47 protein-coding genes (2 of these 47 running past the window's edge) are annotated in these 57,671 nt (G+C 38.0%); 17 read left to right on the plus strand and 30 right to left on the minus strand.

Going from position 1 to position 57,671, the window contains the following annotated elements:
• The 3 genes in view from B9A18_RS14110 to B9A18_RS14120 are tightly spaced (at most 14 nt apart) and all read right to left on the minus strand, a layout consistent with a single transcriptional unit that may run on beyond the window.
• On the minus strand, window positions 1-308 hold the 5' portion of the coding sequence (locus B9A18_RS14110; protein ID WP_084289971.1) for a riboflavin synthase. 280 nt of this gene lie to the left of the window's left edge; only the first 308 of its 588 coding nucleotides appear in the window; its start codon is at window positions 306-308; its stop codon lies off the left edge, out of view.
• A gap of 10 nt (window positions 309-318) precedes the next feature.
• Window positions 319-1,803 carry an acetyl-CoA carboxylase biotin carboxylase subunit gene (gene accC / locus B9A18_RS14115; protein ID WP_084289972.1) on the minus strand — a complete coding sequence of 495 codons (1,485 nt, stop codon included), beginning with the start codon at window positions 1,801-1,803 and terminating at the stop codon, window positions 319-321.
• A 14-nt stretch (window positions 1,804-1,817) separates the two neighbouring features.
• On the minus strand, window positions 1,818-2,852 hold the full coding sequence (locus B9A18_RS14120) for a threonine aldolase family protein (RefSeq protein ID WP_084289973.1): 1,035 nt from the start codon (window positions 2,850-2,852) through the stop codon (window positions 1,818-1,820).
• Between the two features lie 324 nt (window positions 2,853-3,176).
• Between B9A18_RS14120 and B9A18_RS14125 the strand changes: the two genes are divergently transcribed.
• Entirely contained in the window at window positions 3,177-4,043 is an 867-nt protein-coding gene (locus B9A18_RS14125; protein ID WP_084289974.1) for an N-acetylglucosamine kinase, read from the plus strand.
• An 80-nt stretch (window positions 4,044-4,123) separates the two neighbouring features.
• Here B9A18_RS14125 and B9A18_RS14130 read toward each other — a convergent pair whose 3' ends face one another.
• Complete coding sequence (locus tag B9A18_RS14130; protein ID WP_084290108.1) at window positions 4,124-4,813, minus strand: NUDIX hydrolase; 690 nt, start codon at window positions 4,811-4,813, stop codon at window positions 4,124-4,126.
• 117 nt (window positions 4,814-4,930) lie between these two features.
• On the opposite strand from B9A18_RS14130, the gene pfkA reads away from it, so the two are divergent.
• From pfkA to B9A18_RS14155, 5 genes are all read left to right on the plus strand, one after another.
• The gene (pfkA, locus tag B9A18_RS14135) at window positions 4,931-5,917 is read left to right on the plus strand and encodes a 6-phosphofructokinase (RefSeq protein ID WP_084289975.1); all 987 of its coding nucleotides are present in this window, start codon (window positions 4,931-4,933) and stop codon (window positions 5,915-5,917) included.
• A 10-nt stretch (window positions 5,918-5,927) separates the two neighbouring features.
• Window positions 5,928-6,770, plus strand: a complete 843-nt coding sequence (locus tag B9A18_RS14140) for a hypothetical protein (RefSeq protein ID WP_084289976.1) — start codon at window positions 5,928-5,930, stop codon at window positions 6,768-6,770.
• Between the two features lie 9 nt (window positions 6,771-6,779).
• Complete coding sequence (gene gap / locus B9A18_RS14145; RefSeq protein WP_084289977.1) at window positions 6,780-7,781, plus strand: type I glyceraldehyde-3-phosphate dehydrogenase; 1,002 nt, start codon at window positions 6,780-6,782, stop codon at window positions 7,779-7,781.
• Between the two features lie 194 nt (window positions 7,782-7,975).
• Entirely contained in the window at window positions 7,976-9,595 is a 1,620-nt protein-coding gene (locus B9A18_RS14150; protein WP_084289978.1) for a sensor histidine kinase, read from the plus strand.
• 3 nt (window positions 9,596-9,598) lie between these two features.
• Window positions 9,599-10,351, plus strand: a complete 753-nt coding sequence (locus tag B9A18_RS14155) for a LytR/AlgR family response regulator transcription factor (protein ID WP_084289979.1) — start codon at window positions 9,599-9,601, stop codon at window positions 10,349-10,351.
• Window positions 10,352-10,356: 5 nt separating this feature from the next.
• Here the strand turns inward: B9A18_RS14155 and B9A18_RS14160 are convergent, their stop codons facing one another.
• The 13 genes from B9A18_RS14160 to B9A18_RS14215 all read right to left on the minus strand — a co-directional run bounded on the left by B9A18_RS14160 (window position 10,357) and on the right by B9A18_RS14215 (window position 29,868).
• The gene (locus B9A18_RS14160) at window positions 10,357-11,262 is read right to left on the minus strand and encodes a response regulator (protein ID WP_084289980.1); all 906 of its coding nucleotides are present in this window, start codon (window positions 11,260-11,262) and stop codon (window positions 10,357-10,359) included.
• Window positions 11,263-11,296: 34 nt separating this feature from the next.
• Entirely contained in the window at window positions 11,297-11,464 is a 168-nt protein-coding gene (locus B9A18_RS25165; protein ID WP_159452665.1) for a DUF2683 family protein, read from the minus strand.
• A gap of 254 nt (window positions 11,465-11,718) precedes the next feature.
• Window positions 11,719-13,527 (minus strand): right-handed parallel beta-helix repeat-containing protein, encoded by a 1,809-nt coding sequence (locus B9A18_RS14165; protein ID WP_084289981.1) that lies wholly within the window; start codon window positions 13,525-13,527, stop codon window positions 11,719-11,721.
• 128 nt (window positions 13,528-13,655) lie between these two features.
• Window positions 13,656-14,135 (minus strand): DUF5018-related domain-containing protein, encoded by a 480-nt coding sequence (locus B9A18_RS14170; RefSeq protein ID WP_084289982.1) that lies wholly within the window; start codon window positions 14,133-14,135, stop codon window positions 13,656-13,658.
• Between the two features lie 15 nt (window positions 14,136-14,150).
• Window positions 14,151-16,037 (minus strand): RagB/SusD family nutrient uptake outer membrane protein, encoded by a 1,887-nt coding sequence (locus B9A18_RS14175; RefSeq protein ID WP_084289983.1) that lies wholly within the window; start codon window positions 16,035-16,037, stop codon window positions 14,151-14,153.
• A gap of 18 nt (window positions 16,038-16,055) precedes the next feature.
• Window positions 16,056-19,364, minus strand: a complete 3,309-nt coding sequence (locus B9A18_RS14180; RefSeq protein ID WP_159452666.1) for a SusC/RagA family TonB-linked outer membrane protein — start codon at window positions 19,362-19,364, stop codon at window positions 16,056-16,058.
• Between the two features lie 218 nt (window positions 19,365-19,582).
• Window positions 19,583-20,632 carry a FecR family protein gene (locus tag B9A18_RS14185; RefSeq protein WP_084289985.1) on the minus strand — a complete coding sequence of 350 codons (1,050 nt, stop codon included), beginning with the start codon at window positions 20,630-20,632 and terminating at the stop codon, window positions 19,583-19,585.
• 102 nt (window positions 20,633-20,734) lie between these two features.
• The gene (locus B9A18_RS14190) at window positions 20,735-21,313 is read right to left on the minus strand and encodes an RNA polymerase sigma factor (protein ID WP_235005328.1); all 579 of its coding nucleotides are present in this window, start codon (window positions 21,311-21,313) and stop codon (window positions 20,735-20,737) included.
• Window positions 21,314-21,489: 176 nt separating this feature from the next.
• Window positions 21,490-23,049 carry a RagB/SusD family nutrient uptake outer membrane protein gene (locus B9A18_RS14195; RefSeq protein ID WP_084289986.1) on the minus strand — a complete coding sequence of 520 codons (1,560 nt, stop codon included), beginning with the start codon at window positions 23,047-23,049 and terminating at the stop codon, window positions 21,490-21,492.
• Between the two features lie 10 nt (window positions 23,050-23,059).
• The gene (locus tag B9A18_RS14200) at window positions 23,060-26,650 is read right to left on the minus strand and encodes a SusC/RagA family TonB-linked outer membrane protein (protein WP_084289987.1); all 3,591 of its coding nucleotides are present in this window, start codon (window positions 26,648-26,650) and stop codon (window positions 23,060-23,062) included.
• Window positions 26,651-26,810: 160 nt separating this feature from the next.
• Window positions 26,811-27,938: a TlpA disulfide reductase family protein gene (locus tag B9A18_RS14205; protein WP_084289988.1), complete on the minus strand. Its 1,128-nt coding sequence runs from the start codon at window positions 27,936-27,938 to the stop codon at window positions 26,811-26,813.
• A 52-nt stretch (window positions 27,939-27,990) separates the two neighbouring features.
• The gene (locus B9A18_RS14210; protein ID WP_084289989.1) at window positions 27,991-29,205 is read right to left on the minus strand and encodes a FecR family protein; all 1,215 of its coding nucleotides are present in this window, start codon (window positions 29,203-29,205) and stop codon (window positions 27,991-27,993) included.
• A gap of 102 nt (window positions 29,206-29,307) precedes the next feature.
• Entirely contained in the window at window positions 29,308-29,868 is a 561-nt protein-coding gene (locus tag B9A18_RS14215; RefSeq protein WP_084289990.1) for an RNA polymerase sigma-70 factor, read from the minus strand.
• 508 nt (window positions 29,869-30,376) lie between these two features.
• Here B9A18_RS14215 and B9A18_RS14220 point away from each other — a divergent pair.
• The 5 genes from B9A18_RS14220 (at window position 30,377) to B9A18_RS14240 (ending at window position 34,467) form a co-directional block, all read left to right on the plus strand.
• Entirely contained in the window at window positions 30,377-31,351 is a 975-nt protein-coding gene (locus B9A18_RS14220) for a helix-turn-helix transcriptional regulator (RefSeq protein ID WP_084289991.1), read from the plus strand.
• Window positions 31,352-31,479: 128 nt separating this feature from the next.
• Window positions 31,480-31,953: a hypothetical protein gene (locus tag B9A18_RS14225; protein ID WP_084289992.1), complete on the plus strand. Its 474-nt coding sequence runs from the start codon at window positions 31,480-31,482 to the stop codon at window positions 31,951-31,953.
• Window positions 31,954-32,185: 232 nt separating this feature from the next.
• A complete protein-coding gene (locus B9A18_RS14230) occupies window positions 32,186-32,656 on the plus strand; it encodes a MauE/DoxX family redox-associated membrane protein (protein ID WP_084289993.1) in 471 nt (156 codons plus the stop codon).
• A gap of 91 nt (window positions 32,657-32,747) precedes the next feature.
• Complete coding sequence (locus B9A18_RS14235; RefSeq protein ID WP_084289994.1) at window positions 32,748-32,969, plus strand: hypothetical protein; 222 nt, start codon at window positions 32,748-32,750, stop codon at window positions 32,967-32,969.
• A 397-nt stretch (window positions 32,970-33,366) separates the two neighbouring features.
• Window positions 33,367-34,467, plus strand: a complete 1,101-nt coding sequence (locus tag B9A18_RS14240) for a hypothetical protein (protein WP_144009504.1) — start codon at window positions 33,367-33,369, stop codon at window positions 34,465-34,467.
• Window positions 34,468-34,470: 3 nt separating this feature from the next.
• Here B9A18_RS14240 and B9A18_RS14245 read toward each other — a convergent pair whose 3' ends face one another.
• The 5 genes from B9A18_RS14245 to B9A18_RS14265 all read right to left on the minus strand — a co-directional run bounded on the left by B9A18_RS14245 (window position 34,471) and on the right by B9A18_RS14265 (window position 42,725).
• Window positions 34,471-35,901, minus strand: a complete 1,431-nt coding sequence (locus B9A18_RS14245) for a RagB/SusD family nutrient uptake outer membrane protein (RefSeq protein ID WP_084289996.1) — start codon at window positions 35,899-35,901, stop codon at window positions 34,471-34,473.
• A gap of 98 nt (window positions 35,902-35,999) precedes the next feature.
• A complete protein-coding gene (locus B9A18_RS14250; protein ID WP_084289997.1) occupies window positions 36,000-37,562 on the minus strand; it encodes a TlpA family protein disulfide reductase in 1,563 nt (520 codons plus the stop codon).
• 11 nt (window positions 37,563-37,573) lie between these two features.
• On the minus strand, window positions 37,574-40,768 hold the full coding sequence (locus B9A18_RS14255) for a SusC/RagA family TonB-linked outer membrane protein (protein ID WP_084289998.1): 3,195 nt from the start codon (window positions 40,766-40,768) through the stop codon (window positions 37,574-37,576).
• Window positions 40,769-40,931: 163 nt separating this feature from the next.
• Window positions 40,932-42,056 (minus strand): FecR family protein, encoded by a 1,125-nt coding sequence (locus B9A18_RS14260; RefSeq protein WP_084289999.1) that lies wholly within the window; start codon window positions 42,054-42,056, stop codon window positions 40,932-40,934.
• 84 nt (window positions 42,057-42,140) lie between these two features.
• Window positions 42,141-42,725, minus strand: coding sequence for an RNA polymerase sigma factor (locus B9A18_RS14265; protein ID WP_084290000.1), 585 nt, complete (start codon window positions 42,723-42,725; stop codon window positions 42,141-42,143).
• A gap of 643 nt (window positions 42,726-43,368) precedes the next feature.
• On the opposite strand from B9A18_RS14265, the gene B9A18_RS14275 reads away from it, so the two are divergent.
• From B9A18_RS14275 to B9A18_RS14290, 4 genes are all read left to right on the plus strand, one after another.
• Window positions 43,369-43,590, plus strand: a complete 222-nt coding sequence (locus B9A18_RS14275) for a hypothetical protein (protein WP_084290002.1) — start codon at window positions 43,369-43,371, stop codon at window positions 43,588-43,590.
• A gap of 18 nt (window positions 43,591-43,608) precedes the next feature.
• On the plus strand, window positions 43,609-44,076 hold the full coding sequence (locus B9A18_RS14280; RefSeq protein WP_084290003.1) for a MauE/DoxX family redox-associated membrane protein: 468 nt from the start codon (window positions 43,609-43,611) through the stop codon (window positions 44,074-44,076).
• A 79-nt stretch (window positions 44,077-44,155) separates the two neighbouring features.
• Window positions 44,156-44,380: a hypothetical protein gene (locus tag B9A18_RS14285; protein ID WP_084290004.1), complete on the plus strand. Its 225-nt coding sequence runs from the start codon at window positions 44,156-44,158 to the stop codon at window positions 44,378-44,380.
• A 123-nt stretch (window positions 44,381-44,503) separates the two neighbouring features.
• On the plus strand, window positions 44,504-45,514 hold the full coding sequence (locus B9A18_RS14290; protein WP_084290005.1) for a hypothetical protein: 1,011 nt from the start codon (window positions 44,504-44,506) through the stop codon (window positions 45,512-45,514).
• Window positions 45,515-45,527: 13 nt separating this feature from the next.
• Here B9A18_RS14290 and B9A18_RS14295 read toward each other — a convergent pair whose 3' ends face one another.
• From B9A18_RS14295 to B9A18_RS14315, 5 genes are all read right to left on the minus strand, one after another.
• Window positions 45,528-47,078 carry a TlpA family protein disulfide reductase gene (locus tag B9A18_RS14295; RefSeq protein ID WP_084290006.1) on the minus strand — a complete coding sequence of 517 codons (1,551 nt, stop codon included), beginning with the start codon at window positions 47,076-47,078 and terminating at the stop codon, window positions 45,528-45,530.
• 21 nt (window positions 47,079-47,099) lie between these two features.
• The gene (locus tag B9A18_RS14300) at window positions 47,100-48,512 is read right to left on the minus strand and encodes a RagB/SusD family nutrient uptake outer membrane protein (RefSeq protein WP_084290007.1); all 1,413 of its coding nucleotides are present in this window, start codon (window positions 48,510-48,512) and stop codon (window positions 47,100-47,102) included.
• A gap of 11 nt (window positions 48,513-48,523) precedes the next feature.
• Window positions 48,524-51,847 carry a SusC/RagA family TonB-linked outer membrane protein gene (locus tag B9A18_RS14305; RefSeq protein ID WP_084290008.1) on the minus strand — a complete coding sequence of 1,108 codons (3,324 nt, stop codon included), beginning with the start codon at window positions 51,845-51,847 and terminating at the stop codon, window positions 48,524-48,526.
• Window positions 51,848-52,002: 155 nt separating this feature from the next.
• Window positions 52,003-53,184: a FecR family protein gene (locus B9A18_RS14310; RefSeq protein ID WP_084290009.1), complete on the minus strand. Its 1,182-nt coding sequence runs from the start codon at window positions 53,182-53,184 to the stop codon at window positions 52,003-52,005.
• Between the two features lie 80 nt (window positions 53,185-53,264).
• Window positions 53,265-53,849: an RNA polymerase sigma factor gene (locus B9A18_RS14315; protein ID WP_084290010.1), complete on the minus strand. Its 585-nt coding sequence runs from the start codon at window positions 53,847-53,849 to the stop codon at window positions 53,265-53,267.
• Window positions 53,850-54,031: 182 nt separating this feature from the next.
• Here B9A18_RS14315 and B9A18_RS14320 point away from each other — a divergent pair, with 182 nt between their 5' ends.
• Window positions 54,032-54,589 carry a Panacea domain-containing protein gene (locus B9A18_RS14320; protein WP_084290011.1) on the plus strand — a complete coding sequence of 186 codons (558 nt, stop codon included), beginning with the start codon at window positions 54,032-54,034 and terminating at the stop codon, window positions 54,587-54,589.
• Window positions 54,570-55,703 carry a chromate efflux transporter gene (chrA, locus tag B9A18_RS14325; protein ID WP_084290012.1) on the plus strand — a complete coding sequence of 378 codons (1,134 nt, stop codon included), beginning with the start codon at window positions 54,570-54,572 and terminating at the stop codon, window positions 55,701-55,703. The genes B9A18_RS14320 and chrA overlap by 20 nt, the downstream gene beginning before the upstream one ends.
• 21 nt (window positions 55,704-55,724) lie before the next feature.
• On the opposite strand, the gene B9A18_RS14330 is transcribed toward chrA, so the two are convergent.
• The 3 genes in view from B9A18_RS14330 to B9A18_RS14340 are tightly spaced (at most 20 nt apart) and all read right to left on the minus strand, a layout consistent with a single transcriptional unit that may run on beyond the window.
• Window positions 55,725-56,627 (minus strand): PorP/SprF family type IX secretion system membrane protein, encoded by a 903-nt coding sequence (locus B9A18_RS14330; protein ID WP_084290110.1) that lies wholly within the window; start codon window positions 56,625-56,627, stop codon window positions 55,725-55,727.
• Between the two features lie 20 nt (window positions 56,628-56,647).
• Window positions 56,648-57,406, minus strand: coding sequence for a T9SS type B sorting domain-containing protein (locus tag B9A18_RS14335; RefSeq protein WP_084290013.1), 759 nt, complete (start codon window positions 57,404-57,406; stop codon window positions 56,648-56,650).
• A gap of 13 nt (window positions 57,407-57,419) precedes the next feature.
• A protein-coding gene (locus tag B9A18_RS14340; protein ID WP_159452667.1) for a tail fiber domain-containing protein crosses the window boundary here: on the minus strand, window positions 57,420-57,671 show its end. The gene runs 2,475 nt beyond the window's last position; only the last 252 of its 2,727 coding nucleotides appear in the window; its start codon lies off the right edge, out of view; it ends in the stop codon at window positions 57,420-57,422.

The following is a 57,671-nucleotide window of genomic DNA, read 5'->3' on the forward strand; positions in this document are numbered from 1 at the left end:
TGGTCTACATGGCCCTGAACAATATGCCCGTCCAGCCTTCCGTTCATCTGCATGCAACGCTCAAGGTTCACCTTGCTACCCACCTTAAGATCCTTCACATTCGACTTCTCCAGCGTTTCCTGAATAGCCGTAACCGTATGCGTATCTTCCGTTAAAGCTACCACAGTTAAACATACCCCATTGTGCGCCACGCTCTGATCTATTTTAAGATCATTGCTAATGGACGACTGAATCGTAAAATGCAAATTTGTCCCTTCAGCTACTATATTTTTAACTTCTCCAAGATCTTCTATTATCCCTGTAAACATATCAATTTCACTATTTATTCAACCTGTTTCTTCTCCAATTACTAATACTCCCCTGCGATGCCGGCTGATTAGCCGATACTTTTTGCTTTTTGTACGACAATGCAGCAAACAAAGCGGCCATTAAAGCTTCCTCATCATTTTCTTTTTTCAAGCTATCCGCATTAAAATACTTACTTACAAAATGCGTATCGAATTTGCCCGATTTAAAAGCATCGTGCTGCATTACAAATTTACCAAAGCTCAGTGTAGTTTGTATTCCGGTAATCTCATATTCATCAATCGCTCTAACCATCCGTTCAATAGCCTCTTCCCTGTTTTTACCAAAGGTGATCAGCTTTGCAATCATCGGATCGTAGTATATTGGAATTTCCATCCCCTGCTCAAAACCATCATCTACCCTTACGCCGTAGCCCTTAGGTGTTTTATAAGTCTGCAAAGTACCTATGTCCGGCAGGAAATTATTTTCAGGATCCTCCGCATAAACCCTCAGCTCAATGGCATGTCCGTTTATTTCCAGGTCTTCCTGCTGATAAGCAAGTTTTTCACCTCTTGCAATTTTAATCTGTTCTTTTACCAGGTCTAAGCCCGTAATCATTTCCGTTACCGGATGCTCTACCTGCAAGCGGGTATTCATCTCTAAAAAGAAGAAATCCAGGTTCTCGTCGAGGATAAACTCTACTGTACCTGCCCCCACATAATTTACAGATCTGGCTACATCAACCGCACATTTACCCATCCTGCTGCGTATTTCCTCCGTCAGCACGCTCGAAGGAGCCTCTTCAATCACTTTCTGGTGTCGCCTTTGAATAGAGCATTCCCTTTCAAAAAGGTGGACAATATTACCATGTGTATCACCCAGCACTTGTATTTCTATATGTCGTGGTGAAGAAACATAGCGTTCAATAAATACCGAACCATCGCCAAAGGCCGACGAAGCTTCACTTACAGCAAGCTGCATTTGTTCTTCAAAATCTGCCACCTGCTCCACTACGCGCATTCCTTTACCACCGCCACCTGCTGCTGCTTTAATCAGGATTGGAAACCCAACCGCTATAGCCCTTAGCTTGGCTTCTTCCACATCAGTAATGGCTTCTTCCGTGCCCGGAACCATAGGGATTTTATATTTCAATGCCGCAGCCTTAGCCGATAGCTTATTTCCCATGATTTCCATCGCTTCAGGAGTTGGTCCGATCAGGATAAGTCCTTCAGCCTTTACCAACCTTGCAAAAGCTGCATTTTCTGATAAGAATCCGTATCCCGGATGGATGGCTTCAGCACCTGTAATTTTGCAGGCTTCAATAATCTTTTCACCTATAAGATAGGATTGATTAGATGGAGCTGGTCCTATACATACCGCTTCATCCGCATAAAGTACATGTAATGATTGTCTGTCTGCCTCAGAATACACGGCAACAGTTTTTATTCCCATTTCTTTGGCTGACCGCATTATACGCAGTGCGATTTCGCCGCGATTGGCTATAAGAATCTTCTTCATTTAATAGCTGAAAGTTATTTGTGAGCTGATACGTGCAAATGTATTATGTTTTCTATGGCCATGTCTATCATTTCTTCAGAAATATTTAAATGTGTCACCATTCTTACCGTTTTTGGTCCTGTAACACTACAAAGTAGTCCCTTTTCTGCCAGGTGTTGCACCACACTTAGCGGAGTTAAGCCATCTGCGACTTCAAATACCACAATATTGGTCTGAACCGGCAATACAGACGAAACGTAGCTTGCCCTACTTAGTGCTTCACCCAATGCTCTGGCATGACGGTGATCTGTGGCCAGCTTACCCACATTATGATCCAGTGCATAAATACCTGCAGCCGCCAGAAAACCAGCCTGACGCATGCCACCACCAAAGGCCTTCCTGATTTTAATGGCCTTTTTAATGGTAGCCTTTGAACCCAGTAATACTGATCCTACAGGGGCACCAAGGCCTTTCGACAAGCAAACTGAAATCCCATCAAAATAAGTCCCATAATCCGCAGCATCATCGCCCGTTGCCATCAGCGCATTAAATATCCTGGCACCATCAAGATGAAGCTTTAATCCTTTTATATTACATAAAGTATGGATCGGCTCTATCTGCGATAGCGTATAGCACGCTCCTCCCCCTTTATTCACGGTATTTTCCAATACTACTAAACTCGAGTTCGGATAATGAATGTTCTCTTCATTAATTTCGGGTTCAATAAGCTCAGGCGTAAGTATTCCCCTTGGGCCGTCCACCAGTCTGACTGAAGCCATAGAATGATAAGCGATGCCGCCAATCTCATAACGATATACATGAGAACGCTGATCGCAAATTACCTCATCCATCGGATTGGTAAAACACTTAATAGCGATCTGGTTGGTCATGGTTCCGGATGGGCAAAACAATCCAGCTTCCATATTAAACATAGCAGCAAGCTTATGCTCCAATGCATGTACTGTTTCGTCTTCGCCAAACACATCATCACCAACTTTTGCAGTCATCATTGCATCGAGCATTCCCGCATCCGGCAGGGTCACCGTATCACTTCTGAGGTCTATCTTCATGGAAATATTTTTTCTATACAATATTACTGAAGCCTATTCAAATTACCATCAATATGCGGGATAAAAATTAAGGTTTGGGGCAGCCGAAACACAGCCTTTTTTTAGCACTGAATTTTAAATTTGGATTTTAAAATAACAAGTGTAATTTAGCTTAGTGTTTATTTAACAATATCTAAACATTAAAAAACACAAAAAACAGTCTTTTCAACTATTTAAACGAGGAAAATTAAATCAACAACCAAAATTAAAAAATTGAATTCATGAATAAAACATATACTAAAACGACAGGATTATTTACTTTTATCCAGAAAAAAACGAATTAAGATGATAGTTATTGCAGATGGAGGTTCGACCAAAACCAATTGGTGTTTAATTAATGAAGCGGGCAGAAAGATTCTTTTTAATACTGAAGGCTACAACCCATATTTTTCAAAAACGGATTACATAGTTGAATCGTTAAGAAAATCTCTTCCCGATCACCTGGAAGTTGACAAGTTATTGCAGGTAAATTACTATGGTGCTGGTTGTTCGACAGACACAAACCGCAAAATTGTAGCGGATGCGATGCAGCAGGTTTTCCCAAATGCGGAAATCTATGTTGGCCACGACCTCTTAGCTTCTTGTCGCGCATTACTTGGCGATGAGCCCGGCTTTGCAGCGATATTAGGAACAGGAACTAACAGTTGCCTTTATGACGGTACCGACATCACCCTTAACATCGATTCATTAGGATATTTCCTGGGCGATGAAGGTAGCGGATGCTTTATTGGTAAAAAGATCCTAAGCGACTACATGAAAGGCTATATGCCTAAAGGGCTTAGAGAGAGTTTCTATGATAACTTTGCTTTAACGAACGAAGATATTTTCGATCACATTTACAATAAGCCACTTCCTAACCGTTTCTGCGCAGGATTTAGCAAATTCTTATACGATTACAAAGAAAATTACGAAGATTACACCTTCAACACGATAGACTTTGCGTTTTCGGCATTTTTTGATAATCTGGTAACGCATTATCCAAACTACAAATCATACAAATTAAACTGTGTAGGATCTGTTGGTTATAGCTTCAGAGACATCTTAAGTGTAGTAGCAGATCGTTATGAAATGGGTATCGGAAAAATCATCCGTTCTCCTATAGATGATCTTGTGAACTATCACTTGCATGTTGCAAAAAAAACACAGATATAAGTCAGGATCTCTGATATAAAAATAGAAAAGGGGGCGTATCGAATGATGCGCCCCCTTTTTGTACGTTAAAACCTTTTCGGTTAAAACGAAATCTCTTTGCTAAACAATTTTGCATACTTCCTTTTGTCGAACTTATACAAGGTTGCTGCTCTAAACGAAACACCATATTGTTTTTCATTTAAGTCTCTCAGCACGCCGAAGCTCAACATCTTTTTTCTAAAATTCCGCTTATCCAGTTTTTTGTTCAGAATTACTTCATAAACATTTTGCAGCTGTGTAAGGGTAAATTTCTCAGGTAACAATTCGAATGCAATCGGCTGATGTTTGATCCGCCTCATGATTTTCTCCATTCCCTTCTCAAAAATCTGCTGATGATCGAATGCCAGTTTAGGCAGGTCCTTCACGTTTATCCAGTAAGCCTGTTTGGCATAATTGCTTATTGGTTTTACAACTTTATCTCCTCCTAATCTCAGGAGGGCATAATACGCTATACTCACAACCCTACCCTGCGGGTGCCTGTTCACATCACCGAAGGTATAGTACTGTTCCATATAGATATCACTCAGACCAGTAAGCTCATGCAAAATTCTGGTTGCAGACTGATCTAAACTTTCGTTCTCTTCTACCAGGTTACCTGGTAAGGCCCACCAATCCTTAAATGGTTCTTCGTTTCTTTCAATCAAAAGAATCTTCAATTCTCCTTCATCAAATCCGAACAGCACACAATCAATTGAGAAAGTGGAATTAAATTTTGGTAAAACTTCTTTCAAAACACTAATTTTAAATATTAAAAGCAAATAAATATACTTGTTTCCTGTAAACATAGGAAAATAAAAAATAAATTACTTAGTGTAAAAAATACACGCTATATTCGTAATATATAAATCATGAAACCAAATATCAAAAATATCGCAGTATTAACATCTGGGGGAGATGCTCCCGGGATGAACGCTTGCATCCGAGCAGTTGTCCGCACCGGAATATACAATGGTATAAATATGTTTGGAGTTTTGCAAGGATACCAGGGACTAATCAACAATAACATTAGTCATATGGATGCAAGGTCGGTGAGCAATATCATTCATCTGGGGGGCACCGTTCTAAAAACAGCGCGTTGTCTGGAGTTCAAAACAGATGAAGGAATGGAGCTCGCTTACAAAAACCTGCAGGCTCATGACATAGATGCACTAGTTGTTATTGGTGGGGATGGGACTTTTACGGGAGCCAAGCGCTTCGGAGAAAAATTCGGCATTCGAATCATCGGTGTGCCAGGAACTATTGATAATGACCTGTACGGTTCAGACTTCACCTTAGGCTACGATACGGCTATTAATACCGTTATCGAGGCTGTAGATAAGATCAGGGATACAGCAGATTCTCATGACCGGCTATTCTTCATTGAAGTTATGGGGCGTGATTCGGGCTGTATAGCTTTGAGGAGCGCCATTTCCTGTGGTGCAGAGGCCGTACTCCTTCCTGAGAAAGAAACAAGCTTAAATGAACTTATTACGAAGCTGGAGACAGGCGCCTCTACCAAAAAATCTTCCAGTATTGTTATCGTATCGGAGGGTCATAAAGACGGTGGTGCTTATGAAGTAGCGAAAAAAGTAAAAGAGCGTTTTAACCATTACGACACCAAGGTTACTATTCTGGGTCACCTTCAGCGCGGGGGCAGCCCTAGTAGCTTCGACAGAATCCTGGGCAGCAGATTGGGCTTTGCAGCCATTAACGAGCTGTTAAAAGGCAACACCATGCTTATGGTTGGCCTGAGGGGTAATGACGTTAAAACAACCAGTATAGAAGAAGCGTTAACTAAACATACGTTTAAGTTAGAAAGCGATTTATTAGAAATGACTAAAGTTTTATCCATATAATTATATAATTATGATAGCAATTGTATACAGTGGATCAAAAACAGCTTTCTGGAAAATTGCCAGAGAAGGGAAAATTATTGCCGAGTGCACTATGCCGGGAATCAATCCTACTTTCAACGATCAGAAGGCTATTCTTCAATACTTAAATAAAAAATCTATCCTGATCAATCATGCTGAGAGCATCAAAAAGATCTATGTATTCGCGGCAGGCGCTTCTTCTGATGAAAGAAGAGAAGAGCTGGCCAATACACTGGGTATGTTTTTCAAGCATAGCAAAATAACGGTTAAAGACGATCTGTATGGCGCTGCCATTTCAGCTTGTTACAACAACCCTGGCATTGTGGGTATTTTGGGCAGCGGTGCCAATTGTGCCTATTTTGATGGCAAGAAGCCGGAAAAGAACAATTTCGGATTAGGCTATGTTTTTGGTGATGAAGGTTCGGCAAATTACCTGGGAAAAACCTTATTGAAGCTTTTTATTCAGAATAAACTTCCTGCGGATTTACAAAAGGACTTTGAGTTGAAGTACAATATGGACAGAGCTCAGATCCTCGAAAGAATCTATAAGAAGCCGATGGCACAGCAGTTTTTAAGTTCTTTCTTTGAATTTTTCATGGAGTATAGAGAACATAAATTCATTCTGAGCATCATCGACAATGCTTTTGAACAATATTTCCAGGTGTATATGTTGCCAACTGTCAAACAACATCCCGGAAAAGAAATACACTTTGTAGGTCTTGTAGCAGGCAATTTTCAGGACCAGTTACGTGCAACAGCAAAGAAACACGGTCTCGAAATTACTACGATTACCAAGGAACCTATATATAATTTACTAAACTACTATTCAAATTAATAATTTAAGATGAGCAAAATTGGAATTAACGGCTTTGGCCGTATCGGCAGACTAGTTTTTAGAGCTGCTTTGAAAAGAGGATTAGATATCGTTGCGATCAATGACCTTGTTGAGCCGGATTACATGGCCTATATGTTAAAATACGATTCTACACACGGTCGTTTTGACGGTACAATTGCTGTTGAAAACGGAAACCTTGTTGTTAATGGTAAAACTATCCGCATTACAGCAGAAAGAGATCCTGCAAACTTAAAATGGAATGAAGTAGGTGTTGAAACAGTTATTGAGTCAACAGGTTTATTCTTAACCCGTGCAGATGGTGAAAAACACATTGCTGCTGGTGCAAAAAGAGTAGTATTCTCTGCTCCTGCAAAGGATGCTGACATCCCTACTTATGTAATGGGTGTAAATCATAATAAATTAACTGCAGATCAAACTATCGTTTCCAATGCATCTTGCACGACTAACTGTCTTGCTCCAATTGCAAAGGTATTAAACGATAACTTTGGTATCGTAGAAGGCTTAATGAGTACTATCCACGCAGTAACTGCAACTCAAAAAACAGTTGATGGTCCTTCGGCTAAAGACTGGAGAGGCGGCCGTGGTGGTTTCTCTAACATCATCCCTTCTTCTACCGGTGCTGCTAAAGCAGTAGGTATGGTTCTTCCTGAATTGAAAGGTAAATTAACTGGTATGTCATTCCGCGTTCCTGTGGCCGACGTATCTGTAGTAGATTTAACCGTTCGTTTAGAAAAACCAGCTACCTATGAGCAAGTTAAAGCTGCAATGAAAGCTGCCTCTGAAGGCGAATTAAAAGGTGTACTAGCTTATACTGATGAAGAAGTAGTTTCTTCTGATTTTATCGGTGATGATCACGCTTCAATCTTTGATGCAAAAGCAGGTATTTCATTGAATGACAACTTCGTAAAAGTAGTTTCATGGTATGATAACGAGTGGGGCTATTCTTCTGCATTAGCTAAATTCGTAGAGTACTACGGAAACTTAAAATAAAACCTCTTCATACAGGTTTATATTTGGTTAGCAAAAGGGACATCCGTGAGGATTGTCCCTTTTCTTTTTAAATAGCTCTCCAGCAATTCAAGTTTAAGTTCCCTTAATTCAAGATGAACCCCATCATTTACAACTTGTATATTTTTAATTCTAGGTATTTATAAGAGGTTTAAGCATATTTAAAAACTTAAATCATGAAGATAATCCTCAGTATTTTAACGCTTTCTCTGCTGTTCATCATTTGTAAAGCCCAGCAAAAATACGCCATCATTGATGAATATGGTCAACCCGCCAGTTATGGAGTAAGCGCATTGGCATCTAAAATCCCTGTTTACTTGGCGACCGACAAAAACACAAAATCAATCGACCCCTTTAATCCAATACCGAACGACCCATTAGGAACAATAGTTTTCCTCGACAGAGCTACCACAATTTCAGTAACCACCCGCTTAAAAAAGGACAGCCTGAACTACTATCGCTATACTGTCATTGAAAATGATACTACTATCATCAAATCCAATGCGAAGTTAACTCAGGTAGATCAAGTTTGGCTTGAAAGAAGTGACCTTCCTGGACATTTAACAATGAATTTTGGGATTTCAAATGTAGTTAATAAAAAAGTCACCATCAAAATATACAGGATCCCTGAAGAAAAGGAAGTAACGACCGTAATTGTCTATAACAAACCACTCCAGCATGCCAGAATTTTAGGGACAAAACTCCATTTTGAAATTCCCTCAATTAAAATCGGAAACCAAATTATACCATGGGACAAAATATCCCCTTTAAGAAATGACACTGCTTTCGAAGTGAATCATAAAACTCGTGGGATTTCCCTATTGATGCAAAAAACAGATTTAGACTTCAGGTATCATGTTGTATTAATAAACAAGATTAATGGCAAAGACAACATCGCCTATCTATCCAATAACTGGAGGTATAACAATTATGATGGAAATCCGGGCAATTTCATTCCTTCAAGCTACTTTATGACGCCGGGAGCGTACAAACTTATTGTTGCCCCAGTGATAAGTGATTTCAACCTCAAAACTATTGACGATAAATCCTTTAAAATCTCATTTACGGTGCTACCACCTCCAAGAACTTATTCTCTGCAGGAAATGATCACTGGCCTATTTGGACTTATCCTGATAGCCGCAATAACTATCTGCCTGATCAGGGAAAACAACAGTAAAAAACTATCATTAGCAAAAAACCAGGCAGAAACAGCAAACACTGAATTGCTGAATGTGCGCTCTCGACTCAATCCACATTTTGTTTTCAACGCATTAGGAGGAATTCAAAACCTGATCAACAAAAATGAGATAGAGCCAGCGAATGAGTATCTCAGTAAGTTTGCAAGACTAACCAGACACATTCTAAATGATGAAACAAAAATCAGCATTAAGGATGAAATTGATCTTCTGGAGGATTATCTTTCAATGGAACAATTGCGTTTTCCATTCAAATATGAAATACATTCAGATCCTGAATTAAATAGCTATACAGAAATTCCGTCCATGCTGATACAACCGTTTGTAGAAAATGCTGTTAAACACGCCATACCTCTGCTTAAAGAAAAAGGCAAAATCACCATCAACTTCAATAAAGAAGGTCAAAACCTAATCATCACAATAGCTGACAATGGTTCAGGCTTTAATACGATAGAAGAATATGCCGGACTAGGCTTAAAACTAAGCAAGAAAAGAATTTCTTTATTAAATGATATTTATAAAGAATGTCCGATTTCCCTGGACATAGACTCAGGGAGGTCAGGAACAAATATTAAGATTACCTTATCCCAATGGCTTTAATTTATGAAAGCACTACTAATTGACGACGAACACTCGAACAATGAGAATCTTACGGCACTACTTCAGAAGTACTGCCCACGCATCAGCATCATCGGCACTGCTGCAGAATTAAATACAGCAATTGACCTCATTAATCTTCATCAGCCTGATATACTATTTCTCGACATACAGATGGGGACTCAATCTGGATTTGATCTCCTAAAACTCCTACCTAAGCAGGACTTTGAGGTCATTTTTGTCACTGCCTTCGATAAATACGGGATAGAAGCGATTAAGTTCGCAGCACTCGATTACTTATTAAAACCGGTAAGTATCCCAGAGCTTGTAATCGCAGTGAATAAAGTCGAAGAAAAATACACCACAAAAGAGAAGAACAAACAATTAGACTTCCTGATAAACCATATCCGGAATGAAGAAAGACAACCCACAAAAATTGCCCTGCCACAACTCTATGAAATACGATATGTATCCATCAATGAAATTATTCGCTGCGAAGCGGATAATTCATACACGTTTTTCTTTTTAACAAATGGTGATCGCATTCTGGTGTCGCGTTCCATCAAAGAATACGCTGATTTATTAAAATCAATAGGCTTTCTACGCACACACCAAAGCCATCTTGTTAATAGTTTTTTTGTAAAAAGCTGGATAAAGGAAGATGGTGGGCTGCTCCTCTTAAGTAACGGAGACAAAATTCCAGTTTCTAAACCTAATAAATCAACAGTACAAATGGCTCTGAACAAAGATCTTCATTAATAGAACTAATTGTTTTTCATCTGTTCATCAATAATCTTTTTAAACTCTTCAGTTTTGTTATCAGCTTCAATCAACCTCAAAAACTCTACATTCGATAAAAACAGCACTTTATTGGCTGTACCAGATCCTCTCATGGCTTCCAAATAAGATGTTTTCGAGAAACCGCCAGTGGTAGCAATAATACCTAATTCGGCCAAACCATTAGAGTTTTTAAGTTTTTCATTAAACACAATAAAATCATTCTTACCTACAGTATAATCAGGCTTATTTTTACACTCAATTAAAATATACTTCCCAAATTTATTTAAAAACGGGTCCTTAATCTCATTTCTAATTATAATATCCACTTCATTACGAGAAGTATCAATGACGCGTTTTCTTATTTCTTTGTAGCCCAGAAATCCAAAAAGCAAACTGATAAACCGTTCAAACTGAATCCCCTTTTTATAAGTATCCGTTTCATTCTTAGCCTCCGAATAATTTTGCAATAAACTAGATGTGACGATCGAAGCATCATTAGCTAAACTATCGTAATAATGGTTAATAATCGGGTTCATCAGTATAGCTGTATCTACGGTCTTTTCCTGTTTGGATACTACAGACAATACTTTCCCCGAAATAGGTTTTAATTGTGCAAAATATTCTTCCTTATGGCCCGACATCATAATTACATTAGCAATCGGGTTAATCTCAAACATCTGCGTTGCAATGCCTATTCCATTCATACCTAACTTATCCATACAGCTATCAATAATAGCCAAAGTATAAAACCGGTTTTCTATCGCATGTTGAATTTCTTCAGTAGTACTGTAAGCTTCAAAGTGGCAATCTGGTAAAAGTTCAGATAGCTTTTTCTTTAAACTAGCAGCCTGTAATTGTTCATCATCAATAATTAATACTGTTCTTTCCATTCTTGAATTGGTATCTTAATAATAAAAGCTAATTTTACTTCCACAAATCTTCAGTAGCTATTTTACCCCCCCTGCCTTTCTTGATATCATCCCGGCTTTTAAGGATTTCTTTAACAAATGCAGGATCGTAATTATCCTCTTTAGCAGAATCCTTAATTATGTTGCGCGAGCTTAGTTTTAAATTAGTTTGTTTCACTATCATATTCAGTAAGCATTGATATTGCAAATATACTCAAAACACATCAAATTAACCACAACGAAATATATTGTAATAATTATCAACTAATCAGATAACACTCCAATATTCTGTGATATTTCAAGTATCCTACCTTATACTAAGAAAAAAACGGCAGCGTCTTTCGACACTGCCGTTGTGCGTGATACTCGTCTTGCTCCAAGGTTTACCAGCATCTAAAACATAGCGTTTAATATGGTCCTCACTCAATGCAGCGCCATTTACCGGATTGAAGGAACCGAAACAATATCAGATTTAATATCTTTACCAGTCATTAGGTTTGTTTTAATTTCCGTTTGTGCGCCTTTATAAAAGTGATTATTGATTATTTTCACCGCGGTACAACCGATAAAATTAAAAGCAGGTTTGTTGTTACCTGCGGGCAGGAAATCTGTTTTTTCAATTTTGTTATTTGAAAAAACTAAACCACTGGTGCTCCTTGCGGTTAGAATAGGCGAGTCATATACTTTAAAAGTATTGTTTTCAATAGTTATATTTTTGTGAACGTAATATCCTGAAAGAATTTCTTTATTCTGGGGATTGATACTTATAACATAATTATTGGGAGAGGAATTGTAGCCGCATTCTATAAATTGATTATTTCGGATAGTCAGATTCATTACCCGGCCTGATTCATACCATCCCGAGGCATCATTTTCAATTAAAATGGCGTGCATCCCTGTCCGGTAATATACATTATTTTCAATGACAACTTTTCTTCGTGTGGTTATCAACGTCCCTCTTGAGATAGTACCTTCGAACCTGGAATTTTTAATCGTTACCGAGGGTGTCCAGGTAATATTCTCCAATGCATCACCAACTTTAAGTTCAGCAGAAAACGGCTTTTCCATTTCCAGCAGCATTTCCCTTTCAGAAATTAATTTTGCAGTTTTCACTACTCCCTGTTTATAAATCTGTAGAGAAGCGCTGTGCAGATAAGCCACCGTATCACCTGCGATAAATGCTTCAAAGCCGTATGACTGGTGATGCATAAACCTCAATTTTAAGGTTGTTGGTGATAAGATTTCTGTAACTTTCAAATGCGTTCCATGCACATTGACCGGATCGTCGTGCATACCATTAAACCTGCAGTGATTGATCGTAATTTGTCCTTTGCAACCCGAAAAATGCAGCCCATCCGCTGAAGAGGCAATTACCCTACCGCTTCCTTTTTCAGGTTCGACAAAAACGCTGCTGTAGTCCAGATTTTCAGAAAACTGGGAAACAATACCGAGGCCATGCATAGCATTCATATGCAGGTTATGTAACCTAATATTTTTTGAACGGTTTATAAAAGCACCTACGTAATCTCTATAAGTATCTCTTATGGTTAGCACTTCATCGATCCTACCCTTAAACTTCGAGAAATCACCCTTGAATTTTACAGTAAGGGGGGCAATTTTTTCGGCCTTACTATTTAAAAACGGATTCCAGCTGCTATACAATAACATTCCTGTTTGGGGCCTTACCAATGCTGCATGATAGTTTTTCGTGATCCATTTTTCTCCATACCATAACAAATGGTTATCAAGAATGGAAAACCTGGAGTCTGGATGAATGTTAGCTACAACGCTGGTATCCGACACTTCTTTCAAGGTCATTTCAGACATACCCGGGCGTTCATAATTTACAGATAAGTTTTGTATGCTAATTTGCATACATTCATCTAAGACCCATGAGATCATCTTTTCGTGAAAAACAAATACAGACCCATTACCTTCAATAGTCACATTTTTTAACCCTTTGAGATACAAGCCTACCCGCTGTTTTTTTACTGGAAATTCTACCTCCGAAGAGGTATTCGAGATATAATAATGAGTTTCAGTGGCATTGTCAGGCCAAAAATCGTACCGACCTTTCGGGAAATTCAAGATGCTATTTTTTTGTGTTCTAGTAGCTTCAATAGCTTTTTTCACACCTGTAGTGGCGTCCGTAAAATCATTGGGATTTACACCGAATTTAGTAACGTCAATTACCTGCGCATTTGCTTGCAGACAACCAAAAAGCAAAACGATCAGATATTTTTTCATCAGTATATTATTTGATTTTTAAAGGTTATGAAGCTATCACCTATGATGGTTGCATCAGTATATAATTTGATTTTATAGGCAAAAAAATAACACAGAGGCTCAAATACCCCTGTGTTATTCAATTGATTTTATTGGTTAATAAAAGAGGTGACGTTTATAGTCCAAACTCTGCTAGCTCCATTTGCGGCAGTTACCGTGTATTTCAGTGGTTTGGTCGCATCCGTAGGAAATCCCAGGGCCGGAGTGCCTCCTGTTGGAGAAATGGTCGCTGCCGTAGAGATGTTCATAAAAAACCACAAATTGGTTTGCACCACTTTAGCTTTTTCTGCGGTAGTAAATTGGCCATTTGCTGCTGGGACTGTGATCACCACATTAATAGTAGAAGTAGGTTTATCTATAGTTTGCGTCACTGTTAATGGTTGATAAGCCACTACTGGCTGTCCGTTTTTAATTACGGTACCATTAAAGCGATACTCGGCTCCAACCAATGTAATCTCATTGGTATCAAACAAAGGATAATCTTCTAAACCCTTTTTTAAACATGATGAGGCTAAGGCTACCATCAGCAACATTACAAGAGTTGATATGTATTTAATTTTTCTTTTCATGATCAAATATTTAGGTTACCAGTTTGGATTTTGAGGCAAAAATTTTGGATTGTTATCGATAAAACCTTGCGGAATTGGAAGCAGGTATCTTCTTGAAGGTTGAAATTTACGATTATTGTAAATGCTTCTGAATGGCCCAGTAACAATAGAAAAAGCTTTGCGGTCTTTTGAAATATCCATCACACGAATAGGTTCAGTTAACTCTGCAATGGAAGATCCTGAGGCAAGTCCATCATTGGCATCACCACCGTATCTGCCCCAACGTAACAAGCTGTAATAACGATCGTTCTCTTCAGTCAACTCTACACGGCGTTCTCTTTTGTAATCTTTCCAGGCACTGATTAAATTACTGGCTGTAGCTGCTGGTATCTGACCGTGTAATACACGTGTTTTGTTAAAATTGATTACCGCATTAGCTACATCTCCTTTTAACAAATAGGCTTCAGCTAAATTTAGGTATACCCTTCCCAAACGCATGCAAACAAAATGATAATCGGTACTTACAGAATTTAAATAGGAGGGCGAAACATTGGTATATATACCTTTGCGCCAGTACATGTTACTTAAAGTAAAGGCATAATCACCACCATTAATTTCACCTAGAAATCTTGCTGCATTTCCTCTTAAACCAGTAGTAAACAATTCACCGTAAAAACGGGTTGAATCACTAATGATAGACGCTTTCCACCTGGCATCACGGTTTTCGTTGGTCAAGGTCCAAATGCTTTCTGTACTACCTGGTTTAATACGTCCCATTTTCACCAAAGTTTCGTCATTTAGTTTAGCTGTTTTATCATGTGGAAAGCCTAATCTTGAAAAAGGCGCCAATACATTCACTGTTTCATCAATCGCATTGATATATTGCGAAGTTTGATTCCAGGGCACAACCTTGGTTGGGTCTGCTTTATCAATGGTCAAATAATCATCCGTTAAATTTTGTGCCGGGAAATTTTCTGGCCAGCATTCGAAAGGAACAGATTTAATAAACAGCGGAGAACCCTGAAATTTATTGATTTTATCTGCTGTAATATTTGGCATGCAATTCTGCATGGGTGTACTTTGTACAGATGTATTTATCGCTTTTCTATATATACCATAAATAATCTCATTAGATGTACTTTTGACTTCATTGAACATTCCTTCGTAATCTGCTTCCAGCGCATAACCACCACTTATTACTAATTGAGCATTAGTAATAATTTTATCCAATAGTGGGTCGTTTGGCGCAACATTTGGCGCAGCCGGATAGTTTTTATAAGCCAGGGCCTGTAAACACACCTCTGTTAAAAAAGCTGCTGCTACATATTTATTAGTCCTACCAGATATTTTAGCAATAGGCAAATCCGCTACAGCATCTTCCAGATCTTTAATAATGTAGTTATAACTTTCTGTAGGATTAGCTGTTGTAGGGAGTTTGAATTCATCATTTTCAGTTAAAACCTTATCTATCCAAACAATTCGACCTATGTTACGGGTAACTTGAAAATAAGACATAGCCCGTAAAAATTTAGCTTCGGCAATTAATTCTTTTTTATCTGCATCAGCAATACCTGTTGATTCGGTGACATTTTTAATGATGACATTACAACGGCGAACAGCAGCCCAGTTGTTAAATCCATAATCGCTTCGATTGGTTAATGTTTCACCAATAACTGGATTCGCCGATCCGCCGATACCTCCCTGAGCAATGATGTTCGTTGTCCAGGGATCTGCACCTGGTCCGCTTTGAAAGCTGCTCATTATTCCATACGTACTAAATATAAAAGTCTCGGCGTTGGCCTTGCTGCTCCATATGATATCAGCACTAATCCGATCAGTGGGTAAAGTATCCAGTACCTTTTTACAAGAATTTAGCACCAAAATACCGGTTAAAATCCCTATGGTTGTTATAAATTTTTTCATAATCTTCAAAATAAATGATTAAAAACCTGCGGTTAAACCTATGGCAATTGTGCGCTGAATAGGATATTCGTAATTATTTAGGTTATTTGTACCAGATTCAGGATCGAGAAAATAATCTTGACTTTTAGCTGAAGTTAACAGATTAGTTCCTGATACAAATAAGCGCAACTCTTGAAAAGGTGATTTTTTTAGCAAGTTTTGCTTAAAGTCATAACCCAACTGCACATATTTTAAGCGTATATATTTCGAGTGGATTAACCAGGCATCAGAAGCTTGAAAGTTGTTGCTCCCATTTATACTTGGTGTTGAAACAGCTCTGGGAAAACGTGCATCTGTATTGTCTGGGCGCCAGTAATCCAATTGGTAGGCATATACCAATTGATTTTGATTACTCGAACCCTGAAGTACATCTCCAATATATCTATCCCTGTTACCTGCACCTTGTAACACCGCATTAAAAGAAAACCCTTTGTAGCCCAGGTCGAACGTTACACCGTAATTTGTACGAGGGAAGGCATTCTTACCTATCGGTCTCCTGTCATCTGATGTAATTCTGCCATCGCCATTAGCATCCAAATACTTTAAATCTCCCGCAATAATATTAGGATTATCAAAACGAGCACCTGTTAATAGCTGGCTATTATTGGTATATACACCTAAGCTATGCAAGCCGCTTCCAAAAAAATCACCAGGCATATTCGTCCTTCTGTTGAAAGGATCTTTAAGGGCTGCCTCAGTATCACGTGGATCTCTCTCCCATAAGGTATTTGCCCTTGTAAAATTAACGCCAACTTTGTAGCTGAAGTCATTAATATTACTAGCGTAATTTACATTAAATTCTAAGCCTTCTGTTCTAAATGCAGCACTAGGCACGTTTATTAAAGGCAATGCTACACCTAAAGTTGATGCAAAACGAGGATCACTGGCCACAAAACCTTTTCTTCGGGTGTAAAAATAATCGAAGCCACCCGTTAATTTATTGTTTAATGTACCGAACTCCAGTCCCAAATTCCTGCTTCCGATCGTTTGCCACGAATATAGGCTTCTAGGCAAAGTCCCAGGTTCTGAACTGCCTTGCACCAAATTACCGTTAATAACCCAGGCATTGGCATTTAAACCGTAGGCCGACACATATTGAAAGGGTAGAATCTCCTCACCTGTCGTTAAATCCTTCTTATCACCCAACTGCCCATAAGAACCTCTCAGTTTTAAGAAATCGAGAATATGTTTTTCCTTTAACGATTTCATAAAATTTTCATCAGAAATTACATAGTTCCCAGAGACCGCATAAAAAGTTCCCCATTGGTGACCCGGAGGGAAAAGATAATCACCATCTCTTCTAATTGACCCTTCAAGGGTATATTTTGATTGATAACTGTATTTTAAACGGGCTAAAACTGCTGCACGTCTTTTTTCACCCTCATTACCAGCAGTAGTTGCATTTAACGTTGGGCCGGCTATAATCTGATCGTATATAATTTGATAGTTTTGCCTTGTTCCATTAACAATAGAAAAATCATCTGTCTGGCGTTCGAAAACGCTGGTAAAATCAAACGCATGATCACCAAAAGTTCTATTGTAAGTTAAGTACCCTTGTAAGGTAAGTGTTGCGCCCTGACCTTGCTCATTAGTTAGGGATGGTGGCCCTGCATTTATTGGTGTTTTGCTTCCAATATTATAGGCAGGTGCCAGGTAACTCCAAATTTTCCTGAAATTATTATAAGTAGTGTAAGCACCGTTTACTTTTAACTTTAATCCTTCTAAAAATGGGGCACTATATTCTAATCCTAAATTTGAATTGAAGATTTTAGCTGTAATTTTGTTATATCCGGAAAGTGGATCTAACTCTCTTACCGGGTTATCTGGTTGAGAGGTTGGCAAACCAAACTCATTTACCGCCAGTTGAGAGGGTTGCCTATTTTGGATGTGACTATAAACACCGCCATAGCCAGCAAAAGGCTGAGAATTAGTTTCAAAAAATCCATCAATACCAGCTGTAACCTTAAGATTAAGCTTTTCGATATCACTTGTCGTATTTAAGCGGTAGGTAGTCCGTTTATTGTAATTTTTTTTTGTACGCAATATTGTTCCCTGATCGTAATGTGAAAGAGAAGCAAAATAAGTTAACGCCTTTGTACCGGAAGTTATCGAAAGATCATGCCTCATATCTGATGCGAACTCTTTCATCGTTAAAGCCTGCCAATCCGTATTCGGAAAATTTAAAGGGTCTGACCCTGTTCGTACTTTCTCCAAATCTACCGGGGATCTGAAAGGGCTTCTTCCCTCATCAGCGGCAAGTTTATTGAGTGCTACAGCATGTTCATAAGCACCTATTTTTTCCGGGAATAATGTTGGTTGAGAAAAGATTTGGTTGTAGGAATAGTTGATATTGGTTTGGCCATCTTTACCACGTTTAGTCGTTACGATAATCACACCATTAGCTGCTGACACCCCATAAAGTGCTGTTGCGGCTGCATCTTTTAAAATTGAATATTCTTCAATATCATTCGGATTTAGGTTTGCAAAATCGTTTGAAGAACGAATCACATTGTCAATTACAAATAAGGGGGCTATGTTGCTTCCACGGATGGAGATACTGCTTTTAGAACCTGGCGCTCCATTACTTGCGGTAACAATTACACCTGGGATCCTTCCGGCAACAGCATCATTAATAGAAGCGACAGGTATTCGTGCTACGTTTTTCATGTCCAAAGTACTGATGGCACTTGTTGTTGCGCGCTTGGTAGTCGTACCATAAGCCTGAACCACTACTTCGTCCAATATATCATTTGAACTCCTTAGCATCACTTTCATTGACCTTCCCGAAACAGCCAGCATTTCTTTTGGTTCAAAACCGACAATCGAAAAAACAAGTACAGCATTGTCGGGAACTTTCAAGTTAAACCTGCCATTCATATCGGTAGATGTACCTTTGCCTTTTATACCTTTCACTGAAACAGTAACACCAGGTATTGCAACTCCGAGGCTATCCGTAACCACACCGTTTACTATAATCTCCTGTTGCCTATCCCCTGTTCTGGCAATGGTAATCAAGTGATCCTCCAGCAAAAAATCCAGGGATGTACCATTAAACAATAAATTCAATACCTCTGCAATAGGGACTTTGTCTGTTTGTATGCTTACCAATTTATTAAACGGTCCTTCGGTTGGGCAATAAACAAAACGATATGAACTTTTTCGTTCAATGATTTGAAGTGCCTTTTCTAGTGATACGTTTTTCACGTCAAGTGAAAGCTTTTCTTGAGAGAAAACATTAGCAGAGACATTTAAACACGTAGCGAGTACTATGAAAAATGTAATCTTCATTATTACAATGATTTTTGAGAGTGTCCTTATCCCTGGACACCCTTGGGTGAAGTAAATTTTATTCATACTTTTGTTTTTTGGTTAGACTTGTATTTGGGTCTTAGATTCAAAGCGTAAAACCCTTATTCAAATTAGAATCAAAAAATATCTGGGAAAGTGTTCGCGCACTTTCCCTTTTTTTTTGACTTTTGTGTTTTGATTTTCAATCAAAAAAACTATCAGTATATGATAATCCGACCTCCTTTCTGTTCAAAATCAAAATGCTTTACTTGTTGAAGTTTCGTCAATATAGTATGCAGGTCTTCGTTTTTGAAACTTGCCGTGTAAACGGTATTTTCAATGTCCTTGTCTTGAAATATAATTTCAATATTAAACCACCTTTCAAGTAAAGGCTTTATATCCAAAAATGTCTTGTTTGAAAAAACCATATCGTTATCTATCCATGCAGATTCCACAACCTTATGATCAAACATGGTAAGGTTTGTTACTTCAAGCTTAGGCAATACATCTACTGAATGGGAAGGGATATCATGGCTTGATTCATCGGTAACAAATGGTGGCATATAAACGATTTTCTGACCACGTCTCAGGATAACTGAGCTTCCTTTTAGTTCATTATCTTCCAATCGTATTACGCCCCTTACTAAAGTAGCTTCAGACTTCTTTTCGTTGGCGTAACTTTTCACATTAAAAGCGGTACCCAATACAATAATTTTATACCATTTTGTAGATACCTTAAATGGTCTTTCCTGATCGTGTTTGACATCAAAGAAGGCTTCGCCGCTTAGTCTGACATTTCGTGTTCTTTTATTAAAGTCCTCATCAATTTCCAGTTTACTATCTGAATTCAGATAGACCAAACTTCCATCTGCCAATGTAATTTTCTTTCGCTCTCCTTTTTCAGATACATAAGCTTGGGCATAAATTATTGGCTTTGTAGTCTTTTGAAAATTAAAGTAAATAAGGCCAGTCAGAAGGACGATGAAAAAAGATGCTGCGATCCCATAAAATCTGAAACCAAATTTCCTGACTTTTTTTTCTGTTGAAATCTGCTCATTTATAAATGCCAATTGTTGATGAACTGGTTTTAAATTGCCACTTAAAATCTGATGTAATCTTTTCGCTTTTTCTACGATTAAGTGCTTTTCCGGATGTTTTTCAATCCAGGCTTCCCAAAACACCACACACTTTTGATTACTACCTTTAAGATATTGAATAAAGGTATCATCCATTAAAAAGTCTTCAGGTTCAATATATTGGTTAATCATTTAGCAGGTCCCTTTTATACCTGATCCCTAAACATGAAACTTTTACCAAACTTTTTTACTTTATTTTTCCATCAGGGAATAATTTTGTTTTCATCATCCTCATTAAAGCTGTAAATGTTGTCTGAGAGACTTTAAGGCCGAATAAATCGTATTGTACGCTGTACGTACGGTAAGACCACAATTTTCGGCCACACTTTCATAACTTAACCCCTCATAAAACCGTAGTTGTATGAGTTTAAGTTGTTGAGGCGTTAATTTTTTCAAGGCAAGGTTCAACTGCCTTTTTACGAGCTCGTCAGATTCAATTTTAACAATTAACTCCTCATAAGGTATATCCAGCAAATCCTCGTCTTTGCCTATCATCGATATGATATTGTCTAATTTTTGCTGGCGGGCAATTTTTTTTAAAATTTTATGCTTTAAAGTTGTACGTAGATAGGCCTCTACATTTGCCACTCGTGGCAAAAATTCGTGCTTTTCCCAAATATCAAGAAATACTTGATTCAAAGAATCAGTAACTACATCCGGATCACTATGTACCCGCAGGCCAAAACAGCCCAAACTTCTATACAGGGTTTTATATATATCTAAAAAAGCCTCTTTATCACCCAAACACATTGCCTCCCACCACAAGCTGTGAAGAGAATTGGTCCTCTCTTCAAGAAGTTGCTTTTTACTCATAAGGCTTAATTACAGTGGTTGGTTATGCAATAATATAAAATAAATTATGATTACAACTATAATCGGTAAACAAGGCTGAAATTTAATAGAGAAGCATAAAAGACCGAAACCATAAAACATAAAAGGGTTGCTTTTTTACGAGCAACCCTTTGTCTTATCAAATTTCAGTTCTACCCCTATCTATTAGCCGTAGGGTCATAAATCCCCGACCATGGTGTTAAACCCCATTGCGGATTTAAAAGGATCACATTATTCGAAATCCTCAATGTAAAATTAGCTTTATTGATAGCACCTGTGTAAGTTTTCGCACCAACATTGTGCGTGATACTCGTCTTGCTCCAAGGTTTACCAGTATCTAAAGCATAACGTTTAAGATCAAATACACGCTGAAAAGTTCCAATTGGCATTTCTCTGCGACGCTCTTTTAAGATCTCATAAAGCAGGTTATCCTGACTCAATGCAGCACCGTTTACCAAATCTGTACTAGCTCCTGAATAGCGGTACTTGCGTAGCAGATTCAAATCTGCCAATGCAGTACCCAAATCATTCAAGCGAGCACTTGCTTCTGCTTTCAGCAGTAACAATTCTGGATAGGTAATCCCTTGGTTACCTAACATTTTAGAATCACGATAATACTTAGTCACTACCCCATCATCATACTTTACACTCCCAACAATTGTAGAATAGCCCAAAGTTTTCAAGGCAAACAACTTATATCTCCTATCATTTACTTTGTCGAACAAATCCAAAAACTCCTGTGAAGGATAGTGACCTGTTCCTGATGGGGATAGTCTAAAAAATAAATTCTCCCTGTTATCACTCTGTTTCAATAATAAATCCGGCCCCTGTAACTCCAATGCTACCTCCACGTCCGTTCCCGGAGATGGAGAAGCATTTGGATTCGGTTTATAAGAGAACGTATTTAAGTTATAAATCATATTATCCACTCCCCCTTTCACAGCTACAGAACGATTCCAGGCTTCCTTAGCATGCGTCAACATCTTTGGCCAATCTCTTTTATACATATAAAGTTGAGCCATTAAAGCATGAACTACAGAAACATTGGCACGACTAGGATTACCCACATTATTAGGAGTAGCTGCCAATGCATCATTTAAATCCTGTTCAATAAATGCAAATAACTGTGCAGTGGTCGACAAATCCGGGTTAGGATCATTAGGATTTGCCGAAGTGCGGTAAGGAAGAATCCTGGTGTCATTTTGCCCATTAGGATCAAACATGGGGCCGTAGCCAAGTGTACCTACCATCATCGACCAGGCACGACCGGCTTTGGCCTGAGCGGTGATCGTTTTTCCCAATTCAGATGTTGAGGCTCCAGGTAATTCCTTTACACCTTCAATTACATTGTTAAATAATCCAAGCGCACGATAAATTCCCCAATCCCAGGTATACTGCGGGTTTCTGGGATTTTCATAAGGCAAATAGAAGGTATAGGCGGCATAACGATCAATATTTGGATGTGTGCTTACATACGAATAGTTTGCTTGATTTGCACTGATCTGAAAATTATCCCCTAAAAGCGCGAAATAGCTTCCTCTGTTGTTATCAATAAAATGATAATCCAGTGTACGGGTGTTATTTAAAAGATTCTCCAATTCTTCCGCTTTGGCGGGAATCAACTTTCCTACAGGTTTAACATCAAGGAACTTTTTGCATGATGATACCAGCAATACAAAAACTGCCAATAGTACCGTATTTAAATATTTTGTTTGCATAATTTATTTTTTAAAACGAGAATGTCACACCAAAAAAGATTTCACGAGGTAAAGGCAGTGAGGTAAATCCTTGCTCTGTTGCAGGCCCGGTCCCATCTAGTGGGTTATTCAACTCAGCAGTTTCAGGGTCGATATCTACTCCTTTAGCCGTTACTCTAAATAAATTACGGCCCTGAACAAATACCTTAGCATTACTCATTTTAAGCTTCTTAGCGAATTTTTCGAAATTGTACGATAAAGTCAGATCTCTAAGCTTTACATAATTGGCATTACCAATCAATGCATCCACAAATGGATAATAGAACATGTCCATATTCCAGGATTGTAATACCGGATAAATAGTATTTTTCTCATCCCCCGGTTTCCGCCAACGTTCAGCCACATGTCTGTTTAAATAATTAGAACCACTGAAGTTGTCCTTACGATATTTATGGCCTAATTTCGCAATAAACAGCATTGATAAATCCCAATTTTTATAGCTAAAACTATTGGTAAGGGAAAGATCGAACTTCGGACGTAATGTTCCTAAGTAAACCACGTCAGATGTTTCCGCATCTCCAGGCTTAATGATTTTGTTCTCTGCATTATAAATTTGAGTTTCACCTAAATTATCCAATCCTGCAAAACGATATCCCCAAAGACCGTCAGCAGGATGTCCCGCTACTAAAATGCCTTCAGCAGTTGCATAGCTGTTAGCATAATTCCTGGTAACATTATACGCCTTCACATGATTATAATTATAGGAAATATTGGGTCCCATATTCCAGCGGAAGCTGTTAGTTCTGATCAGGTCTATGTTCAAAGCCAGCTCAACTCCACTATTCGACATTTCACCGGCGTTCTTTGTAACCGTAGCAAAACCTGAAGTTGGATCAGCTGCCTCAGCGGCCAATAGATCGGTACTATTCTTAGTATAATAATCAATGCTGGCATTAAACCTGTTATTCCAGGCAGAAAAATCAAGCCCGAAATTCACAATCTTGGTTCTTTCCCAACGCAATTGGTTATTTGGAGGAGAAGCCACACCATAAGAAACCCCACCGGTAGTATTGTTAAACGATCCCGTCGATAAAATAAGGAAAGGACCCTGGTTTAGAGAAATATTACCACTCACACCATAAGAAGCCCTAAGGTTTAACCTATTTATCCAATCGTTTTTAATAAATTCTTCTTCAGCCAATTTATAAGTACCACCAACAGACCATAACGGGCGGTATCTGTACTTAGGATCTGTTCCAAAGAAATTGGTCAAATCCATACGAATACTACCACTTAAAATAAAACGGTTGTCGTACTCATAAGATCCATTACCATACCAGGAAACAAAACGATTATCGCGATATCCATATTTTCCCGGGTCTAACTGAATTTGTCTACCCATCAACATATCAACATCATACAACCCTGCATTATAATCTTTTAAATTCATAGGCACATAAGAACCTGCAGTTGAGTTATAGCCGACACGAGTTTCAATCCGATTGTTATCGAAAGTCAGCTTGCGCACTTCATTTCCTACTAATGCAGTAATACGGTGCTTATAATTATTAAAATTGCGGTTATAATTCAGTTGGGATCTTATTGTCCAGCTCTCATTTATATTCCGGCTTTCATCAATAATACTACCATCCGGCAAATAATGATTCGCCAGATTTTTAATTGAGGTCGCATCATTATAAGCAGTCCTTACTGCATAAGAATCCACATCTTGTAGTTCTTTTACCTGTGTACTGCCTCGTTGCCAGCTACCACCAAACTCGGCGGTCAAACCTTTTACGATATTCGCTCTTAAGAAACCACCAAGTCGTGTTTGAAAATCGACGTTTCTTCTGGTCATCTTTGAAAGATCATCTAAAGGAATATTTGTCCAATCTTTCATTCCCGGAGTTTTCTTGTAGGTGTCTACTTTATATTGACTCAATCCCCATACAGCTGCAGGATTTCCATTCCCATCCACAAGAGCAGTATAGGGCTGCAAAATAGAATATGCATTATAGTCGATTAACGATCTATAATCGTTGTAGGGCGTTAAACGATTGTTATAAACAATGTTAGCTGTCGCACCCGCAGTCAGAAATTTAAACGGTCTCCACTCATTCTTAATATCAAGAATAAGGCGGTTACTGTTACTCTGGATAAAATTCTCTCTTGTATTTAATAAGTTAAGCGCCACATTATAGTTGTACTTATCTGCTGCTCCGGAGACATTAAAGTTGTGCTGATTACTGATTTCTGGACGAAAGAAATAATCTTCAAATTGCTTAAGACCATCAACACTACGCAAGCGGCTAATTTCTGCCATCGCATCAGCTTCAGAAATCTTATTTTCCCTTACCTGCATCATCAAATAAGTCACCCGGCTCATATTACCCTCATCAACTGTAGAGGGTGCATTTGGATCTTCCTTAAACAGGTCTAATTCAGCATCAATATAGTCTGAAGATGAAGCACGGTTCAGATCGCGAAGATCAGGTTTTGAAACAAAATTAACCAATCCATTGTAAGTCAGTCTTGGTCCGCCAGTCACACCACTCTTCGTGGCAATTACAATTACACCATTCGCTGCACGGGATCCATATATAGAAGCCGAAACACCATCTTTAAGCACAGTTATACTACTTATATTCAGTGGATTTACATTATCAATCCCACCTTCAATCGGGTAACCATCTACTACAACAAGCGGATTCTTTTCAGCACCAAAGGTAGATACCCCTCTGATCTCAATATTCCCCTTCTTATCCAGCACAACCCCTGTTAACTGTCCTTCTAAGGCCGACTTCAAATCAGTAGCCAATCTGGCTTCCAGCTTCTTTCCCGTAACCACTCCAAATGATCCCGTTACACGTTCCGGCGATATGACCTGGTAACCAGTGTTGATCACTACACCTACCTCTGTCAGTTCCGACGATGACATCACCAATGTGATCGATCCTAAATCCGCACTGCGCATTCCTGCTTTTATTTCTTTAGATACATAACCTACATAAGAAATAACCAGGGTTGCATTTTCTGGTACATCATTTAAGCTGAACTCCCCTTTTCTATCGGTTAGTGAAGTAATCTTGTGGCCTTTCACATGAACACTAGCACCTACCAAAGGCTCGCCATCCTGTCCCAATATTTTCCCTCTAATATTGATAGGTTGTAAAAAATAGTCTCTGATCCTTTCGGTCATCGTCTTCTCTCTTTCCTTAACCACGATGGTTCTGTTCTCCAGGGAATAAGTGAACGACTGATCCCGAAACAGCTGAATCAGCACATCTCTGAGTTCTTCATTCTTTGCCTGAATAGAGACTAGTTTAGAATTTTTAACTAAGTTTTTTGGATAAATGAAATCATAGCCACTCTGTTTGCGGATATCTGTAAAAACAGTTTCAATAGATACATTTTTATGCGAAAGACTAATCTTTTGGGCTCTTGTAGCTAAGGCTGATTGCATAAAGCCAAAAAACAACAAAATACAGGTAAAATTAATCCGCATAAGCCATTTTTTAAATTCGGTTCGTTGTAGTAAACCCGGCTGTTCTTGCCTATTTAAAGCACAAGTATTGAGCACAGTACGGTTTCCTACATTATTGTTGTAGTAAAGTTTATACATTTGCAATTCTGGTTTTAGTTGATAAATATGTTTCTAGCATGTTTCAAGGAAACCTGATTATTGATCGGAGGCGGACCAACGCCTTCGATCTTTTTATTATCAAGCTCCCTTATTAAGTCGAATAGGCTCTAAGTCGAGCCAATAAAATGTCCCTCCTTTCTTAACTGTTCGGTAATTTTCCGCCGGTTTTATAAATTTTCATGGTTTCCTGTGCAGCATCTTTTACCTGCTGTTTTTGTTCCACTAATGAAGTATCATTCAGGATGTCGATCACTCTTTGCTGAGTTTCAATTGCCTTTTTCGTATCGCCAGCTTTGTAATAAGCTTTTGCCAGATCGGCTACCGCATAAGGATCTTCACTGTCGCATTTAGTGGCTGCCTTTTCCATTAATTTTAGAGCCAGTTTATAATCACTGATTTCCTCAGACACAGACTGAAGCGTTAACGGATCGTTTTCATAAATTTTCATCGCTTCCAAAGCGTAAGCATGTGCTTTCTTCACATCAATTTGCTCCAGCAACTTGTATTTCTTCCCTGCTAAACTGCCTACACCAAAAGGAGACATTGGCATTAGCTGATCCACTAATTGCAATGCCTTTTTATAATCTTTAGCATCTTCAGCTGTTTTAAGCGCTTCATTCAAAGCTTTAGACTGCGCTTCAAGTTCCTTTACTTTCAGAGCCAATTTCGCTTTCCCTTCCTCATTGTAAGTACCCGCAATAACCATTTCCAATGGATCTTCCACTGAAGCAGGATGTCCGATCCAGGCAATTTTGCCAGTCTGATCTATAATGTATGCCACAGGAATTCCAAATCTTCCGGAAGCTACCAACCAGGTATTCCACATCACATCTTCACGTACATCGGCTGCTACAATATAATCCATTCCATCTCCTAAGCGACTTACAAAACGTTCAACTTTAGTAATGTAATCACCGTTCTTATTTTTCCCGGCAATCAATTCTTTCACATTAAAACTGATTACATCTGCATCCTTTTTGTATTTACGTGCAACTTCAGATAAATGCGGCATGCTCGCTCTGCATGGTCCACACCAGGTTGCCCAAAACTCCATTACATACACCCTACCCTGTTCAAATTTGGTAATGGGCTTGCCTTTAATCCACTTCTCAGCTACTATTGCGGGCGCTGCATCCCCAACTTTTAAGGTAATGGGCGGCCGTTCCGGACGCTTGGCTACAGGAGCATTTTGAGCATAAGCGTTTGATAAACTGAGCGCAACTACGGTTAAGAGCGCTACAGTTCCTGATTTAAAAAAATGGTTCATTGTTTCGGTTTTTAGGTTTTATATAATTGATAATATCTTACTCTACTTTCAACTAAGGCATCACGATCACCCGTTTTTCTACCCCGGGAGATGCGGTATCATCAAGCTTAAAGTGGACTTTATTTGTTTCCTGCAATACTTTTAAAACTTCTGTTAAATGTTTACTTCTGGATATCGTTCCAACCAGTTCCTCCTCAGTGATATTCCCTTCGTAAACGATCTCTACGTTATACCAGCGGGAAATCTGGCGCATAATTGTTTTAATATCCGTATCAAATATGAAGTCGCCATTTTTCCAATCGATTACAGTGGCTGGAACTACTTTGATTACTTTAATGAATTCACTGTCTTTTGCAATGATACTTTGCTGGTTAGGTTTTAAAAGCTGGGACGCTGGAATGACCGATGCGGCTGAAACACGCACAGAACCTTCAAGTAAGGTAGTTTTTGAGTCTGTCTCATCAGGGTAATTATTGATATTGAAATGCGTTCCCAACACCTCTACCTGTTGTGTTTCCGTTTTTACGATAAAGGGCATTCTTCTACCTGAGGCGGCATTTACTTTAGCCACTTCAAAATAAGCCTCACCACTCAACTGTACAACACGTTGACTACCTTCAAACTCAGCAGGATACTTCAAAGTTGATGCGGCATTTAACCAAATCTTCGTTCCATCCGAAAGTATAATCTGGTATTGCCCACCTTTTGGCGTAGTTAATACCGCATATTGATTCCTGCTCCTTCCTTCGCTTATGATTTTTGTACCATCGTTATAAGTCAACTCATTGGCTTTTATGATCACACTCTGCTTATCGCCGTTTAATTCAACGGTCCTGCCATCTGCAAGCGTTAATGTTGCTTTGTTGCTACCCGGGGCAACGTCTTTAGCTACGGCTAAACCATCCACCATTATATTTTCGCGATCTGTAGAGGTATAAAAATAGCCACCTATCGAAACCACGATTAAAATTGCGGCAGCTGCAGCGATCCATGAATAGCGCCTTTTCTTTTCAACAAGTTGATCTTCTTTTGCTATTCTTGTCTTTAGGTTTTCAAAAGAATCATTTACCGAATACGGATTCATGATACCTAAGGCTTTCTCTTTTTGATCCGCACTGTTTAACTCATTAAACAAGTCCTGATTTTCCGGGCTGAAATTCAGCCAGGCTTCCAATTCCGCACTTTCCGATTCAGAGATCGAACCCTTTCTATACCCCGTTACCAAATAGATGACGCGTTGTGCCTTTTGAATTTCAGATTGATGCATAAATCCTATAATGTGATCTTCTTTATTTTACAGACAGTACGACATCGATCAGAAAAAGTACCGAAAAATTAATTTATTTTTTTTGGGGATATAGATTAAAGCCTACATGTACATGCAAAGCAATAAAAATCCACTTTTGGAGAGTTTTTGTTTCAGGAGTTTTACGCCCATGCTTTTTTGATTTTTAACGGTCTGAATAGAAATATCCAGTTCCCGGGCTATCTCATCATTTTTTAAGCCTTCCACGAAACTCAAACTAATAACCTTTGAGCATTGTACAGGTAATTTATTGATTTCACGATAAATCTCGGCCCATACTTCTGTACGAATCATTTGTTCGATAAAATCAGCGTCCGGCGCTGCTCCTTTGGCTACTAAAATATGTCGGTCTTCTGCCCGCTTAGCGATTTTTAAAAAATCCAGGCAGGAATTCCGGGTGGCTACGTATAAAGCAGATTGTGCATGTTGGATACTCTCAAATAATTCCTTTTGACGCCATAGCTTAAGAAATAAGTTGTTTATTACATCTTCTGCATCTTCCTGGTCGATATATTTTCGGGCGAAGTAACATAAAGGCGCAAAATAACTCCGATACATTTCTTCAAATGCATCCTCATTTCCCATGTCGATAGGTGCTCTGTTTGTTATTGAAGCTGTTTCCATTTTCACAGCAAGGTTTAATTATAGCCAAGCGAATATACATTTTAATATTAAAAACACACCCTTTCCCTTCCTGATATGAGGACTCATAAAGGTCTGATATGGGTTTTGGCAGCCTCCGTAATGACTACTACTTGACTACAACTAAAGGACTATTAAATTACGAGGTTGGAATATCCTTGCTATATCATTGCGCTATCCTTGCGTTATCATTGCTATATCCTCCAGATAAGTCAATGATATAGAAAGGATAATCCAAGGATATTCCAACCCAGTACTTTAGTACTAGTCTGATAGTACTGATCTAGTAGTCATTATAGACTCCATCAGGACTCTTCCCGAAATCTATACCGACAGTATGTTTTTATATTCTTTAAGTCAATTATTTACGTTAAAGTCAAAAGTGAGTTCAGCAAAAAAGTGATAATTGCGTTCATCTAATTAAAAATCAATGATCTAACTTTAATCATTATAAAATTAACAAGGCTTTTTACTAAAAAACTTAAAGCTCATGCTTTCACAAATTGAATTAAATTTACCACAACCAACAACAACCCCGTCATTCGACGAGGTGAAAAATCTGAGCAAATTCCCATTGAAGATGGCTCAGGCCCACCACATTACGGCACAGGAAGGTACGTTACTTATGCAGTCGGTCAGTCATTACCTCGCACACATTCAACTGTATGAATATAGAATCAGCGACCATTACATTATTGATTTCGAAGTTCCAGAGCCTTCCTTTTTTATCACGGCTATCATTGAGGGCAGGTCAGTACTACACAATGAATCCGGGGAAGTCATATCTGAAATCGCAGGAAACACCTGCAGACTAACCTATTTAGCCGCAGGCAAATACCAACAGCGCCTTATTGTTGGCGACCATAAGATGCTGATCATTGCACTAAAGCCGGAATGGTTGACAAACAAGTATGGAGATCATGAAGAAATGCGTGATTTTATTGCCAGTTATAATATTGACGGAAAGCAATCTATGAGTTTACCGGATTTCAATCTGGCTCCACATGCTTTTAATGCGCTTAAAAAACTAAATGAGGGTAAAGATTTCGATATTGACATCCATCTTTTCACCAATGATTGCCTCAAAAGATACCTGAACAAATTACAAGCTAAAACGGTAAACGCCTCCTATCAGGAAACTAAGGCTAAAGAAATTGCTGAATTTATAAATCAAAATTTTACGACCAAAATCGTAGATGATGAAGATGAGCTGGCCAGGCGCTTTATGACTTCTAAAATTACGCTGACCAGATTGGCCAAACGGCACTTCGGCAGGCCCCTGCATAAACAGGTGATCGAGTTACGTATGTTAACCGCTTTAAAGATGCTGATGTTGACAAAAAAGACCATACAGGAAATTGCCCAACACATTGGTTACGAAGACTCACACTATTTTAGCCGCGCTTTTAAGAAGAGATTCGGCGTATCACCTAATGAGGTAAGGATAAGCACATTACGATCATAAAATAGGTGGACTTTACTGACAACCCATCATTTAAAACTTCAGTTTTTTTGAGCGGAAAATCCATTGGAACGAAAAAAAATAGTCCTCAAATTTGGTATAACAAAACGGAAATATAAATAAAGAAAACTATGAGTAACACCGGTGAAATTTATTTAGTAGTACCAAAAGGTTACGATTCTATAGCGGATGTATATGCTTGCTTTGATTCAGAAGTTAAAGCTGAGGCTTTTGTAAAAAGGTTTAAAACTATCGCTGCTTACCAGGTGATTACGTTAACGTTAAACCCGGAGTACTATAGTCATAAATATATGGATCCGTATTACATCAAGATTGGGAAGAACAATTCCGAACCGGTTGCGAGTTATATTGCTGATACCCTTGGAGAAGCTGAAGAGGCGGTTATTGAAAAATTTGAAACCATTTTTTATGAAAACCATGGTATTGATCGGGGTCACTTTGCGATGTACCTGTTTGCAGCGGATGAAAAATCTGCCATTGAAAAAGTAATGGCGGTTAGAAATGCCATCATCGCGCAGGGCGAATGGCTGGCAGCCTGGGAAAGATATAGAGCAAAGATGTCAAATTCAATTATAGAATTTTAAATACACAAACGAACTGATTTAAATAACCTAATTAAACCAAACTGAAATGAGTTACATCAGCACACAGTCTCACCAAGCCTTAATTATCGTTTTTTAAATCCTCAAGGGGCCACGGGCTAATTTAAGGGGATTAGCCCGGGCCTTTTTTGCCGATCCGATGTTTGCAGCTATATGCTGGTCGAAATATAAAGAGTAATCAAATTGAAAATTAGTTCATGAAAAAATTATCAAAATGGAAACTACAATAAATAAACGATCACGATTCCATATTTCGGATAAGACTAAAAGAACCATTGTTGACATCATAGCGTATTTGTATGTACTCCTGTTTTTATATGCTGCAACAAGCAAGCTGATAGAGTATGATAAATCCCTGCTTCAGATGAGTAAATCACCCATCATCACAGATTATGCGCATATATTGGGCTGGTTCGTGCCAACCTTGGAAATCATCATCTCTATGATGCTGCTCATTAAAAGAACAATATTGCTGGGATTATATACTGCTTTTACATTGATGTGCCTATTTACCGCTTATATCTACGCGATTTTGAATTATAGTGATCACATCCCCTGCTCTTGCGGTGGTGTACTAGCACAGCTCGGATGGAACGAACATTTGATATTCAACATTGCATTTATAGCACTGGCATTAATAGGAATCTTATTACAAGCAAAAATTGAAGAAAAAAAGGCAAAATAGCCTTACAAAATATTCATTGGCCAATTGAATCAGGGAAAGCCGAAAACCTGCAACCAAAAGAGTAGGCATTAAAAATCACAAAAATAAAATTATGAAAAAATTATTTTTTACCGCTCTTGTTGCAGTAGTTGCAGTAGGCGGTGCTTATGCTCAAGTTATTCCAGTGTCAATAAATCAAGGTGGCCCTCAAACCGGGACTTGTGAATCTTCAGGTGATCCATCATGTGCGGTAGAGAATACTTACTATATTCCAGACGAAAGTACTGCATATACCGCTGCAGAATTGGCTGGTACATTCTACAATGAACTTTAGTAATTCTTTTGGGGTTGGCAATTGCTAACCCCAAACTTATTATTTATCATATTTGACGGGTAATAATTCTATTAATCATTAAGTTAATGGCATTAATATACATCCAAAAAGAGAAGGCCTTTAGAAATTTCCGATTAATATCACAGGAGTTCGCAATCGGCATTCTCTTAATAAATGATTGGTATAAATATTTATGCCGAAAACTTATTAAAAAGGCAATCCACGCTCCAAGCAGCCAATCGAACTTACAGATTGAAAAACACAGAACAACATTGGTTATATAACGATTGCAAAAGCAACATAACAATAACTAAAACGCGATTAACATCCTGGTTAAATTTGGAATAAGATATAAAGATTAGAACTAAACTGACTGCACACCATTAAATGATTACACATGAAAAAAACACTTAACTCATTATTGAGAATAACTGTTATAACTGCATTTATATCAACTATTGCACTCTTGTTAATGTATTGGTCACTCAAAAAAAACGAGGTTAATAACGGATTTAATCGCAATATTTTAGCCCATCCACTCAATTTGTTATCACAAATCAAACTTGATTCTAAACAATATCGTTTTTCTAATTCAAATCGAGACGAAATTATTATTTACGATTTCGTTAACCCCAATAAAATATCGAGAATATCATATGTTGAAAATAAATATAGTCTTGTTCACACCAAAATTCCAAAGATTCCTAAATTCTCTGGACCAGGCTACGCATTTTTTGATGGAAACGAAATAAGTATAATAAACAGATACTCTTCAGCAATTTACAAAATAAGACCCGGCGATGCTAATTATAGACAAAGGAGGCTAGATAGTGTCGTTATAAGTCATGTTGAATCCTTATCAAATAGAATATTTGTATTAATGGTACCTGAAATTAAGAAGGACAGTACAGTATTAAGAATTATCAAAAAAACTGATTTGAAAGGAGCAGAACTTAAAAGGTATTCCCCACAAGGACAAAGCGATCAATTCTTCTCTAATGATGGGTTTTACTCGTATGATAAGGCAAGTGAACGTATTATTTATGGTTATTTTTACAGGGGGGAATTTCTGTGTCTAGATACAAATCTAAATTTACTCTACAAAGCTAACACTATTGACACTAATAAAACGGCTCAAGTATATACAATAAAAAGAACAGTACCGATAGGTAATAAGTTTACATCCAGATATACTCAAACGAAACCGCCAAAATTCATTAATAAGTCCATCTCAATCTCCAATGGTGTTTTATATATTCAATCACTTTTAAAGGCCGACAACCAATCAGCTGAAGACTTCAAAAACAATTACATAGTTGACTCATATTCTATTGAGAAAGGAATTTACATCAACAGCTTTTATATCCCACGAATTAAAGGTAAGTCATTATCATATTTTAAAGTATTTTATAATAATCTTTATGCTATCTATGGAGATATTCTTCTTATATATAAAATTTCATTTAATAACCATGGGGCGCTCGCGTTTGCACCTTAATTTTTAATATCCCAAGTTCTGAATCAAGTTTATATTTCTGTTTATCTCCTCGTCCGGTATCGGATAAAGGACGTCCGTATTTTGCCAGCTAGATCCTTTCAATGGTGGTAAAATTGTATTTGCCTCAACAGTTCTTTTCAAATCAAGCCATCGGTGGCCCCACTCTGTAAATAGTTCCAGACGTCTTTGTTTTCTTATTTCCATGAGACATTGTAAAGGATTTAGTCCAGTAACTGGGGTAACAATACCGGCTCGTCTTCTGATTATATTAATATCATCAAGAGCAGGTTCAACTTGCCCTAGCCTGGCCTTCGCCTCGGCTCGTATAAGATGCAATTCAGCAAGCCTTATAACCATTGAATATTCCGTAACCGGTACTGTAACTAATGAACTTGTTCTGATCTTATATTTATAAGAATAACTATATCTACCAGTTGTATTATTTAACTCTTTAATCCAAACATTTTTTCTGTTATCCAAAGAATTATCAAATGCGGCTAACAGGTCCGGACTTAATGAAACACTTGTTGGTGTTGCAGTTAATATGAAGAATCCTCCTTCCGTAGTATTTTGTCCCGCTGGGGGCACGAGTTGCCAAATTGCTTCGGTACTGTTTTTTAGAAATACCTTATCAAGGTCGTTAACAAGAGTATACAATACTTTGTGGTTAATGACTTCCGAAGCCTTCTGAGCTGCCAGGTCCCATTTTTCCGTATACAGATAAACTCTGGAAAGAAGTGATTTAGCAACCCATTTATTCGGGCGAACTCGTTCATTAGTTACATAGCTATCACTCAATAGTGTCTCAGCATCCAATAAATCAGTAATAGTCTGGCTATAGATTGTAGCACTTGAAGACTTAGGGGCATTTTCATTTACTTTATAATTTGTATTTAATATCAATGGTACATCTCCAAAAAGATTAGTGAGATAGAAATAACAAAAAGCTCGTATGAATTTAGCTTCACCCAAAAGCTGTTTTTTTGTACTCTCTGAAACACCATTTACCACCGCCAACCCCTCAATAATCGCATTAGCTGTATAAATATAATTATATGCAGTTCTCCAAACATTATTTATCTTAGAATCATTTGTTTGAATCTGGTTCTCCGAGAAAAACTTAAGTGCATCAGAGTAGCTCTTAAGTTCATCTGCAGAAAGCCCACCGAGTACTGATACTGAAGAATTTCCTCCAGATGCAAACCCCAAAGTGTTCCCTGCCATTTGACTATATACTCCAATTACTGCAGATGTGGCTGTTTCATCATTTTCAAAGACCTTGGACCGGTCAATCCTATCTTTAGGAGGATTTATATCTAAGAACTTTTTGCAACTGCCCAGCAATATAAGAAAGGTGAACAGTAACATAATAATAATCGGACTATAAACGAATATAGTTTGAGAGCTCCTTCTAACTTTATATATTATTTTCATCGTTTTGTAATTAAAATGTAAGCTGTGTACCAATAATTTAAGTTGTAATTTAGATCAATATGCGAGCGTAATAATTTTGTCATCTGAAAATACTAGACCTACATAGAGTTCTTAACTCGAAGCTTTTGAGCGGCTAGCGCACCTCTAATTTTAGTGCTTATAAATGTGCTTTGCATTCCGTTATGTAATCTTTCAATAAGCCGACCATCTTCATCAACAAGTAGAATAAAGGGAATGGCGTTAACTTTATAATATTTAAAAAAATCGCTCTTAATCCCTTTATTTCCAATATATAAGTTTATATAATCCTCACTTGTATATTTTTTACTTTCCATACTTTGCAACCATCTTTCCTTTGATTTGTCTATACTAACACTGATAACTTTAAAATTCGAATTTTTAGAAAATTCAGGGTAAATATCCTTCTTAAATTGCTTATGAAATTGCTCACAGCCTGTACAGCCCCAACCGTAAAATTTGATTATAAAAACTTTGCCTCTAAGATCTATTGATCTAATGTATTTTTGATTAGAATCCTGAAAGGAAAAACTGAAAATTTCATTGCCCTTTTTAGTAATAACATCCCGAGATAATTCCGAAATTAAATGCGGATCTTTTATAATGTCTAATGCATCGGTAAGGCAGGAATCCTTAGAATCAAAATTTGTAATATAGCGCTGGCTAATTCCAGGATAGGCAAAAAGATATGTAATGAGCCGATCTCTTAATTCTAGATTCTCAATCGATTTCAAGCTGGAATATCTGTCCTTAAAATATAATTCTTTACCGGCACTTTCCATCGCAGCTTCAATAGCTAAATTAAAACTCTTGTGAAAAACATACCATGTACCGTATTTTAACAGGGGGTTGTCATTATTCATTTCGAGAAAGCCTGTATTCCTAGAAAGACAATACTTTGCCGAATTTTTTTTATTTTTTATTGATTTTATAAAGCCGCTATATACAAATTGTTTAGTTCTTCCTACTATACATTCATATTTGTAAAAATTCAATAGATTAGGAGACAATCTAGATTTAAATTCTGATAGGATTTTTAAACTTCTAGCCTCGCTAAGCATAGCCAATGATTTTAAAGAATCAACATAAGAATGGATTTCCGATTCATTTACTAATGAATCGGAAAATAATTTCAGACTTGTTTTAGTACGTCTATCAAAATTAACAACACTGATATGGAAGTCCATAGATTCTTTTCCCAACTGCTCTGCCAACTGATATTTTATCGCTCCAACGCCAGACACATTCAAAGAAGAATTCCTATCACCTGCTCTAAAATATAATATAACATCATCATTCGGTTCAGCAAAATGGTACAGAGACTTCAATTGTTTTTTGCCATAATAAAACACAATATCAAACATCATGAGAGGGGCTTTAATCGGTAAGCTAAATTTAAAGCTATGACCATCAAATGCTGCTTTCAGGAATATGGGGCGCTCGTAAATCTCTTTATTCTGCCAATCTCTGATTAAAACGCTATCTGGCATTTTCTCTGAGGAATCTACGGGATAAAGTGCAAACCTTGGGCTTTGGTTTTGCGTCATTTTTGCTATTGCAGTAAAATTGAGAAATAGAGAAATAAACAATAATATTTTTTTTAGTCTTTGATAGCTCTTGCTAACTTTATATTTTATTTTCATTTGTTTTGTAATTAAAATGTAAGCTGTGTACCAATAAGAATCACTCGTAGTTGAGGAAGGAAATTTGTATTTTGAATTTCTGGATCTAATCCTAGATACTTAGTAAAAGTCAACACATTCTGTCCCTGAACAAAAAATTTTGCTCGACTAATTTTAATCCTAGTCAAAAGTTTGCTAGGAAGATTATATGTTAAGGATACATTTTTTACCTTTATAAAGGACGCATCTTCAAAAGACAAACTTCCTGAAGAGGTTGCTTCGATATTAGTAATTAATACTTGTGTTGTGGTGCCATATTTTTGATACTTAGCATTATCTCCCGGATTTTGCCATCTGTTGAGTAATTCGACTGGCTTATTAACACTACTAAAATTTAGAAAAGAGCCTGGTGTATTCGGAGGTAAGCCGGTTAATCCTTGTTGTTTAACGAATTGAAATAAAATATCGAATTCAAATCCTTTATATGATAAATTATTTTGCAAGCCTCCATAGAACTTACGTCCATTGAACTTTATGACATACTGATCCCTACTATCAAAGATTCCGTTTCCATCATAATCTTCCCGATTATAGAGTCCTGTACTAGTATCTAAATATGTATTGAAAATCTTCCTTATGTCAAGCGGATATCCCTCTACATAGCGAGTGGCATCTCCTCCAGAAGTACTTAACCCGGGATAAGAAACCAGTTTGTTTTTGGGAATAGTTAAATTAAAAGAACTTGACCATTGAAATCCATTTCTATTAATATTTTTTGTATTTAATTCAAATTCCCAGCCACTATTGAGTACTGTTGCAGGCAGATTATCACGTATGGTATTAAATCCTGTTGTAGGAGCCAGTTGTCTATTTACCAATTGATTAGAAGATCTATTACTATAATAACCAGTAGATAAACTTATCTTGTCATTCAGAATACCTAATTCCAAGGCGGCTTCCAATTTCTTGTTAATTTCCCAGGCATAATCTGGATTGGCCAGTCCTGATGGTGTAATCGCTGATGCTCCTTGATAACTTGCAGAGAGACCTGTTTGACTGCCCCACATTGGTAAATACCCGTAATCACCTATTTGGTCACTGCCCGTGATACCATAGCTCCCGCGTAATTTGGCAAAACTGATTATCGGGATTTGCTTAATGAATTTTTCTTCACTAAAAACCCAAGCTGCTCCAATGGCTCCAAAATTCGCAAAACGGTTTTCACTGCCAAAACGAGTGCTGCCATCTCTTCTTCCTGTCATATTCAATATATACTTGCCATTAAATGCATAGTTTATACGTCCAAAAACAGCAGTATAACGATATTGAAGATACTGTCTTGATGAGACCGTTAATGTAGATGCCGATCCTATGTTTTCAAGTAACGCATCGTTAGTATAACCGGTTGCAGTAATATTTTGGCCGTCAGTAGTATTTTCTTGAAAAGTTGTTCCTAGAAGCAATTCAAATTTCCCTTTGCCTAGTTGTTTAGTCCAGTTGACTTGGGGTTCAACTATCCATGTATCTATGGAATTAGCCCCAAAGCCCGCAGATCTTGCTGCAGCAGCAGCAGGATTCTGTACACTGAATGGCCTAGAACTAAAGTTTTTTGAAGACATGGTGGTATAGCCAAGACTTGTACTTATTTTCAGTCCAGGAGTAAGGTTATAACTTAACAAAGCGTTACTAATCAAATTATTGTTTCTTACATTAAAAGGCGTCATGGTAATCGCGAATGGATTTACACCCATAGTTTTATTTTCCCAGTTTAATGACCCATCTGAGTTTTGCAATGCGGGAAAATTTGGGGATAGATATATATAGCGAACAATATCATCATTAAAAAGATCAGTTATTGTGTTACTATAATTTGCTGAAAAAGAAGCATTAAATTTTTTATTACTTGAATTGTATCTCAAACTGCTATTCCCGACTATTCTAGAAAAAGAATGTTCTCCGGGGTACACTGTTCCTTCTTTATAATAATTACTACCGATCTGATATTGTAAATTTTCAGTTCCACCAGATAATGAAGTCAAGAAATTAGTGGTTTGAGCAGTCCCACCAATCAATTCTTTCTGCCAATCGGTATCCTTTTTTTGATCCCAAGTACCATTAATATCATATTCTGTAGCGTATTGTGTTGAAGTAGTAGTTAATCTGTCATTTGTAAAATATGCTTCTCTTCTCATTTCGAGGTATTGATCGGTATCCATCAAGTCTAATTTCCGTCCTACTCTAGATACCCCTTGAGTAAAAGAAACCGATGTTTGAGCCTTGCCTATTGCCCCCTTTTTTGTCGTAATTAAAATAACGCCATTAGCTCCACGAGAACCGTAGATAGCAGTTGCATCTGCATCTTTTAAAACTTCAATGCTGGCAATATCGTTCGGACTAATGCTTGCCAAAGGGTTTGCGTTAGGAATTATCTGAGATCCCGTTGCACCAATGTTAGGAGTAATTGCAGTCGCTGTAAAGGGAACACCGTCAATGACATAAAAAGGGTTATTACCTTGTGTAATGCTGTTTCTACCTCTTACCTGGACAGTAAATCCCCCACCTGGCACACCTGTATTTTGTGTCACCTGAAGGCCAGGAATATTAGCCTGCATCGCAGCAAGCACATTATTCACCGGTTGTTTTTCGATATCTTTTGAAGTGATTTTAGAAATTGATCCGGTTCTTTCTCTATCTTTTACCTTGTAATATCCTGCGTTGATTTCTACTTCTTTAAGGTTATCGGTATTTTGAGTTAATTGTATATTTCCTAGGTTTTCGGTTGCTTTGATTTCTTTGGTGTTGTAGCCGATGAATGAGATTACCAAAGTCGCGTTTTCATCTACATTTTGTAAACTAAACTCACCATTAGCATTTGTAGACGTACTATTAGTCCCCCCCTTAACCTTCACAGTCGCACCCAGCAATGGCTGATTATCCTCACCCACCACCCGACCACGCACCTCAATACCCAAGAAAAATAGCGAGTTCTTCAAGACTTCGTTAATTGAAACATCTTCAGATTTAGCCGCCAAGGGCATGTCGAACGTTAGCCGGTTTTCATACCATGCTAAATCATAACCCATTGGTGGTTTGACAAAAGAGCCATCTGCAGCACTTAATTGGAAACCTGGAGCTAAAATCATGACAGTGGTTAGTTGCATGAGAAATAGAATCTTATGGGTATACTGCATGAGTACATCCCATTTCAGGTAGTTATTTTTTTTCATTTCATCGTTTTTAAAACAAGGCTTAGACGCTCGATGAAAAAGCTTATTTTGCTTAATGTGCAAAATTACCTAAGTTTGCTTGTCTGGTTAGTTGATACGTAATTAATTCAATAAGGAATCAGTCATTTGGGTCAGCTGTGTTGTAGCACAACTGGCCTTTTATTTAACACATTACAGTAATCCTCCTTCCTTCGATTTTAAATTTAACCTCTCCCGTTTTTTCCAGCATCTTCAATACCTGAGAGACATTTTTAAATTTCGAGATCGTTCCATTAAAAATCTTATTTTCCAATTGCTGGTCAGCATATACCACCTCTACATTATACCAGCGTGCAATCTTCTTCATGATGCCCGCCAAATCCTCTTTTGCAAACATGAATTCGCCATTTTTCCAGGCAACAGCCTGATCTATATCGGCTGTGCTCAATTGTATAGTAGAACTGCTGGTCACAGACTGCTGTCCGGGTTTAAGGATAGCGTCTCCACCTTTAGAGAAGACTTTGACTGATCCTTCAAGAAGCGTTGTTTTGGTATCAGGTTCATCTTTATAACTATTGATGTTAAAGTGTGTGCCCAACACGAGTACTTCTTGTTTATCTGTTTTAACAATGAATGGCATTTTTTGCTTCATTTTAATAACTTCAAAATAAGCTTCACCTACCAGACCAACTTTACGTTCACCCAAACTACTTTTTAAAGAAGTGCGGTAGGTTAAACTTGAGCCAGCATTGAGCCATACCCTGGTCCCATCTGGTAGTACGATTTTATACTGGCCGCCTTTAGGCGTTGTAATTGTATGGTATTCTAAAGTATTTAATTTTGATTCCACTACTTTATAAACCAGGGTGCCATCTTCAATTTTTATGATTTCAATACCTGACTCGTTAAATAATGAGCCGCCTCTCACTTCACTTAAATTAATTTTTGTTCCATTTGCCAGGGTTAAAATGGCTGTATCTGTACCAGGACTAATATCATTGGCGTAAGCTACAGGTACTGGTGATTCCATAAAGAATAGCATCCACGTAACAGCTACAATTGCAATTGTGATTGATGCAGCTATCATAATAATAGGCAATGGCAAGGTCATTTTTTTAGTCTCCGGGCTTGAAAAAACTTCTGATCTTACGACCACCCGTCTAGCAAATTTCTCTAATTCAGAAGCTGAGAGGGCTGAAGTTTCGACATTTTCTTTTGTGTGAAACATCTCTACTAAAACCCGTTCCTCAAAGCTGCATTTACCTTCTTTATCTTTTTGAAGTAAATCACCTGGATCCTTAATTTCCATCTTATTAGATTTTTGAGTTAATTGGCTATTTAAACAATGACGAGATCCTATTAGTTAAGTACGCATTGATACGAAAAAAATAAGCTAAATTTCAAATACGAGATAAATGAGAATAATTAAAAAATGACCTAACTGACTTCTTAGCATTCTTAAAGCGCGCTGCATGTTACTTTTAACCGAATTTTCTGGCATATTTAAACTCAAGGCTATTTCTTTGCGTGTCATATCCGTTTTTCTATTCAGTTCAAAGACCTTTCTCATATTTTCAGGAAGTGCAGCAATTTCGCGCTCGATTAGCGTCAGCAAATCATTATACCTTACCAAATGATCTGTTTTATTATATTCCTCCGATAGAAAATCCCTAAAATTGTCTATGTATTTTTGGGATACCTTTTGATGTCTATGGTGATCTAAAACACGATTTCTAACAGCTGTAAAAATAAAGGGTTCTAATCCCTTGTGAATTACTAACTCCAGACGTTTTTCCCATAAATCTGCCCAAACATCACACACTATATCTTCCGACAATGGTAAATCAGCCACTCTTCTGTATGCAAAATTAATTAGCAAACCACTGTAGCGCTTTACTATTTCATTGAAAGCACTATGATCTGAAGTCCTTAGCAAGTCTACTAATTCGACATCAGAAAGTTCTTTATAATCAGTCATTTTCGTATTCTTAAATGTTCGTATCCAAATCAATCAGGGATGATATTTTTAGAATATTACATTTAGAGTGCTGCGAGGTCTTCAGGTGCTGCTTTCGTTGGTTATAATCACCTTTACCGCCCCGTAATCTGAAGATATCGGGAAAGTATTTTGAGATGGTACTATAAGTATTTATCAGAGAACAAGCATCGTTGTTTTCTTTGCCAGGAACGTTAAGGTGAGAGCCAATTAATGGTTGATAGCTAGCTAATGCGCTCATGCTCCGTTCTTTTTTCTGCTTTATTATAAAATTATTTAACATACTTTACAAGAGAGCGTTAAATATTTTAAATGTCTTAATTTGATCATTATCCAATCAGAATTGGGATATTTTTTCAAATCTGATGTTAAGACACACCAGAGACTAAAATCGGGTAGATGAAGATGAAATATTTTCCAAAAAAGGTGGACTTTAACGACAATCAACCTGCTAAGACTTCAGATTTTTTGAGAGGGAAGTCCATTTGAACTGAAAAAAATAGTCCTCAAATTAGGTATAACAAAACGGAAATATAATCATCCCTGGAGCCACGGGCTAAATAAGGGAATTAGCCCGGGCTCTTTTTTAATAGAGTTTTATGAGTAGGCATTTAAAATCAAAAATATGAAAAATTTATTCCTTGCCGTTGCATTAGCTATGGCAGCTATAGGCGGAGCATTTGCACAATACACTCATATTCAAGGCGGACCGTCTGAATTTAACTGTACATTAGATGTAAATCCAACATGTGGTGGAGAATACGGATACCCACACATTTTCCATGCAAACGATATCTTTCCAATTTTAGAATTTGAGGTATATGACCGTATGTATGTACAAAATTAATAAGGTTTAGTTATCAAAATGGAAACGACAATTAATAAACAATCTCGCTTCAACATTTCAGATAAGACGAAAAATAATATTGCTGACATCATAGCCTGTTTGTATGCGCTACTCTTTTTGTATACTGCAACGAGCAAACTAATAGAGTATGATAAATTTCAACTTCAGATAAGTAAATCGCCAATCATCACAGATTATGCAAACCTATTGGTCTGGATGGTACCAGCCCTGGAAATTATCATTTCTATTATACTCCTGATTAATAGAGTCCGCATAATAGGCTTGTATGCAGCATTAATGCTCATGTGCCTGTTTACCGCTTACATTATAGCCATTTTAAACTTTACAAATCATATACCATGCGCCTGTGGCGGAGTATTGCAAAATTTAGGCTGGACAGCGCATTTGATATTTAACATCGTATTTGCACTATTAGCTATTGCAGGCATTTTACTACAAAACAAAGGCTCACGAAGCCTCTTATGATATTCTTTGGCCAATTGAATCAGGGGATGCCGAAAACCTGTAACCGTAAGAGTAGGCCCTTAAATCAGAAAATAAAAAAATGAAAAAACTATTCTTTATCGCTGCATTAGCTATGGTAGCTATAGGTGGAGCATTTGCACAATACAGCACCACTCAATTCGGACCAGATGAGTTTAACTGTACAATCGCCGCCGCACCATTATGTGGTACCGAAGTTGTTGGAACGTTCTATCTGGCTGGCTCTGCCGAGGAAGCCCCTGCCGGAGCATACGATCTTCAGTATGTAGATAATATTAATCCCTAATTATTTTTAAGATTAGGCTTACATTTTGTAATCCTAATCTTAAAAAACTTACAGATGATCAAATAAATCATGAAGAAAAAAGTTATAATAATAAGTTTGGTCCTTTGTCTAAGCTGTTTGAGCATGATAGTGCTTTACATTTATTCAAATAGAAATTCAAATGTAAAAAATGGCTTCGTTCGAACATTTTCCAAAGAGAAAATCCTATTAAAAGGAAAAGCTGTGCTGGTTCAAAATAGTTATGCTATAGCTGATATAAGCCCTGAAATTATTACGATTTACAATGCGCTTAAACCATACGAAATCACAACCATTACAACTGACTTTAAAAGTCAAAACACATACAAATTACCGTTCCCTACAGACAAAGAAAAACTTTTCGGCCTGAACAAGTTAGCTTTTATAGGATCCTCAAAAATTCTTTTAACCGGTAGAACAGCGGCAGCTTACGCTACAAATGCTAACCCAAAATCTTTAAAAACAAGCCAGCTGGATCGTACTCCCTTTTACAATTCCGAAATACTAAATCCAAATTCTTTTGTTTTTGTTTCAAAAAAAATGGAAGGAAAAGCTAAACGAAAAGAGCTTAAAAGAGTAAACTGGCAAGGTAAAGAGCTATATAGCTATCTACCCGAGAAGCAAATTGATGGATACTATTGTACAGACGGGCAATTAAGCTATGATACTGATGCGAAGCTATTGACTTATATGTTTTATTATAGGGGAGAATTTATTTGCCTGGACACCTTGCTAAATGTAGTTTATCACGCAAAAACAATTGACACAGTTAAATACGCTAAAATCAAACTGAAACATGCAACACAACTTGTCAATGGAAAAAAAATAAATAAAGCAGTTCCTTCAACACCTCCAAACGTGGTCAATAAAAGGATTTGCATGACAGCAGATAAAGTATATATGCACTCCAATTTAAAAGCGGATAACGAGACCAGTGAAGATTTCAACAACTCTCAGGTAATCGATGTTTACGACTTGAAAAACGGACAATATACAGTTAGTTTTTATTTACCCAGAGTAGATAAAAAATCACTAACTGCATTTAGAGTTTATAAGAACTCCCTGATAGCATTATACCATAATACACTGGTAATGTTCGACTTAAACACACGCTAATCTGGATTAAAAATCACTTGCTAACCTGCTCATTAAATGCAGTTCGGATCATTTCCTTAATTGATAATGGCCCCATCGATTGTAAATTATATTCTACAATTCTGCCATTCTTGTCTACAAGTAATACCCATGGAACACCCTGGATTTCGTATTTCTTAAAAATGGGATGGTTAAATGCTACACCAGTACAAAGATTTGTTGAGCCTGGCTGAGTATAAAGTCCGCTTTTTATAGCTTTTAACCAACTCTCCTTTGTTTTGTCTACGTTTACGCTAAGCACCTTGAAATCAGGATTATTTGCAAATTCAGGATAAACATCGTTCTCAAAACGTTTTGCAAATATTGAACAGGGGCCACATCCATAACCGTAGAAATCTATAATAAACACCTTCCCTTTTAAATCAGCTAAGGTCACTGGATTACCTGCTGTGTCTTGAAATGAAAAATCGTACATTTTAGCCCCCGCCCCAAACAAAAGCTGATGCTTAAGAATAGCCCTTAGTTCCGGATTCTTCACAATCCTCAAAGCATCATTCAGACAGGAATCCCTACTTCCCTTATTATTGATGTACTTTTGATACCCCGTTACTTTAAAAAGATTAGTAATCATATTATCCCGTAACGCTGTATTTTTAGTTTCTTTGATGGCATTATACTGTACATAAAATGGATAGCCCTTGCCATTCGTTTTAAAATTTGTTTCATCCATGATGTCAATGCTCAGTTGTTGCCTATATTGAACAGCATATTTAAACAAAGACGACTTTGGCATAGCTGGTCTTAAAAGATCTACATTTGAAAAATAAAAATCGGCGATTGCTTGCTTACCACCCTCAGTATTAGCATGCTTAAAGAACTGTTGCATCTTATGACGGAAATAAGAATAACAAGTAAGTTCATAATGATAAAAGTTAGTGATATTCTTCCCCAATTGCTTTTCATATTTAAATAAGGTATCCTGGGCACTACTCATACCATAACTAACGCATTCATGTAAATCGTTAAGCATTTTTTTAAACTCAAATGTTTTATAATAGTCCGGAGATTCCAATTTCCATCCCTTATCCTTTACATATTGATTCGGAAGATCCATTATCCCTTTAAAAGCATCCGCCTTGATTTGGTATAAAAGGTTGCCAACCCTATATTTTTCTGCCCCCTTACCTGAAAACATTAAACCACCGATGTAATGGTCTCCATTATCTTTACCTTTTTTAACACCAATAGTGATTCGATCTGAGGGCTCAGCATAATAGATATCACACTTTCGAACAACTTCTTTATTATAAAAAAACTGCAGTGTAAATGGAGAAAGAGGTTGATTTCCGCAAAGGACAAATTTAAACGTCCCATCTGAACTTGTTTTATTAATTTTTATAATTTCTCTTCCATAATTACCATTAACAATCCCTTTAAAAAAAAGGACCACCAAACTATCTGGCATGGGTTCATTTAAGTCAGCCTTTATGGAAAAACAAGGCGATTCAATTTTTCTTTCCTGTGCGTGTAGTTTAACCGCAGCAACACATAAAAGCAATAGTATACCACTCAATAGCTTTTTCATCTTTCGTTGATTTAATTTCTACTAATAGCCTGGGTTTTGGCCCATATTAGGGTTTTTACTCCGCTCAGCATCAGGAATAGGATACAACACATCTGTATTCTGCCAGGTTGCTCCTTTTAAGGGCGCAAGAACAGATATTGCCCGGTTGGTCCTTTTCAAATCAAGCCACCTGTGGCCACATTCAGAAAATAGTTCAATCTTTCTTTCTTTTTCTACGGCCAGTAAGGCGTCGGCTTTACTTAAAGTTGAAAGGATGTCAGGCAAAGGGTAAGGAATTGCGGTTGTAGGTAACGCTCTTGCCCGCTTACGAAGTATATTTAAATCAGCTATACCTAATGGAATTTCATTAGCATGAATTCTGGCTTCTGCTCTGATTAAATACAGTTCAGCCAACCTAATGACCATTGAGTATTCGGCAATCCCCGTTGTGGCTGTAGTGGTCCTAATTTTGCATTTAAATGGATAATAGTACTTACCAGTGGTATTACTATATTCTCCTACCCATTTTACTCTTCTATTGTCTCCAGACTCAAATTTAGAAATAAGATCAGGGGAAAGAGACGTCGTAGCCGGAGTAGCATTCAATATAAAGAAGGCCCCTTCATTGGTATTACCTCCTGCGGTGGGCATCAATTGCCAAACTGTTTCCGTACTGTTCTTTAGAAATACTTTATCCAAATCGTCGATAAGCGAATACATAGGCTTTTGATTGATGACTTCTGTCGCTTTTTGCGCAGCAAGATCCCATTTTTCCATATAGAGATAAACTCTCGAAAGCAATGCTTTTGCAGCCCATTGGTTAGGCCTTATGCGTTCAATAGAGATATAATTGGAAGAAAGTAAAATTTCGGCATCTATAAGATCAGCAATGATCTGAGCATAGATCTTTTCCTTTGGTGATCTGCTTGCTATTTCGTTAATTCTATAATCAGTCGTTAAATTTAAGGGAACGTCTCCAAAATTATTCAGCAAATAGAAATAACAAAAAGCCCTAACAAACTTCGCTTCACCTTCAATCTGCTTTTTAATGTTTTCAGTAACGCCCTTAGATAAAGGAAGTCCTTCCAATATTGCATTTGAAGTATAAATATATCTATACGGTTCAGTCCATAAACTGGATGTGTAAGTACTCCTGGTTTGTATTTCATTTTTATATAACTCATCGTATGTTGCACCATGACTTTTAAATTCATCCGCCGAAAAACCATTAATGACTGCAACAGAATTTAGCCCTCCACCAAAGACTGAAGTAGACACGGCCATCCTGCTATAAATCCCTGTAATTGCAGATGTAGCTGTTTCATTATTTTCAAATATCTGTTCAGGCTTTATCGCGTCTTTTGGAGGAGGTATTTCCAGGAATTTCTTACAGGAAGTACAAACCATTACAAACAGCAAGAAGAATACAAATCTTATTTTTATTATCGTTTTCATGACAGCTAATATTAAAGTGTTATTTGTAACCCGGCTGTATAGACCTGGAGCGATGGCAGATTATTTGGCCTTTGAATTTCCGGATCAAGTCCCTTATATCTGGTAATGGTGAACACATTTTGACCTTGCACAAAAAATCTGAAATCATTAAGCTTCAGCCTTTGAATAAGCTTAACAGGTAGACTATAAGAAAGAGAAATGCTCTTTAACCTTATAAACGAATTGTCCCCAAAAGCCTGGCTTCCTCTTGTTGTTGAATTAGTATAGCTGGCGGTTGCAGTAGTCGATGTGCTGAATTTCTGCAAGATTGAAACATCCCCTGGATTTTGCCAATGATTACCAAGCGCATTTAATTGATTATCAACAGGATTAAGCACAACAAAGCGTCCAGGGGTGGTAAAACTGTTAAAACCGCCTTCGCCAGTCTGCTTAACAAATTGCAAAAGAAAATCAAGCGCTATTCCTTTATAGGAAAGCGAGTTTTGCAAACCACCATAAAATTTACGGCCCCTGGAAATAATGACATACATATCCCTCGAATCGAATACACCATTCTTATCGTAATCTTCAATGGTGTACAATCCTGTTTGTGAATCTAGACTTGTATGATAAGATTTAAAAATAGAAAGCGATTTCCCAATTACATACAGGTTGTTATCACCACTGCTTTCTATTCCCGGGTAACTAATTAACTTGTTTCTGGGAATCGTTAAATTGAAAGATGTCGACCAATTAAAAGATCTTGCTGAAATATTTGTTGTTCTTAAATCAAACTCCCAGCCGGTATTGCCTACCGTTGCAGGTAAATTATCAGTTATAGCGCCAAATCCTGTGCTTGGTGAAATTGTCTGAAAAACCAATTGACTGGATGATCTATTACTGTAATAGCTGGTAGAAAGATTGATCCTGTTCTTAAAAAAACCTATCTCAAACGCTGCTTCTGCTTTTTTATTTACTTCCCAGGCATAGTTTGGATTTGCCAATTGTTGAGGAATTATAGTAGCAGCACCTTGATAGGTATTAGTGTTTGTTCTCCAAAGATTTAAATAACCATAATCAGGTATATTGTCATTTCCGGTAATACCATAACTACCTCTTAATTTTGCAAAGCTGATAAAAGGAAGCTGGTCTTTTACAAATCCTTCCTCGCTGAGGATCCAGGCGGCTCCGACTGCTCCAAAATTAGCGAACTGCTTATTTGTACCAAAACGGCTGCTTCCATCTCTCCTTACTGTCATATTAATGATATACTTATCCAGAAGGGCATAGTTTAAACGTCCATATAATGCAGCATAACGATATTGTAAATAAGATCGCTGAGAAATTGAGAACAATGATGCTGAAGCAATATTCCCCATCAAGGCATCACTTGTAAATCCTGAACCTCTAATTTCCTGCCCCTCCCTTAAACTCTGCTGTAAAGTCATTCCCAAAAGCATACTCAACTTACCGGTACCAATTTTTTTAATCCAGTCGGCCTGTCCCTCTACAATCCAGCTATTGGCTGAGTTATTAGTGAAATAAGAAACCCGACTTTCTGAATTCAGATTAAGAATCGGGCTATAAGTACTTAAAGGAAGCTGACTGGTCTCATTTCGGTTCATAATGGTATATCCTATACTCGCTTTAACCTTTAAATCCCGAATAATACTATAACTCAACTTAGCATTAGCAAGCAAATTAGTCGTTTTTGTATCATAAGGCTGGCGGGTAATGGCAATAGGATTGGAATACATGGTATTATTTGCCCAGTTCAATTCTCCCCTTTCATCCAGCAAAGCCGGGTAATTTGGTACTAGTTTAATGAATTGGGTTAAATCGGTACTAATCAAACTATTATCTACCTGGCTATAATTTGCATCAAATGCCGCATTGAATTTCTTATTATCAGAAACATATTGAATACTAAAGTTCCCTGAGTTTCTTCCAAATGAGCTTTCACCTGGAAATACGGTCCCTTCTCTATAATAACCTCCACCAATTAAATAGGTGATATTACTCGCGCCCCCTGAGAATGAGGTTTGGATATTCGTTGTGGGTGCGTTTCGGCCTATTAATTCCTTTTGCCAATCGGTATATCTATTTTGATCCCAGGTGCCATTTATATCATAATCTGTCGCAGAAGCTGCCACTTTATCGTTTGCCATCGCTTCCCGGCGCATGTCCAGATACTGAGCAGTATTCATCAGGTCTAATTTCTTACCTACCCTTGCAATACCCTGACTGGCAGAAAAGGATGCTTTTGCTTTCCCGATTTTACCTTTTTTGGTGGTAATCAGGATTATTCCATTTGCTCCTCTTGAGCCATAGATTGCGGTGGCATCTGCATCCTTTAGCACCTCAATACTTTCAATATCGTTTGGATTGATACTCGTAAGCGGGCTCGACTCTCTAGTCGTAAAGGTCCCATCCCTTGAACCTCCGATAGGTACCGCTAGAAACGGAACACCATCAATAATATAAAAAGGTTGGTTCCCCTGCTTTAAACTATTCTGCCCTCTTATCTGAACGGTAAAACCACCACCGGGCATACCCGTACTCTGTATAACTTGCACCCCCGGAATATTCGCCTGCATCGCTTGCAGAACATTATTTACGGGCTGGTTCTCAATTTCTTTCGATGTAATTTTAGAAATCGCTCCGGTCCGCTCTCGTTCCGACACCGTATAATACCCCGCATTGATAATAACTTCCTGGAGTTTATCATTACTTGGTATAAGTTTTATATCTCCCAACCTTTCGGCTGCCTTTATTTCCCTCCTTTCATATCCGACAAAAGAGATAACCAGGATTTCATTCTCGCCAACATTTTTTACCCCAAACTCTCCATTAGCATTGGTTACTGTGGCAGTTATTGCTCCCTTAATCTTTACAACTGCACCCACTAAAGGCCCATTATTTTCATCAACCACCCGGCCACGGACGTCAATATTCGAAAAAAACTCCAACACACCATCAATCAGGGTTTCTTCTTCCTCCTTAATGATGATATTGTTATCAATGATTTCATAGTTTACCGGAGTACCATGCAGCGCAACTTTCAGGACCTGCTTAATGGAGGCATTTTTAAATTTAGCCTCCAGGGGCATGTCGGAGGCTAGCCGGTCCTCATACCAGACTACATTATAGTCCATTTGTCGTTTGATCTCTCGAAACAACTCCTTAATCGTTGTGTTTTTTTTATTATAGTTAAGCCTTTGCGCAAAAGAGCCGTCTGCAGCGCTTAATTGAACAACGAGAGCTAAAATTATGACAGTGGTTAGCCGCATGTAAAATAAAATTTTACGGATATACCACATGAGTACATCCCATTTCAGGTAGTTAATTTTTGACATTTCATCGGGTTTAAAACAAGGCTTAGAGGCTCGATGAAAAGCTATTTTGCATACTGTACAAAATTCCCTAAGTTTGCTTGTCTGTTGGTTGATAGCTGATTAATTCAATAATAGGCAACATTGGGCCAGATGTGTTAGCGCACAACTGGCCTTTTTTAACGCATTACGGTTACCCTCCTTCCTTCGATCCTGAATTTAACCTCCCCAGTTGCTTCCAGCATCTTCAATACTCGAGAGACATTTTTAAATTTCGAAATTGTTCCATTAAAGACTTTATTTTCCAATTGTGGGTCGGCATACACCACCTCTACATTGTACCAACGTGAGATTTTCTTCATGATGCCTCCCAGTTCTTCTTTTGCAAACATGAATTCCCCATTTTTCCAGGCTACAGCTTCTTCTATATCGGCTGCGCTCAATTCAAAAGCAGAGCCATTGGTAACAGATTGCTGCCCCGGTTTAAGGATGGCATACCCGCCTTTAGCCGATACTTTAACGGATCCTTCAAGAAGCGTTGTTTTGGTATAGGATTCGTCATCATAACTGTTGATGTTGAAGTGTGTGCCCAATACAGTTAGTTCCTGTTTGTCGGTAATTACTTTAAACGGTACTGGCCTTGGACCGCGCTGATCCCCATAAACAGCTCGCATTGGCTTTACTTCAAAATAAGCTTCACCACTGAGATACACCCTGCGTTCCGATAAATTCTCAAAATTAGATGGAAAACGGATCTTTGATCCTGCGTTAACCCATACATTGGTACCATCAGGTAAGGAAATACTATACTGACCACCTTTGGGCGTAACCATTAAGTTTAAAGCACCTTCATTTTTTACGCGGGTAGGTTTTGAAATATCATCAGCATTAAATCTAAACTGCAATTGCCCATCGGCCATTTTTATAATTTCAACATTGCGGTCTTTGGCAAGTTGCCCATTTTTGGCTTCCGCTAAATTGATTGTTTTACCATCTGCTAAAGTCAGCGTTGCCTGATTAGAGCCCGGTTTTACATCATTTGCATAGTTTTCGACTGCAGAGTTATCCTTTTTAAGGAGGAAAAAGAGCCCAAAAACAACTGCAGCAACAGCGGCAGCCATAGTAACGACTTTAACAAAAGGATAAGATCTGGGTTTATGAATCAGGTTTGATGGAAGAGCGGACTGAAAAGACACAGCTGACCATATTTTATGACTAGCGTCATGATGATCTTCCTCTGTCAGATCTGTTGGCTGATCAGCATTAAAGTTGTGAAACCACCTCTGAAGTTTTGCCTGTTCCTCATCAGTACACTTTCCCTCACTGTTTTTTTTAATTAAGTTTTTAAGATCGTTATTCATTTCAGTTTTGGGTTATTTTTTCACATCACAGGTCAAGACGTGCCAAATACTAAAATCGGGTAGATGGAAATAGAATATTTTTATTTTTCCACCAGATGCGCCAAATACACCAAATAAACAACAATCCCAAGTTTAGAACGTAGCACTCTTAAAGCATTTTTTATTTGCGTAGCAACGGTATGTTCCGACAATGTAAGGGTAGCGGCGATTTGCTTGTTACTTAAACCATCTTTGTGTCTCAGCAAAAATACTTCCCTCATTTTTCCAGGCAATGCATCAATCTCTTTTTGTATCGTTTCCTTAATTTCCTTTTCTCTGATCATATAATCTGTTGAAGAGGTATTATTCGTTGTTTCTTTAAAAGAGGCCTCATGTGCCCAGGTAATTTTTTTATGTCTGAAAATGCCTAATGCTTTGTTTAAAGTCGCTTTGAACAGATAGCCGGATAGCGTTGTCATTATAGGAAAATCGTCTTTACACTTCCATAAATTAACATATACATCCTGAACTGCGTCTCTCGCCTCTTCTTTGTCCTGAAGCTTCCTATAGACATAGTTGTATAATAAGGGCTGATAGCGTTGATAAATTTCTGCAAATGCAGCTTCGCTGCCCGACCTCAAAAGATATACCAGCTCCATATCAGAAACATGTTCATAATTTCTCATAAACCCCGAGAGTTAAATACCCTACTATCCTGTATTAAATTTAACGAAACAGGGTAGCGTTCCGGCTGTTCATTTTGTTCATTTTGGTTTAAATTCATCTAGTTATTTTTTGTTATTCAATTGTCAGATGGAACCTTTGATGTAAAGGTACTTTTTTTAGTAGAATTTATTATCTTCATGGTATGCAAGGATTTAACGTAAACAAAACCAAGACACTTAATGCCGCCCTGTATGTTCTAAACCATTTGGGTGAGACAGACTCCCATAAGATTTTTAAAATTTTATACTTTGCTGATCAGGAGCACCTTAAACAGTTCGGAAGGCCCATCACTGGTGACAGCTATCAGGCGACAAAACTTGGTCCTGTTCCATCTTTTCTTTATGGCCTATTTAAGGCTGCTGAAAAAGGTGTTCATCCTTTTGCCGAAGCCATTGAAATGTTTACAGCCTTCTCTGTTAGCCGGAAAGATAATATTCCTCATATCCAGGCAACAAAAGCGGCGGATATTAATGAGCTTGCAGAAACCGATCTGGAAGTAATCACTAATTCTATAAAAGCCAACAAGGAACTGAGTTTCGCAGAACTGGTTATAAAATCACATGATATTGCATGGATTAATGCTGCTAAAAAGCACGACACTGAAATATCCTATATAGATATGGCAATTGCAGCAAATACCAGTCATGTGATGATCAACCATATAGTCCTTAATGCCGAGAATGAATGCTCTAAAAATTAAGCAAACACCATTAATAGCAATAGCAAAACTGTTTCTTAAACTAGGTTGTATTGGCTTTGGTGGCCCTGCAGTGCATATCGCCATGATGGAAGAAGAGGTGGTGCGAAAACGCAAATGGTTTTCTCACGAATACTTTCTGGACCTTGTAAGCGCAACCAATCTGATACCGGGGCCCAATTCAACGGAAATGACCATGCATATTGGTCATGAAAGAGCGGGCTGGAAAGGTCTCGTTGTAGCAGGTCTGTGCTTTATTTTTCCCGCAGTAATCATTACCGCCATATTTGCCTGGGCATACCAGCAATATGGAAAGCTACCGGAGGTTACTCCATTTATTTACGGCATCAAACCGGCCATAATAGCTGTAATTGTTGCCATGATGATCTCCCTGGGAAAAAAAGCACTAAAGACGATAGAACTGGGTATCATTGGAGTGATTGCAGCGGTACTGGCATGGTATGGGATCAACGAAATTTATATACTTTTTGGCGGAGGTTTAGCCGGCATTTTAATCCATTTGGCTAAGTCCCGACAATCATTGAACAGCTTTGCCCCATTTTTACTATTCCAGGCCAGCATATTTTCATCTGATTCCTTCAACTGGAAGCTGTTTTGGATTTTTCTTAAAATAGGTGCCATCCTATACGGAAGTGGCTATGTCCTATTTGCCTTTCTAAATACGGAACTGGTGAGTACAGGACTGCTGAGCAAACAGGAATTGATTGATGCCATTGCTGTAGGTCAGTTTACCCCCGGGCCAGTTTTTTCATCCGCCACTTTCATTGGTTGGCAAATCGCCGGTTTGCCGGGAGCAATAGCCGCAACAATAGGCATATTCCTTCCTTCATTTTTATTCGTATCCTTTCTTAACCCCTTGATACCAAAACTGCGAAAATCCAAAATCATGTCGGCATTTTTAGACACCGTAAATATTGTATCAGTAGCCCTCATTTTGGTTGTTTGCGCAGATATGGCTAAAACCTCCATCGCAGATTGGAAAACGATCCTGATTGCTATGCTGGGCTTCGCTATTACTTTGAAATTCAAAAAGCTGAACAGCGCGTTTATTGTACTGGGAGGTTCCCTGCTCGGCTACCTGCTATGGCTGATTTAACAGCCACCCATTAACAATATTTTATTTCTCTGGTTTAAACAGGTTGATTTTTAAGTTCAGCTCAAAATCACCACCGGTACGCATGCGATCTCCGGCAAGCTGACTGGTGTAAAAACATTGTATAAAGTACTTATCGTAGTTTACGCCTACACCAAAAACGGAACTCTTATCACTGCGATACATCCCCATGAAAGAAAGGATATTGTTTTCCAACTTCAGGTTTGTACCCACATCCCAGATACTTTCGATGTCTTTAGCTCCCCTGAAACTGATTTTAGGTTCTATAGACACCACATCCAGTGATGTTCCGATCTTGTACGACATGGCAGCAAAATAAGTTGAGCCATCAATCATATTCAACTCATCCTTCTGCAAGAATTTCGAGAGGTTAGGTAATGCCCCCTGGATGGTAAATCTTTCGTTGGTATAAGCAATACCGAAATCGCCATCAATAAAAGGCTTACGCTGGTTAAAGCGCTGAGCCAGGGCGTCATCCGGTTCAGCAATAATGTTATTATTGTCCAGGTTTTCCTTCATCACACCCAGGGAAAGGCCGAAATGCAGGTTTTTATTTTCTCCGTTCAATGGCAGGTGATAAGCATAACTACCCATTACACGGGTACGCCCGATCAGTCCGGCTTTATCATTGTAAACCGTAAGCCCTACCCCTACTTTTTCAAAGCGGTAATCGCCACTAAAAGCCATGGTAACCGGAGAACCCGGAATAGTACGCCATTGATTGCGGTAACTGAGATTTACATTCAACCCCTCGCCCATCCCTGCAAAGGCAGGATTACTCATATATTGATTTTCGTAATATTGCGTACCTAACGGTCTGATTTGTGCCGATGCCGGAAGCGCAATTGCCAATGCGCCACAAATACCAAGCGCAGCAAATAACACCATATTCATTCTATTCTTCATTGCCAATTTCTTCATTTTATTTATTCCCTAACGATTGAGATAAACCCTGCCTTTTTAGCCTTTCCTGAATCGAAATACAGGACATAGTAATAACTATCCTCCGATAATGGACTTCCGTTAAACATGCCACCCCATGTGTTGTCGTACCCAATCATATCGAAAACCAACCGGCCATCCCGATCATAAATCTTCAACTCATTGTTAGGATACAAATGGATGTTTTTAACAATCCAGGTATCATTCACACCATCACCATTCGGGGTGATCATGTTATTAGCCAGCAACTCTGTATAAGGAGCTACACCCGAAGATTCCATGCTTACCGCAGTTAAATCAGAAAAAGTAATCGGATCTGTAAAAAGCTGACCAACATATCGTGCCAAAGGGTCGACCACACTTTCTTTTATCAGTGTAAAATCCTTATAGTTATTACTGGTTGCTTTTGAATAGGCCAACACTAAGTTTTTAGCGTCATTTCCATTAAGTTCCACGTTCTCATAGTTCAAAGCCAGCTCCCCCTGAAAATTCGCCGCTCTACTGAAACGATAGACCCGCTGGATGCTATTGAACTTCGGCCAGATGACGGTCTGCAGCTGTTTATTGATGCTCAGGTTGTTCATCCCCCAATCCTTGGATGGAACCAACGTTAAGCCTTCCGTATGGAACACTGTTCCTTCAAGAACGAACATCCCTTCAGCGCCAATGTTAAGCTGCGCCTTTACATCGCCGCCGGCAAACAGTGAAAAGCCAATAAAAATCGATATAATGAGTTTTTTCATTTCGCCTAATCTTTTAATTCATTTTTTTCAGGATACTATTGATTTGTTCCTGTTGCTTATCCATGCGGATTTTCAATGCATCAATTTCTTTCTGTTGTTCTTTTACGGCCTGGATCAGCATACCGGTAAGCTGGGTATAGTCGACCTTCAGGTAGCCGTCTTTTCCTTTGGTTACCATCTCTGGATACACCTTTTGAAGCTCCTGAGCGATTACCCCTATTTTTATACCTGTCGCGTATTTAGTTTGATCTTTATATTCGAAGCT

Origin of the sequence: Pedobacter nyackensis, assembly GCF_900176505.1 — a bacterium.
Classification (GTDB): domain Bacteria; phylum Bacteroidota; class Bacteroidia; order Sphingobacteriales; family Sphingobacteriaceae; genus Pedobacter; species Pedobacter nyackensis.

Bases quoted from the DNA above. Each gene is read 5' to 3' on its own strand.
- B9A18_RS14140 (WP_084289976.1), top strand. From the start codon at position 5,928: ATGATAGCAATTGTATACAGTGGATCAAAAACAGCTTTCTGGAAAATT.
- B9A18_RS14175 (WP_084289983.1), bottom strand. From the start codon at position 16,037: ATGAAAAAATTTATAACAACCATAGGGATTTTAACCGGTATTTTGGTG.
- B9A18_RS14225 (WP_084289992.1), top strand. From the start codon at position 31,480: ATGAGTAACACCGGTGAAATTTATTTAGTAGTACCAAAAGGTTACGAT.
- B9A18_RS14305 (WP_084290008.1), bottom strand. From the start codon at position 51,847: ATGTCAAAAATTAACTACCTGAAATGGGATGTACTCATGTGGTATATC.
- B9A18_RS14240 (WP_144009504.1), top strand. From the start codon at position 33,367: ATGAAAAAAACACTTAACTCATTATTGAGAATAACTGTTATAACTGCA.
- B9A18_RS14185 (WP_084289985.1), bottom strand. From the start codon at position 20,632: ATGATTAACCAATATATTGAACCTGAAGACTTTTTAATGGATGATACC.
- B9A18_RS14285 (WP_084290004.1), top strand. From the start codon at position 44,156: ATGAAAAAACTATTCTTTATCGCTGCATTAGCTATGGTAGCTATAGGT.
- B9A18_RS14235 (WP_084289994.1), top strand. From the start codon at position 32,748: ATGAAAAAATTATTTTTTACCGCTCTTGTTGCAGTAGTTGCAGTAGGC.
- B9A18_RS14190 (WP_235005328.1), bottom strand. From the start codon at position 21,313: ATGAGTAAAAAGCAACTTCTTGAAGAGAGGACCAATTCTCTTCACAGC.
- B9A18_RS14250 (WP_084289997.1), bottom strand. From the start codon at position 37,562: ATGAAAATAAAATATAAAGTTAGCAAGAGCTATCAAAGACTAAAAAAA.
- B9A18_RS14155 (WP_084289979.1), top strand. From the start codon at position 9,599: ATGAAAGCACTACTAATTGACGACGAACACTCGAACAATGAGAATCTT.
- B9A18_RS14180 (WP_159452666.1), bottom strand. From the start codon at position 19,364: ATGAAGATTACATTTTTCATAGTACTCGCTACGTGTTTAAATGTCTCT.
- B9A18_RS14210 (WP_084289989.1), bottom strand. From the start codon at position 29,205: ATGCATCAATCTGAAATTCAAAAGGCACAACGCGTCATCTATTTGGTA.
- B9A18_RS14120 (WP_084289973.1), bottom strand. From the start codon at position 2,852: ATGAAGATAGACCTCAGAAGTGATACGGTGACCCTGCCGGATGCGGGA.
- B9A18_RS14290 (WP_084290005.1), top strand. From the start codon at position 44,504: ATGATAGTGCTTTACATTTATTCAAATAGAAATTCAAATGTAAAAAAT.
- B9A18_RS14310 (WP_084290009.1), bottom strand. From the start codon at position 53,184: ATGAATAACGATCTTAAAAACTTAATTAAAAAAAACAGTGAGGGAAAG.
- B9A18_RS14215 (WP_084289990.1), bottom strand. From the start codon at position 29,868: ATGGAAACAGCTTCAATAACAAACAGAGCACCTATCGACATGGGAAAT.
- B9A18_RS14165 (WP_084289981.1), bottom strand. From the start codon at position 13,527: ATGAAAAAATATCTGATCGTTTTGCTTTTTGGTTGTCTGCAAGCAAAT.
- B9A18_RS14125 (WP_084289974.1), top strand. From the start codon at position 3,177: ATGATAGTTATTGCAGATGGAGGTTCGACCAAAACCAATTGGTGTTTA.
- gap (WP_084289977.1), top strand. From the start codon at position 6,780: ATGAGCAAAATTGGAATTAACGGCTTTGGCCGTATCGGCAGACTAGTT.
- B9A18_RS14315 (WP_084290010.1), bottom strand. From the start codon at position 53,849: ATGAGAAATTATGAACATGTTTCTGATATGGAGCTGGTATATCTTTTG.
- B9A18_RS14295 (WP_084290006.1), bottom strand. From the start codon at position 47,078: ATGAAAAAGCTATTGAGTGGTATACTATTGCTTTTATGTGTTGCTGCG.
- B9A18_RS14200 (WP_084289987.1), bottom strand. From the start codon at position 26,650: ATGTATAAACTTTACTACAACAATAATGTAGGAAACCGTACTGTGCTC.
- B9A18_RS14335 (WP_084290013.1), bottom strand. From the start codon at position 57,406: ATGAAAAAACTCATTATATCGATTTTTATTGGCTTTTCACTGTTTGCC.
- B9A18_RS14150 (WP_084289978.1), top strand. From the start codon at position 7,976: ATGAAGATAATCCTCAGTATTTTAACGCTTTCTCTGCTGTTCATCATT.
- B9A18_RS14205 (WP_084289988.1), bottom strand. From the start codon at position 27,938: ATGAACCATTTTTTTAAATCAGGAACTGTAGCGCTCTTAACCGTAGTT.
- B9A18_RS14280 (WP_084290003.1), top strand. From the start codon at position 43,609: ATGGAAACGACAATTAATAAACAATCTCGCTTCAACATTTCAGATAAG.
- B9A18_RS25165 (WP_159452665.1), bottom strand. From the start codon at position 11,464: ATGATAGTGAAACAAACTAATTTAAAACTAAGCTCGCGCAACATAATT.
- B9A18_RS14265 (WP_084290000.1), bottom strand. From the start codon at position 42,725: ATGACTGATTATAAAGAACTTTCTGATGTCGAATTAGTAGACTTGCTA.
- B9A18_RS14230 (WP_084289993.1), top strand. From the start codon at position 32,186: ATGGAAACTACAATAAATAAACGATCACGATTCCATATTTCGGATAAG.
- B9A18_RS14245 (WP_084289996.1), bottom strand. From the start codon at position 35,901: ATGAAAATAATATATAAAGTTAGAAGGAGCTCTCAAACTATATTCGTT.
- B9A18_RS14220 (WP_084289991.1), top strand. From the start codon at position 30,377: ATGCTTTCACAAATTGAATTAAATTTACCACAACCAACAACAACCCCG.
- B9A18_RS14160 (WP_084289980.1), bottom strand. From the start codon at position 11,262: ATGGAAAGAACAGTATTAATTATTGATGATGAACAATTACAGGCTGCT.
- accC (WP_084289972.1), bottom strand. From the start codon at position 1,803: ATGAAGAAGATTCTTATAGCCAATCGCGGCGAAATCGCACTGCGTATA.
- B9A18_RS14275 (WP_084290002.1), top strand. From the start codon at position 43,369: ATGAAAAATTTATTCCTTGCCGTTGCATTAGCTATGGCAGCTATAGGC.
- B9A18_RS14300 (WP_084290007.1), bottom strand. From the start codon at position 48,512: ATGAAAACGATAATAAAAATAAGATTTGTATTCTTCTTGCTGTTTGTA.
- B9A18_RS14170 (WP_084289982.1), bottom strand. From the start codon at position 14,135: ATGAAAAGAAAAATTAAATACATATCAACTCTTGTAATGTTGCTGATG.
- chrA (WP_084290012.1), top strand. From the start codon at position 54,570: ATGAATGCTCTAAAAATTAAGCAAACACCATTAATAGCAATAGCAAAA.
- B9A18_RS14195 (WP_084289986.1), bottom strand. From the start codon at position 23,049: ATGCAAACAAAATATTTAAATACGGTACTATTGGCAGTTTTTGTATTG.
- pfkA (WP_084289975.1), top strand. From the start codon at position 4,931: ATGAAACCAAATATCAAAAATATCGCAGTATTAACATCTGGGGGAGAT.
- B9A18_RS14320 (WP_084290011.1), top strand. From the start codon at position 54,032: ATGCAAGGATTTAACGTAAACAAAACCAAGACACTTAATGCCGCCCTG.
- B9A18_RS14260 (WP_084289999.1), bottom strand. From the start codon at position 42,056: ATGGAAATTAAGGATCCAGGTGATTTACTTCAAAAAGATAAAGAAGGT.
- B9A18_RS14255 (WP_084289998.1), bottom strand. From the start codon at position 40,768: ATGAAAAAAAATAACTACCTGAAATGGGATGTACTCATGCAGTATACC.
- B9A18_RS14330 (WP_084290110.1), bottom strand. From the start codon at position 56,627: ATGAAGAATAGAATGAATATGGTGTTATTTGCTGCGCTTGGTATTTGT.